Origin of the sequence: Phyllobacterium sp. CCNWLW183, assembly GCF_037203775.1 — a bacterium.
In the GTDB taxonomy this organism is placed as follows: domain Bacteria; phylum Pseudomonadota; class Alphaproteobacteria; order Rhizobiales; family Rhizobiaceae; genus Phyllobacterium; species Phyllobacterium ifriqiyense.
The window spans coordinates 1-56621 of the sequence record NZ_JBBCBN010000004.1 but is presented as its reverse complement, the minus strand read 5'-3'; the positions used below and the strand labels follow the sequence as shown (position 1 = coordinate 56621).

The following is a 56621-nucleotide window of genomic DNA, read 5'->3' as shown; positions in this document are numbered from 1 at the left end:
CAAATCAACCCACGGTGCCTGGTCTATTCTTTGCGATACGCCGGCAGGCGCAAAATCAGAACAATGCGCGCTCATCCAGAACGTTGTCGCTGCAGATCGTCCCGAAATGGGTCTTTCCGTGGTGGTGCTGAAAACCGCCGACAACAAAGCAAAGATATTGCGCGTCCTTGCTCCGCTGGGCGTTCTCCTTCCGAATGGTCTTGGTCTTAATGTTGACGGCAAGGATATTGGCCGCGCTTATTTCGTGCGCTGCTTTGAAGATGGCTGTTACGCGGAAGTCATTTTGGAAGAACAGCTGGTTCAGACCCTCAAAACCGGCAAGGCTGCAACCTTCATCGTGTTCCAGACGCCTGAAGAGGGTATCGGCATTCCGGTGGAGCTCAACGGTTTCGGCGAAGGCTTCGACGCCCTCCCCTGATCTTTCCTTAAGATAGCGGTTGTCGCGCGCAGCCCGAAGGCTTACATCCGGTACACCCAAATGAAACCGGACCGGATATAATGAAAAGCCTGATCGATAGTTTCGATGCACCTCGCGAAAAAATTCTGGATACTGTCAAGCAGTCGCTGAACGGCGCTGATGATGGCGAATTGTTCATCGAGTATCGCGAATCGGAAGGTCTCGTCTTTGACAATGGCCGGTTGAAGAACGGCTCGTTTAATCAAGATCAAGGTTTTGGGCTTCGCGCTGTGGCAGGTGATGCCGTGGGCTATGCTCATGCCGGTGAACTATCGCTGGGCGCGTTAAAACGCGCTGCCGATGCTGCCTCTGCGGTCACGACCGGCTATGCCGGCGCATATACGGCGGCGCCCCCCGGAACCAATAGCAGCCTGTACAGCGACGAAAACCCGCTTGGGTCACCCGGCTTTGAAGCCAAGGTGAAATTGCTGCAGGAAATCGACGCCTATCTGCGTGCCAAAGACCCCAAAGTTCGACAAGTCTCCGTGTCGCTGGCCGGATCATGGCAGCAAGTCGAGATTTTGCGGGCCGATGGCCATTTCGTTCGCGATGTTCGCCCGATGGTGCGCCTGAATGTTTCGGTTGTCGTGGGAAGTGGTGACCGGCAGGAAAGCGGCACTTATGGCGCTGGCGGACGCAAGGGGTTTGGCGAATTCATTGCCACCGATAAATGGCAATATGCTGCAGATGAAGCACTGCGTCAGGCGCTGGTCAACCTTGAAGCCATTCCAGCTCCAGCCGGTACGTTCGATATCGTTCTTTCAAGCGGATGGCCCGGTGTCATGCTGCACGAGGCCGTGGGTCACGGCCTCGAAGGTGATTTCAACCGGAAAAAGACATCGGCGTTTGCCGGTCTGCTTGGCCAGCAAGTGGCTTCCAAAGGCGTAACAGTGGTCGATGACGGTACGATTTCGGAACGCCGCGGCTCGCTTACCGTTGACGATGAAGGAATGCCGACAAACAAGACCGTGCTGATCGATGACGGTATTCTTGTCGGCTATATGCAGGATCGCCAGAATGCGCGGCTGATGGGCATGCAACCCACCGGCAATGGACGGCGCGAATCATATGCCCATGCGCCAATGCCCCGCATGACCAATACTTATATGCTTGGCGGGGATAAGACCCCGGACGAAATTATCGCATCCGTGAAAAAGGGCATCTACGCCGTGTCATTTGGCGGTGGCCAGGTGGATATTACCTCAGGCAAGTTCGTTTTCGGCTGTACCGAAGCCTATATGATCGAAAACGGAAAAATCGGCGCGCCTGTCAAAGGTGCAATGCTTATCGGTAATGGCCCTGACGCGATGCAGAGAATATCGATGGTCGGCAATGATTTGCAACTCGATACCGGTATCGGCAATTGTGGCAAAGGCGGTCAATGGGTGCCTGTTGGCGTAGGCCAGCCCCATTTGCGCATGGACCAGATGACCGTAGGCGGAACCACGGTTTAATCTTCCCAATCGATTTTCAAAGAACGCGGGTGTGGCGATCCCTTGCCACGCCCGCTTTTGCGTCTGGCTATTGAGATGGTGGGAAAGACGGGCGGTCATCGAAGCGCGTCTTTGTAGTAGGTTAAGCGATCCGAAGACCGCCCGTCCGGCGATTTTGCTTTCTGCCCGTTCCGCTTGGGAGGCCTCGGCTACCCAAGGCATGCCATTTGCGGCGCGCCATGCGTTAGCCTTGTGCCCCTTAAAGTGCTCGTCCAGCACACGCCGTTCCTAGTAACGGCAGGGGAACCCTTGGACAGAACTTCCCCGGATAGCGGGTCCGTAACCCGCCATCGGAGGCGCCCATCCTTCCCCAAACTTCGAACGGCTCCGGAAGCTGTTCCCCGCAGGAAGGACAGGAACAGAATAGTTCAGTGCCAGAGCTGTTGGATAAGTTTGTCGAGATTATTTTTGGAAAGTCTGATTTGCACAAGCTAAGTGCGTCCTTCGACAAGCTCAAGATGAGGGAGGTCGATTGATTGCAGGGCGCCAACTCTTGCAACGCTAGCAAGTTGTCTCTGCAACCCACAAAACTTCCCTCATGGTGAGCTTGTCGAACCACGCATTACATCAATGCCCCCCTTGCGCGCTCTTGAGCTTGCCTGAGGGGCGAACCACAATCAACTCAAGTGCAGTCAACAAACACTCTTATGGTCGGGCCGCAATCGAGGTTAGAGCGAGTAACTCGCAACCTATTTCTTGCTAAGCAAAGCCACGGCTTCCACATGTGACGACCAGAGGAATTGATCAACCGGCACAACGCGATCAATCTTATATCCCCCCTTGACGAGAATGCTCAGATCCCGTGCCAAAGTAACCGGGTTACAGGAAACCGCAGCCACCTTTGAAACCGATGATTTGGCGATTTCGATTGCCTGTGCTTCGGCACCGGCGCGGGGCGGATCAAAAACGAGACCATTAAATGGTGCAAGTTCTCGCGCCAGAAACGGGCGACGGAACAAATCACGTCGCTCGACACTAACCGGCTTCAATCCCTGTACGAAACGGACACTGCGATCAATTGCTGCAACAGCGCCCTGATCGCTCTCTACCGCATGGACGGAAGATTTTTCCGCCATTCTAAAAGCGAAAGTGCCGGAACCACAAAACAGATCCAACGTCTTTTTCGACTTGGCAAGATGCCCGGCTACCAGATTGCACATGGCTTCTTCTGCCTCAGCGGTAGCTTGCAAAAACCCGCCCGGCGGCAAAAACACTGGCACTTTACCAAAATGGACAAGCGGCTTTCGCGGCTCGACAATGATCTCACCTTCAAAAGAGAGGCGCGCAAAATCCTTTTTGATGACCAGTGCCGTTAGTGCCTGCCGCTTTGCAGCATCGGGCGCGCCGCATCCGGAAGCGGTGATATCAAGGCCGGATGCTGTTGACGTCACAGTGAGCTTGAACGGCTTCATGCCCCCGCCCAAAACCGCAACGAGATCGCGCAGATCATCAAGGCGGGATACAATCTCTGGCACCGTGATCGGGCATTCAGCAATGTCGATCAATTCGTGGCTTTGATGTTTATTGAAGCCCAGCACGGCTCCCCGCTCACTGGTACGCACGGCAAATACCGTTCTGCGGCGCGTCTGTGGTGCGCAAGTGACAAGCGGTTCAAGTTTGAACAGCAGTCCCCTGCCGCCAAGTGCATCTTGGACCAGCGATCTTTTCCATTCCTGGTAAGCGCTATCCTGCCAGTGCTGCAATGTGCAGCCACCGCACTCTTCAAAATGCCGACATGCGGGCGCAACCCGCTCCGGTGATGGTTCGATCAAGGCCATCATCGTGGCGCGACCGTTTTCCAAGGCTACGTTGGCAACCTCTCCCGGCAGGGAAAATGGCACATAGGCGCTGCCAGCGGCCGTGGCAGCAATGCCGTCGCCCCCGGCGCCCATCCGTTCGATTGTTACGCGCGTGCTCATTGATCTTGTCTTTTCAGTTTTTGCTTTTAATACCGGCCAGAAGAAATTCACGGTTGCCATCGCCACCCTCTATGGGTGAAGGGCAAAGCCCCAATGCTTTCCAGCCCGGCAATTGATCCAACCAGTCTCTTAGATCATTTGCGACGCGAATCCCATCCTCTGGATTGCGCAAAATGCCGCCCTTGCCAATTGCATCGCGGCCAGCCTCAAATTGCGGCTTCACCAGCAGCACACAATGAGCGCCATTTTCGGCCAGATCGAGCGCAGGGGGCAAAGCCAGCTTTAGGGAAATAAAGCTTACATCCGAGACAACCAGATCAATATTCCGGCCCTCAAGATGGTCACGCGCAAGAGCACGCGCATTGAGATTTTCAAGGTTAGTAACACGCGGATCAGAGGCGATGCGAGAATGAAGCTGGGCTGTTCCAACATCAACCGCAATCACATGCTGCGCGCCGCGCTCCAACAGGACCTGTGTGAAACCACCGGTTGAGGCACCTATGTCCAGAGCAATTCCTGTTACAGCAATGGCGAAATGATCCAGTGCTGCAATAAGTTTCAATGCTGCACGGGAAACATAAGCACTTGCGGGATCATCGACTGCAATCACTGCGGTTTCAGCCACCGCAGTGCCCGGTTTGGAAACGACAGAGCCATCAATCGTGACAGTACCGCGCATAATAGCGTCTCGTGCCCGCGACCGCGTGGTAAAGAGCCCGCGCTCCACCAGAAGTTGATCGAGGCGCATCAATTGAATTCAGGGACGGGCAGGCGCAACCATATGGTTACGTCCAAGTGCACCAAACACCGCTTCCACAATTCCAGCACTATCAAGACCGGCACGGGCATAAAGCACTTCGGGCTTGGCATGATCGAGGTAAATATCCGGAAGCGTCAATGTGCGAACGCGCAATCCCTGATCGAGAAGACCATCACGACTGAGGAAGTGGAGGACATGGGAGGCAAAACCGCCAATGGCACCCTCTTCAACTGTCACGAGCACTTCGTGTTCTCTGGCCAGACGACGGATCAGATCCTCATCCAGCGGTTTGGCAAACCGTGCATCGGCGACAGTCGTTGAAAGTCCCGCCGCATTGAGTTCATCGGCAGCCATCAAGCACTCGGCCAACCGCGTACCAAAGGATAGAAGCGCAATTTTGCTTCCTTCACGGACAATGCGTCCCTTGCCGATCTCGAGAATGCTCCCTCGCTCTGGCAGGTCGATACCGATACCATCGCCGCGTGGATAGCGGAACGAAATCGGGCCTTCATTATACTCAGCAGCGGTACGCACCATATGACGCAGTTCCGCCTCATCCGAGGCGGCCATAACGACAAAGCCGGGAAGCGCAGCGAGAAAGCCAGTATCGAAAGAACCGGCATGAGTGGCTCCGTCGGCTCCTACAAGACCGGCGCGATCAATGGGAAAGCGTACCGGCAGATTTTGCAATGACACATCATGCACAACCTGATCATAGCCGCGCTGCAGGAAGGTTGAGTAAATCGCCGCGAAAGGCTTCAAACCCTCACTCGCCAAACCTGCCGCAAAAGTAACCGCATGCTGTTCAGCAATGCCCACATCAAATGTACGGTCGGGAAACACTTCGCCAAACAGATCAAGACCTGTCCCACCGGGCATGGCTGCCGTGACAGCGACGATCCTGTCATCGTGGCGGGCTTCCTCAATCAGGCTGGTGGCAAAAATCTTGGTGTAGCTTGGCGCATTTGCCGGGGGCTTTGCCTGTGCGCCAGTAATAACGTCGAACTTGTTCACGCCGTGATATTTGTCAGCAGAAGCTTCCGCCGGGGCATAGCCCTTACCCTTCTGTGTCACCACGTGAATAAGAACAGGTCCGTCCATCGTGTCGCGCACATTTTTTAGTACCGGCAGCAGATGATCCAGATTGTGACCATCAATGGGGCCGACATAATAAAAGCCCAGCTCTTCAAACATTGTTCCGCCCGTCCAGAAGGCACGGGCATATTCTTCCGAGCGCCGGGCTTTCTCCTGCAAGAATTTTGGCAGTTTCTTTGCAAGCTGCTTGGCCGTTTCGCGGAAAGAACGATAGGCGCGGCCCGAAACAAGACGGGCAAGATAGGCACTCATCGCACCGGTTGGCGGAGCAATCGACATATCATTATCATTAAGGATAACGATAAGCCGTGCATCCAGCGCACCGGCATTGTTCATCGCTTCATAAGCCATACCGGCGGACATGGCGCCATCACCAATGACAGAAATAACATTGCGCTTTATGCCCGCAAGGTCACTGGCCACAGCCATGCCAAGGCCGGCCGAAATCGACGTGGAGGAATGCGCCGCGCCAAACGGGTCGTATTCGCTTTCGCTGCGCTTGGTGAAGCCGGAAAGCCCGCCCTCCTGCCGCAGCGTGCGGATGCGATCGCGCCGCCCGGTCAAAATCTTGTGCGGATAGGCCTGATGACCGACATCCCAGATGATGCGGTCATGCGGGGTATCGAAAACATGATGCAAGGCGACAGTCAGTTCAACAACGCCAAGACCTGCACCAAGATGCCCGCCTGTCGTCGACACAGCGTCGATCAGTTCTGTGCGAAGCTCCTGTGCCAATTGCGGAAGGTCGGATTCCGGCAAAGCACGCAGCTGTGAAGGAATGGTCACGCGATCCAATAATGGCGTTTCAGGCTTGTTGTTCACTCTATAAATTCCAGTTTTAGCGTCAGAAATCGACCGGATGCGAGCTGTTGTCCTAGAGCAAATCCCCAGAACCGGCAAGCAGCCGGATTTAACGAAGGCTCACGTCAATTTTCAGGCAAAGGAATGAACTCTTCTTCGTCGCCCGGCACGATATCGAAGCGGCCAGTTCGCCATTCTTCTTTCGCCTGCTCAATACGCTCCTTCGACGAAGAGACAAAATTCCACCAGATATAGCGCTTGGACGATAGGGTAGCGCCGCCAAACAGCATGAAATGTGCGCCTTGCGGAGCAGAAATGATAATCTCGTCACCCGGACGGAAAGCCAAAAGCCGGTCTGCCGGAAAGATTTGCCCCGCAATTTCGACGGGTCCATCCAACGTGTATATGGCACGCTCCTCGGCCGCATTGGCGGGAATCTGGATATGCGCGCCCGGCTCTAGGCGAATATCGACATAAAGCGTTTCGGCATGCTGCTTAACGCCGGAACTTGCGCCATGAAACTGGCCCATGACGACGCGTGCGTCGAGCCCCGATTCTTGAAGCACGGGTAGTCGGCTCGCCTCGGTATTGGCAAAGGTGGGGTCAATTTCTTCCAGATGATCCGGGAGGGCGAGCCATGTCTGCAAACCCGATATGGGCAGCGGCTGCGTACGCAACTCTTCAGGGGACCGCTCGGAGTGGACAATGCCCCGGCCCGCGGTCATCAAATTGACGTCGCCGGGCTTGATGACCATTTCCGTGCCAAGACTATCGCGATGGCGGATATTTCCATCAAACAGATAGGTAACTGTCGACAGGCCGATATGGGGGTGTGGGCGTACATCCAGCGGATCCGTCGGACGAAGGATTGCCGGGCCCATGCGATCAAAGAAGATGAATGGGCCAACCAGCCGTCGCTTGGCGGTCGGCAATGCACGCCGAACTTCCAGGCCGCCAATGTCGCTCGTTCGGGGTATGATCAAGGTTTCGATTGAATCCACGGCGATGGCATCACCAGGTTCAGGATCGTTACCGGGGAAAAAGCTCATGGGAGGCAGCTCCAGACTGTTACAGTCCTAATCATAGCTGCTCATTTACAAGGTGAACAGCCTGCGCTGGTGTCACTCCGGATCGAGCGGCTCTGTACCCACCGGCTGACCGTCACGGCCAAGCTTGATCTTTTCCACCTTGTCTTCGGCGGATTTCAACAGGGCGTCGCAATGCTTCTTGAGCGCTTCACCGCGTTCGTAGATTCGAATTGACTGTTCCAACGGCACATCGCCGCGTTCCAGATCATCAACAATCTTTTCCAGCTGATCGAGCGCCTGCTCGAAACTCATGGCAGCGATATCGGAGTTGTTCGGTGTATCGGCCATTTATCATCCTTCCATCAAGCGTTTGATATGTGCGCCTGCGGAGAGCGACATACCCTTGAGGTCGTACCCGCCTTCCAGAAGACTGACAAGACGGTTTGATGCGTAGCTCCCAGCTCTTTCCATAAGCTTGCCGGTTGCCCAGTCAAAATCATCCTCATTCAGGTTTATTTCCGCAAGAGGATCGCGATGATGCGCATCAAACCCGGCGGAGACAATAATCAGCTCCGGCTGGAATGCGTCGAGCGACGGCAAAATACGTGTGTTGAACGCCTCGCGGAAATGTTCGCTGCCAGTGTCCGGATCAAGCGGCGCATTGACAATATTGCCGACGCCTGTTTCGCTTTTGGCTCCGGAGCCCGGATAAAGCGGCATCTGATGCGTTGAGCAATAAAGCACCGATGGGTCTTCCCAGAATATATCCTGTGTACCATTGCCATGATGCACGTCCCAATCAACGATCGCCACGCGCGCAATACCATGGGCCTTTTGCGCATGCCGGGCAGCGATAGCGGCATTGTTGAAGAGGCAGAACCCCATCGCCCTGTCACGTTCGGCATGATGGCCCGGGGGCCGTGACGCCACGAATACATTATCCGCCCTGCCGGAAAACACATCATCAACCGCAGCATTGGCCGCACCAATCGCTGAAAGCGCTGCTTCCCAGCTCTTTGGACTAACAGTCGTATCAGAATCGACACGAGTGAGCCCCTCTTGCGGTATCGTCATGCGAACGCGTTCCAGATAAGTTTCTGGATGGGCATAAAGAATGGTCGCTTCGTCGCCCATGGGCGCCTGAACGCGGTCCAACCCATCAAATGCGTGATCGTCCAATACTTTGCCAAGCGCGCGCAAACGATCCGGCCGTTCTGGGTGGCCTGCAGGCGTCAAGTGCTCAAGATAAATCGGATGAGTGTAAAGACGTGTGACCATAGGGCTTCCGGGTAAAGAAAAGGGGGCCATGCAAATCTGCACAGCCCCTTGCAGTTACACAAGCCCTACCTGGGATTTTATGTTTTATGCCTCACTCAAGGCATGAGCCAGATCGGCAATCAGATCATCCGGATGCTCAATGCCGATGGACAATCGGATCGTCGAATCCAGAACGCCGATGCGCTGGCGCACATCAATTGGCACGCCGGAATGGGTCATCGTCGCAGGGTGACTGGCGAGCGATTCCGTACCGCCAAGGCTGACGGCAAGCTTCAGTATCTGCAATGCATTGAGGAATTTGAAGGCTGCAGGTTGCCCGCCAAGAATATCAAACGAGAAAGTCGAGCCTGCACCTGTACATTGCGCGGCGAATGTTTTGCCCAGCGGCGATGACGGAGCATGATAAGGCAAATAGTGGATCTTCTCGACCTTTGGGTGGTCGCGCAAAAAGTCAGCTATCGCCAACGCGTTGGTATTCGCTTTTTCCATGCGGATGCTGAGAGTTTCCAGCGAACGACCCAGCATCCAGCAGGAATGGGGATCAAGTTGCGTTCCAATAGCGCCACGCAGCGCCTTTACCTGCTTCATCACCGCTTTGGAGCCAAGGGCAGCGCCCGCAATGAGATCGGAGTGACCGCCGACATATTTGGTCAAAGAGTAGAGCGAGATGTCTGCTCCGTGTTCGATTGGCCGTTGAAATACGGGACCAAGCAAAGTGTTGTCACAGGCGATGACAGGACGGTGGCCCTGCTTTTCGCCGATCGCTTCCGCAATACGGCGGATCATCGCGACATCAACCAGGCTGTTGGTTGGATTTGCAGGCGTCTCAATAAGAATGACCGAAACGCGGCCCTTTTTCATAGCCTCATCGGCGGCACTTTGAACAGATGCCTCATTAACACCATCGGCGAACCCTATGGCAGCGACGCCCATATTGAGAAATGTCTTTGCCAGCAGCGTTTCGGTACCGCCATAGAGTGGCTGCGAATGCAAGATTGCATCGCCCGGTCGAACGAAAGCAAGCAATGTCGTGGCAATTGCTGACATGCCCGACGAAAACAAGGCGCAGCTTTCGGTCCGCTCATAGACGGCAAGCCGATCCTCGACGATTTCGCTGTTTGGGTGATTGAAGCGGGAATAGACCAAACCAGCGCCGGTGCCCGCTGGCGGCTCGCGGCGACCGGAGACGAAATCGAAAAAATCGCGCCCCTCTTCTGCCGATTTAAAGACAAATGTGGAGGTGAGAAATACGGGCGGCTTAACCGCCCCTTCCGACAGTTCGGGATCGTAACCGTAATTCAGCATCAAGGTTTCCGGATGCAGTTCGTGGTTACCAATATGCGTCTTTGAAGGATGGGGTGCAGTCATAATGCTTTCCTCGCTAAGCGTGGCGTTTCGCAGCGAGGTTACAGCAAAGCCGGCGACTATTCCTTGCAAATATGCCGCCGGCTTCGCAATTGTAGAAAAGCAATCAAATAATATCGGTTTTGGTAATCTGAATGCCAAAACCCTCAAGACCCACGTAATGACGCTCACGTGACGCCAAAAGCCGGATCGATGTAATGCCCAGATCTTTCAATATCTGCGCACCAAGTCCGATTTGCCGCCACTCTTCGTCGCGCACACGGGCTTCGGCATGCGCTTCACGTTCTTGTAGCAAAGCACGGTTGCGGTCATCGTCTCGGCCGACACCCACAGAGCCCTCGCGCAGATAAACGATGACGCCACGCTTTTCTTCGGCGATACGATTCATAATGCTATCAAGTGTGTTGCGGGCGCCGAAAACGTCACTCAGCACATCTTCACGCTGCAGGCGCACTGGAACATCTTCGCCGTCACGAATGTCGCCATAAACAATAGCAGCGTGGTGCATCGGCTCCCACGGCAGCGCATAAGTAATAGCTTTTGCGGTTCCCGCGCAGGTATCGATCTCATATTCGCCGATACGCTCGATCAGCGTTTCCTTGCGCTGGCGGTATGCGATGAGATCCGCCACGGTTACCTGCTGCAGATTATGCGCTTCGGCAAAACCTGAAACCTGCGGGCCGCGCATGACCGTTCCATCATCATTCACCAGTTCGCAAATGACTCCAACAGGCGGCAAGCCCGCCAGCTTACACAAATCCACTGCTGCTTCCGTATGACCGGACCGCATAAGAACACCACCTTCACGCGCAACCAGGGGGAAGATATGTCCGGGGCGCACAAAATCCACTGCTCCGGCATTGGGGTTTGCCAGGTTGCGCGCTGTAAGGGTGCGGTCTTCAGCGGAAATGCCGGTGGTCGTACCGTGCTTATAGTCAACCGTAACTGTAAACGCAGTTGAATGGGGTGCATCGTTGTCTGCAACCATCGGCGCGAGGTTAAGCCGTTTTGCATGTTCACGCGTCATCGGCGTGCATACAATGCCTGATGTGTGGCGCACGATGAATGCCATTTTCTCTGGCGTGCAGTGTACCGCCGCTACGATCAGATCGCCTTCGTTTTCACGCCCATCATCATCCATGACGACAACGATTTCGCCACGTTCGAAGGCACGAAGTGCATCGACGACCCGTTTCTGATTATAGGCCATGGAGTAGTCCTTTGATTAGATGCGTCCGGTCTGGCCGCGATGTCTGAGATAGTGATCAGCGATAGCACAGGCAACCATTGCCTCGCCAATGGGAACTGCCCGGATGCCAACACAAGGATCATGCCTGCCCTTGGTCATGATATCCACCTGTTTTCCATCAGCATCAATGCTTTGACGAGGTGTCAGAATCGATGAAGTGGGTTTGACCGCAAAACGCGCCACAATGGGCGCACCACTGGAAATTCCGCCTAGAATGCCGCCCGCATGATTTGACAGAAAAATCGGGTTCCCATCATTGCCCATGCGCATTTCATCGGCATTTTCTTCGCCGGTCAGTGTCGCCGCGTGAAAGCCGTCGCCAATTTCAACGCCCTTAACCGCATTGATGGACATGAGATAGCTGGCAATGTCCTGATCCAGCTTGGCATAGATCGGAGCGCCAAGCCCTGCCGGTACATTCTCGGCAATCACTTCGATAACAGCCCCGATCGATGATCCGGCTTTGCGAATGCCGTCGAGATAATTGGCGAATGTATCCACAGATCCCGCATCGGGTGTGAAAAACGGATTGTTGTCGATTTCCGCCCAATCCCAGCGGCTGTGGTCTATCGAATGCACGCCCATTTTGACCAGGGCACCGCGAACGACAAGTCCGGGCACAACCTTGCGGGCAATTGCGCCGGCAGCAACGCGAGCAGCCGTTTCGCGGGCAGATGAGCGCCCGCCACCGCGATAATCGCGGATGCCATATTTCACGTCATATGTATAATCGGCATGGCCGGGGCGGTATTGGCGGGCGATATCGCCATAATCCTTCGAACGCTGATCGGTATTTTCGATCATCATCGAGATCGGGGTTCCGGTCGAAACCAGAGTCACGCCGTCCTCTTGCAGCATAACACCGGAAAGCACGCGCACTTGATCGGGCTCTCGGCGCTGCGTAGTGTATTTTGATTGCCCAGGCTTGCGTTTATCCAGATAGGACTGGATCTCGGCCTCGGTAAAAGAGATGCCGGGAGGGCATCCATCCACAACGCAACCAAGCGCAATGCCATGGCTTTCGCCCCAGGTGGTAACACGGAAAAGATGACCAAACGTATTATGTGACATGAGCCTACCCGTCATTTTATCAGGGGGTTTTATGGACGTTTACACCTGTGGTCAAACCCGTCCCTCAAATTCCTTCATTCATCACGAAAAAAGCAATTGTTTTGCCACAAATGGACGTTCTAACTTGACTGATTACTCGGTCGATATTGTTTATAAAGGAAATCTCAGATGCGGTTCTTCGTTGCAGCATTTATGTTTGTCGCGTCCCTCTTTCCCGTTGGTGCATTGGCTGATGATGCGCAAGGCACAATAACAAAAATCGACGAGGACAATTCCACGATAACGCTTGATGATGGCAAGGTTTACAAACTGCCTGGTGAATTCGATCTGAGCGTCATTGAACAAGGCATGAAGGTGACTGTGATGTTCGACGTTGTTAACAAGGAACGTTTCATCACCGATATCGAAGAAACCACCGAATAAGGACGACAGTTCTACATCCAGGTAAGCTTGCCGTTTTCGAGCCGGAGAATGTGATCTTGTGTGATGGCAAGATTTGCAGCGTCATGGCCGTCAAGCCCTTCGATCATCTGAAATATCGTGCGCAGGCAGCCGCCATGGGTGACGCATACCGTCGGTCCCTTTACTTCAGATAGCCAGCTGGCAACACGCTTGCCAAGAATCGCATAACTTTCCGCGGTTTTTCCAGGTGGAACGAAGTTCCATTTGTCGCGGGCCCTTGCCGTTACGAGTTCCGGCGTCTTGGCAGCAATGTCTTCGATCATAAAGCCTTGCCAATCGCCGAAACTCACTTCCATAAGCCGTGGATCAGTGCGGTAATCGTGCGGATCAATGCCCATCCGCGTTCGTATCCGCTCCATCGTCTCGCGCGTGCGCCGCAATGGGCTGGCAACAAAATCAAATCCCTCACCATCGCCGATGAGGGACTTCATCAAATCACCATTGCGGTCTGCCTGAGCCCGGCCGCGCGCATTGATATCGATGTTTTCCTGTCCCTGAATGCGTTCAGACACATTCCAGTCCGTCTCGCCGTGACGCGAGAAATAGATAATCGTGTCAGGCAAGTTCACTTTGAGATTAATCCTTGACGACTGATATGTCCGGGGCATCGACGGCCTTCATGCCTACGACATGATATCCGCTATCAGCATGATGTATCTCGCCTGTGACAGAGCGTGACAAATCCGAAAGGAAGTAAAGTCCAGCGTCACCGACTTCCTCAATCGTAACGGTACGGCGCAATGGCGCATTATACTCGTTCCATTTGAGAATGTAGCGGAAGTCGCCGATACCGGAAGCGGCAAGCGTCTTGATCGGGCCTGCAGAAATCGCATTAACGCGAATATTATCCGGGCCAAGATCAACAGCCAGATATTTTACGCTTGCCTCAAGAGCAGCTTTCGCAACGCCCATGACGTTGTAATTCGGCATAACTTTTTCAGCGCCGTAATAGGTCAGCGTGAGAATGGAACCGCCATCCGTCATCAACTTTTCTGCCCGCTTGGCGACTGCTGTCAGCGAATAGACAGAGATCAGCATGGTCTTGGTGAAGTTTGCTTCAGACGTGTCAACGTAACGGCCGGTCAACTCGTCCTTGTCAGAAAAACCAATTGCGTGAACAAGAAAATCTATCTTGCCCCAGTGCTTTTCGAGAGCTTCGAAACATGCATCAATTGTTGAAGCATCCGAGACATCGCAGTGGCCGCACAAAAACGCATCCAGCTCCTGCGCGAGCGGCTCAACACGCTTTTTCAGCGCATCGCCCTGATAGGTGAACGCAAGTTCGGCGCCGGCATCATGCGCTGCCTTGGCGATGCCCCAGGCGATCGACCGATTATTGGCGACACCCATTATCAGGCCGCGTTTACCCTGCATCAAACCAGTTTTGGCGGTCATATACCAACCCTTCATGAGACTTATGATTGTGTGCGGTATCGCACAGCCCGCGCCGGGCTTCAAGCACACTGTCACCGTGGATTTGGTTTTTCAAACCTCCGATTGACGTAAAAATGCCTCTAACGCCGGATCTCCACCCTCGGGGAGCATGATCCGAACATGCGCGAAAAGATCGCCATGACCGTCAGGTTTTTTTGGCAACCCCTTGCCTTTCAGCCTTAAAACACGGTCAGAACTGGTCCAGGGAGCGATTTTCATTGCTACACGGCCACTTAAAGTCTCAACTTCCTGACGCGACCCAAGGGCAGCATCGCGCAAGCTTACAGGTAATTCCACATGCAAGTCGCGACCCTCAACTCGAAATTTTGCGTGCGGTTTAAAGCGGACTGTGACCAAAGCGTCACCAGATGTACCACCCGGAACGGCTTCGCCCTGCCCTTTGAGGCGAATCGTTTGTCCGTTTTCCACCTGTGCAGGCAGTTTGATCGCCAGTCGCTTACCATTCGGAAACACAGCCTCGACTTTCTCAGCACCGGCAGCCTGCTCCAAAGTAATGTCGATTGTCGCCTGCAAATCAGCCCCTTTACGGGGACCGGCACGGCGTGGGCCGCCCATGCCAGCTGTCTCGCCGAACAGGCTGCTTAAAATATCCTCGGCTCCGAAGCCGGATGTTCCACTGCGAAACTCGAAATTGCCGGGGCGTTGCCTGCCACCAAAGCCTGCAAACGGATCTCCGCCACCGCTTGAAAAGCCCTCGAAGCCTTGCGGAGCACGTTGTTTGCCTTCGCTATCAATTTCACCCCGATCAAACTGGCCGCGGCGCTCCTTGTCGCCGACAATTTCATAGGCCTGATTGATCTCCGAAAATTTTGCTTGCGCTTTGGGATCATCCTGATTTTGGTCAGGATGGTATTTCTTGGCGAGCTTGCGGAACGCCGATTTTATTTCGTCTGGTTTTGCCGTTTTGGCGACGCCCAGCACGGTATATGGATCGCGCATGTGAGTGCCCTTCCTCGCGACATGCGAACAGGTTGTCAGATTGCTTTTTGCCTATATGGGCTTAAATAGGAAGAAATTCCAGATTTTTAAACTCAAAAAAGAACATCAAAGTTCAAATTGCCCGCATTACATAGGGGCAAAGGACTTCAACGCCCACTGGCCGCCATTTTGCATGCAGGTCTCACCCTTGTAGAGCATTACACCATCAAATGATTCGCGCGATGTCTGGAATTCACGGCAAAGGCCGGTATCATCCTTTTTCTCGGCAATTGCCGTAATGGTGCCTTGGCTACCCGTTTCCGGGTTAGACCATGGCAACGGTTTGCTGCCCCATTGGGTAAAATTGAGCGCCGAAACAATATTGCGTATCGTCGTCTGATCGGAAGAGCTCTTCGGGTCCACCTGCTGTGCAGAGGCGACAGAACCGGTTATGGTCGCCTTGTCGGGAACAGCTTTCTCGATACTGAAATCCTTCATGGCGCAACCGGAGAGCATGCAAACAAAAACACCGGCAGCGAACCCACTCAGGGCACCGAAACCTTGCTGTTTTTTTGCAACCAACTTCTTGCTATCAGATGATAGAAACGCCAAACACATACCTCTCTTTAACAAGGTCAATCCGAAATGACTATGGGACTATGGATTAAATGAAGTTAACAACCGATGACTTCACCGAAAAATCCGAACCATTCGCACTCTTTAATGAATGGCTTGGCGATGCGGTAAAAACCGAGCCAAACGATCCCAATGCCGTGGCGCTTGCAACAGTCGATAAGGATGGGTTGCCTAATGTCCGCATGGTTCTTCTCAAGGGCTTCGACACCCAAGGCTTTGTTTTTTATACCAATTTCGAAAGCCAGAAGGGCGTTGAAATCCTTGGCTCCATGAAGGCAGCCATGTGTTTTCATTGGAAAACCTTGCGGCGGCAGGTTCGCATTCGGGGACCGGTTGAGATCGTGAACGACGAAGAAGCCGACGCATATTATGCAACACGCCCACGCGGCAGCCGCATCGGTGCATGGGCTTCAAAACAGTCCCGCCCGCTTGAAAGCCGGTTTGCTTTGGAAAAAGCTGTCGCCGAATATACGGCGCGCCATGCGATTGGCGAAATTCCCCGTCCAAAATACTGGTCAGGCTTTCGTATTCGTCCAACTTCAATTGAGTTCTGGCACGACAGGCCCTTCCGGTTGCACGACCGCGTGGTGTTCAGCCGTGAAACACCGGAAGATGATTGGGGTAAAGAGAGGCTTTATCCCTAAGTTTCTCAAGGCTTCTTGCGCGAGAAGAAATTGACCATCGCATTGCGGGCCTCGTCGGCCTGCAATCGCTCGCTGAAGTGCTTTGCTTCAAGCTGCATGCGTTCCACTACCGATTCCCTTGGCATGCGCAGAAGATCGCGGGTTATTCGCATTGCTTCCGGTGGCTTGGCAGCGATATCGGTTGCGGCTTTCAAAACAGTCGCTTCCAGATCGGCAGCCTCAACGACCTTGTAGATCAGTCCCGCATCCTTTGCTTCAGCCGCACTCCATCCATCACCATTGGCAAGAAAAGCAAATGCCCGCTGAGACCCCATTAGTGCCGGACCAAGAAGGCTTGATGCTGCCTCGGGAACAAGACCCAGATCAACGAATGGCGTCTTGAACAAAGATTGCGGCGTCGCAAACGTCAAATCGCAATGGAAATGGATCGTTGATCCTATGCCTATCGCCAGTCCATCGACACCCGCCAATAGCGGCTTTGTTGCATTGGCCAAGGCAATGAGAAAATCAAACACCTCAGTGCCCATCTGCCCCGACATGGCAAAAGCCATAAAATCCTGCAAGTCATTACCCGCAGAAAATGCACCAGGAGTACCAAGAAACACATTTGCCCGAATATCTGCATCGCCATCACCTTCTACCAAGGCTGTTGTCATGGCAGCGTACATGGCGCGGGTGAGCGCGTTTTTCTTTTCCGGCCGGTTGAACCGGATGATCTGGACAGCACCTTGCCGTTCGACCTGAATATGTTCTGACATGAGGCTTTCCTTAAAGGCTGAGAGCGGAGCGCGCGCCGAGCATACTGGCTGCGCCATTGAGGACACGGTCTTTCAAAGCGGCGGTTTCATTGAGAAGGTTTTCCGCAAAAAATCGCGCCAGTACCTTGTGACGATCATCGCCACCTGCCAGCGCACCTTTCGCCAGATAGGTCGCTCCTGCGGCCAAACCGAACAGGCGCAAATAGGGCGTTGCACCGGCAAGTGCCTCGCTGATCTGCTTATTTGCCAATGCCTCCTGCAACCATATGCTTGTAGCTTCCAAATCGTTCAATGCGGCCCGCAGCCGGTCTGCCGTTTCTCCCAAAATGGAATTGTTTGAAGCCACAACTGCATCGGCAATCGTGCGAAGCTCGTCTATATAGCCCTTGATATGTTGGCCACCGCCAAGTGCAAGCTTTCGCTGCACAAGATCAATGGCTTGAATTCCATTTGTGCCTTCATAGATCGGCGCAATCCGCGCATCACGCAAAAACTGGGCCGCGCCAGTTTCTTCAATAAAGCCCATGCCGCCATGAATCTGAATGCCGATCGATGCGACATCGACTCCGATATCAGTTGAGAAGGCCTTGGCTACTGGCGTGAGCAAATTTGCTCGGTCAGACCAATAGCGGGCTTCCTCAATGGTGCCCGTTTTTGCCATGTCCAAGGCAAAAGCGCAGGCGTAGGAGATAGAGCGGGCGGCGCCTGTGAGAGCCTTCATTGTCAGCAGATTGCGCTGCACGTCCGGATGCTCGATAATCGGACTCATGCCTTCACCGCTCCAGTCGGGCGCGCGCATCTGGCGGCGATCCTCAGCATAGGTCAGCGCTTTCTGATAGGCAGCTTCGGCAACGGCAACGCCCTGAATTCCCACCGCAAGGCGGGCATTGTTCATCATCGTGAACATACAGGCAAGGCCACGATTTTCCTCGCCGATGAGCCAGCCAATGGCGCCGGGCTCCCTGCCCTTTGCAAAGCCATCGCCATAAATCATCGTGCATGTAGGCGAGCCATGGATACCCATCTTGTGCTCAATGCTGCTGCAAAACACATCATTGCGCGCTCCAAGCGAGCCATCCTCGTTGACAAGATATTTGGGCACCAGAAACAGCGAAATGCCTTTGGTTCCGGCGGGAGCGTCGGGCAAGCGCGCCAAGACCAGATGGATAATATTGTCGGTAAGATCATGCTCGCCATAGGTGATGAAAATCTTGCTTCCAAAGATCCTATAGGTGCCGTCATCGGCGCGTTCAGCACGCGTGCGCAATGCACCCACATCGGAGCCCGCCTGTGGCTCGGTCAAATTCATCGTGCCCATCCATTCGCCAGAAACAAGCTTGGGAAGATAGGTCTGCTGCAATTCTTCGGTGGCGTGCGCTTCCAGCGCCTCGATCGCCCCCAGGGTCAGCGTCGGCCCGATGCCAAACGCCATCGACCCCGAATTCCACATTTCAAATGTCGCAATAGCCAGCATCATCGGCAAGGCTTGGCCGCCGAACTCTTCCTTGCCGGTCAGGGCGTTCCACCCGCCGGAAACCCATTCCTGATAAACGTCCTTCCAACCGGGTGGCATGCTGATTTCAGCATCTTTGAGCGGAGTACCGTGCTTGTCGCCGACCTGAAGCAAAGGAGCAACGCGTGTGCTTGCAAATTTTCCTGCTTCTTCAAGAATTGCATCCACCAGATCACCGGAGAGATCGCCGAAACGGCCCTGCTCCATTGCCGCGGCCAAGCCAGCGATGTCTTTTAAAGTGTGAGCGATATCCTCGACAGGCGCGCGGTACATATCACAGTCTCCTCATCGTGATGCGGGATGACATTGCAACTCCCAGGCACCGAAAGGCAAGAGGATTTTTACGTAAACGTAAGTATTTATCTCTGATGGGCCGCTCTCCTATGGTTAACACCATGTTAACCCATTACAGCCACCATCTGACTGGTATCTTGGAAACTCCGTTACGAGGCAATATATTGGCGACCCGGCGATCCATATTTGCTCTTGCGGCTGCCCTTCTGGGAATGTGCTTCAACGGCAGTGCGAGCGCCACTTCCGAGTTCACGACACCTTGGTCAAATAAAGCGCGTGCAATCGTACTTGATGGCTACGAGCAAAATTCATTTAATCTTGCAGAAATCGTCAAAGACCCACGTATAGCAGCCTTCATCCATAAAGGTTCCGATGGCCTGCCTGCAAACTACCATTGCAAACGAATCGACGATGAGATGCAACAGGAGCTATGCAGGCGCATATGGCGCAACTATGCGGTTTCGCGCGAACTTTATCAGACACGTCGCATGCTCGCCAAAACTCTTGGGCTGAAATGGGGAGCATATCACCTTGGCCGCCCGGGCAATCCGATCGAACAAGCCAATCATTTTATTGATTATGCCGAACCAAGCGATGACGAGTTGATCGCAATTGACATTGAGGACAATGATCCCGAACGCTTCATGTCCTTGCGAGACGCGCAGATTTTCGCCGAGCAGATCAAGCTGCGGACTGGTCGTTATCCAGTCCTCTATACCAATGGTACAACGGCAAAATATATTGCAGACCGGCGACTGGAATTTCCCATCTTGTCGCGCCTGCAGCTATGGTATGCGCGCTATGAATCTGACATCGCTCCGCATTTTCCGAAAGGAAACTGGCAAGATTACGCTCTTTGGCAATTTACCTCCCAGAGTAATTGCACCGAGCAGCGTTGCCCCTATAGGCCAGCCGGAACCCATCGCGACATTGATGTAAACGTAGCTGACATGACTGTTGCCCAGCTAAAAAACGCCTGGCCTTTGGGCGAGTTGGTTCGTGCTCTTCCGCCGGACAATCTGCCGACACCGGGGAATCGCCCCTACCCTGAGGACGACATTCTTATGGCAGCGGCAGAAGTCCCGCTGATTGACTACCGGGCTTTATGGGAATTGGCGCAATCCGCTATTACGACAGAAGGACTCATTGCCGGTGTTCATCAATTGCTCGCCCCTGCTCCGGATACGGGAATTGATGAAACCTTGACTGCTTCTGTTACCAAGCCGCAGAAAAGCATGAATATCAATGAGGCGATAAACCTTGCAGCTATCGCTCGTGGATTGAAACAGCCAACCCACAGCGCGAACTGGACGCCTCTGACAGCACCCGGCAGACATTGTATCGCTGCACGATAGGAAGACTAGCTACGTTCCCGTTCAATTGCCCGCCATCCAATATCGCGACGATAAAAACCTTCAGGCCAATCGATCTTTGAAATGGCTTTGTAAGCTGCTTCTTGGGCGAGTTGCACAGTTTTACCGCTTGCCGTCACATTCAAGACGCGCCCGCCATTAGCTACCAGATCACCATCTTTCAAAGTGGTGCCTGCGTGGAAAACCTCAACCGCATCAGCCTCAGCCGCTGCCTCCACACCTTTGATGATGCTGCCCTTCTCCGGGGAGGTCGGGTAGCCCTTTGCTGCCATAACGACCGTCAACGCAGAGTCATCGCTCCAGCGTACGGACATCTGGTCCAGAGCACCATCGGCCGCCGCTTTAAGCAGCAACAGAAGATCATCTTTCAAGCGCAGCATCAGAACCTGCGTTTCCGGATCGCCGAAACGCGTATTATATTCAATCAGCTTCGGACCATCCTTGGTGATCATAAGCCCGGCAAAGAGAACGCCGCTGAACGGCGCGCCAATTTCAGCCATGCCGCGCATGGTCGGCTCGATTAGTTCGCGCATGGTGCGGTCAATGATTTCCTGGCTCATAACAGGTGCAGGCGAATAGGCTCCCATGCCACCCGTATTGACCCCCGTATCACCATCACCAACACGTTTGTGATCCTGTGCTGTCCCAAATGGCAGCGCGACTTTTCCGTCGCATAGGCAAAAGAAGCTGGCTTCTTCTCCATCGAGATATTCTTCGACGACGACCTCCGCACCGGCACCACCAAAGGCTCCCTCAAAACACGCGTCCACTGCATCCAACGCCTCCTGAATCTCGAAGGCTACGACGACGCCCTTGCCCGCTGCGAGCCCATCCGCCTTGACGACGATGGGAGCGCCCTGCTGTCTGACATATGCTTTTGCGGCATCTGCCTGGGTAAACCGTTGATAGGCGCCGGTTGGAATATTGAAACGCGCACAGAGATCCTTGGTAAATCCCTTCGATCCCTCAAGCCGTGCCGCAGCTTTCGACGGTCCGAACACGGAAAATCCTTCAGCGCGCAAATCGTCTGCAATACCCGCTACCAAAGGTGCTTCCGGGCCGACAACCACGAAATCGATTGATTTGTCTTTGCAAAAGGCAATGATCTGCGCGTGATCCGAGGGATCAAGCTCCACACATGTTGCAACATTCGCAATGCCGGGATTACCGGGTGCACAATAAAGCTTTGTAAGGGCGGGCGATGCAGCCATTTTCCATGCCAGCGCATGCTCGCGACCGCCGGAACCTATCAGCAAGACGTTCATCGAATTCCGCTCCTATAAAGAATTATTGCGGTGTCGGTATGGCTTTGAGGCGCATGGGTCAAGCACGCAATAAGAATTTGCCCTGAAAATGCACATAGGGTGCTTGACTGTGCGGTTAACCGCTGCAAGGTCAAATCATGATTACAGAAAAAGATAATATTCAATCCCGGCACAGCCGTGGTCGCGTGTTCGATGCGCCATCGGGTCATTGGGTCTATCGCATTTTACCAAACTGGCTTTGGCCTTATGCACAACTTGCGCGCTGGGACCGACCAATCGGATGGTGGCTTCTCCTGTGGCCGTGCTGGTGGGCGACGGCACTTGCAGCAACAGCTGGCGCCAAGGTCGGCGAGCCATTATGGTCCGTTCTCCCCTCGCCCTACCACCTTATACTTTTTCTCATCGGGGCAATTGCCATGCGCGGGGCTGGCTGCACCTATAATGATCTTGCCGATGAGGATATCGACAACAAGGTGGCGCGGACACGTTCGCGTCCGCTGCCTTCCGGTCAGGTAACCAGAAAACAAGCCAAAATATTTCTGGTGCTACAGGCACTGGTTGGTTTTGCGGTGGTGGTTCAGCTAAACTTTTTTACCATCATTCTTGCAATCGGATCATTGGCGATTGTCGCCATCTATCCATTTATGAAACGCATAACCAACTGGCCGCAATTTGTGCTTGGATTGGCGTTTTCATGGGGCGCGCTGGTTGGTTGGTCAGCACATTTCGGCTCATTGGATTGGCCGGCAATCCTGCTTTATGCCGGATCGATCCTCTGGGTCATCGGCTATGATACGATCTACGCCCACCAGGACAAGGAAGATGATGCTCTGGTTGGCGTGCGCTCTACTGCGCGGCTGTTTGGCAGCCGCACGCGGGAAGCCCTCATGGTTCTTTATGGCGGGGCGCTAGCGCTTTTTCTCGGCGCTTTTGCAGTGGCTGAAGTTCCTATGCCCGCCGTCGCCGGTCTCCTGGCGGCAGGCGCGCATATGTACCGCCAGATCATGACACTCGACATTGACAATCCAGATGAATGCCTGCGGCTGTTCAAATCCAACACTATTGTCGGCTGGGTGATTTTTCTTGGTTTGGTCGCCGGTGGGCTGTGGACCGTGGTCAAACCCATGTTTTAAGAGCTGCAGGGTTATTTTGAACCCTGCGCAATAATCTCTTCGCCGCTTATAACCAGACGCAGGCCAAGATCGCCCATTTTGCGGCGGGCAAGAAAGCGCGGACGGCGGCGGCGCGGCTCACGGCCCTGCCGACGGGGTGTCGGAGCAGAAACAGCGACGGGGCCAATATTGTGGTCGAGCTGGCGAGCAACTCCATCTTCTTCCACCATCATCATCGGCAGCTTGAACATTGACGACCATGCGCGCCAATCGGCAGCAACATCGTTGAGGTCATGGGCGACAAGCAATGGAACTGAAAGATGCGGGTCCGTATGCATGAGTTCAAGCGTGACAGTGATATCGCCAAGCTCATCTTCCGTTGCGCGGGCCGTAACGCCGCGGAAGGCACATGGTGGAAGAGCAAGCGAAACGGGTAGATTGCTGGCTGGAAGAATCCGTTTCACCACAGCGCCTCGTTCATGCAGTGTGAAGGTGATGTCGCCGCGATCATCGCGTGTCGCATAAGTTACTGTCTGTGGCAGGTGGAATGGGTCAAGCCGGAATTCCCGACCTGCCCAAACCGGCTTTGCTCCGGCTTTGTTCATTTGACGCCTTCTGTCGATCCTGAGAGCCGGTTTTCCGGTCTTCTCTGATGTTTATTTCCCTGTAAGGACGGACCATTTTCTGGTCTCGTTAGGGACACAGTAGCGTCAACTTTCCCAATACCGCTTAACGAACTGGGTTAACTCTTTCTGATTAGATGGAATGGTTATCGAAACCCGACCTGCCCCAAGACTTTGGTAAGGAGCGTGAATAAAGGGTTGCGATTTCAGATGACCTTGCCGGGATTCATAACGCCTGCAGGGTCAAACGATTTCTTGATGCGGCGCATGAGATCGAGCGCAATGGGTGACTTGGTTTCAGACAATTCCTGTCGCTTTAACTGGCCGATGCCATGTTCCGCCGAGATCGACCCGTTATAGGCGCGGACGATATCGTGAACGCGCTTCGTTACCTCAGCCCAGCGATCAAGAAAGGCTTGTTTATCGGCGCCGACAGGCTGCGAAATATTATAGTGCAGATTGCCATCGCCCATATGGCCGAATGAAACAATACGGGCGCCAGGAATGAGGTCGAGAACCGCCTGATCAGCTTCTTTGATGAAGTCCGGAATTCTGGCGACGGGTACGGAAATATCATGTTTGATCGAACCGCCTTCGGGTTTCTGCGCATGAGACATGGCCTCGCGCATATGCCAGAACGATTTTTCCTGCGCAGTACTCTCGGCGATGGTTGCATCATCCACCAGACCGGCCTCGAATGCTTCGGTCAGGATTGCTTCAATGGTTTCCCGCGCGTCTTCGGCGGAACGCGATGAAGAAATATCAAGCAGAACGTACCAGTTATGCGGCTCCTGCAGCGGATCACGTACACCTTCCGTGTGGGCAACCGAGAACTCCACACCTATCCGCGGCATCAACTCAAAGCCCGTCAAGGATGCGCCTGCGTGGCTCTGGGCCATGTTCAACAATTGCAAGGCATTATCGGGACTGGATAGCCCAACATAGGCAACGCCTTTGCCTTTCGGCAACGGAAACAGTTTCATGACCGCAGCAGTGATAACGCCAAGCGTTCCTTCAGCCCCTATGAAGAGGTCCTTCAGATCGTAACCGGTATTGTCCTTCTTGACGGTACGCAAATCATTCAGAATTTCGCCGGTAGGCAAAACAACTTCAACACCGAGGCAGAGTTCCCGCGTATTGCCATAGGCCAGAACTGCCGTACCACCAGCATTGGAAGAAAGATTTCCTCCAACCTGACAAGAGCCTTCAGACCCGAGGGATAGCGGAAACAGCTTGCCCGCCTGGGCAGCGGCCTCCTGAAGTTTCTGCAATACAACCCCGGCTTCCACAATGGCCAGATTTCCAGCAGGATCAATGCTGCGGATTTTGTTCAACCGCGAAAGCGACAGGACAATTTGAGTTCCACTACCATCTGGTATTTGCCCCCCCACAAGGCCAGTATTCCCGCCTTGTGGGACGATGGCGGTTTCCGTTTCGGTCGCCAATTTGAGAATGGCCGAAACTTCATCGACATTTGAGGGGCGTAATACCAGCGAGGTCTTGCCGCCAAATTTATCGCGCGGCTCAATAAGGTACGGCTCAATGTCATTGGCACTGCGTAAAGCATAAGCTTCACCTACTATTGCTACAAAACGTTCAATCAAATTCTGCGTCAGCGTCATTTTATCTGTTCCATTTCGGCTACCGACAACGAGCGGGGCGCTGCGGCGCGAACAAGGCGGTCATTAATAGCCTCACCGAGGCCGTTGAAAGGTATGGGTTCGACGGCAATCATTGTGCAATCAACCGCGTCGAGGCGCTTCATGAAGTCGAAGAGGTTGGTTGCAGCCTCGTGCAGGCTGCCCGTTTCGCTGAGATTGAGAATGGCAGCGGCTTTTGAGTATCCATTTGCACGGTGCGGTCCAAAAGCAAGCAAAGCCTCGCCTGCCATTACGTCATGGACGTTCAACCTCATTGCGGCAGAGGGAGCATAATGGGAAGCCATCATCCCCGGTGCCTGAATTGCTGCGCGCTGATCTATGCGGCCAAGCTTCCGGCCAATCACAGCCTCAATCTCTTCAGCCGCGAGGCCCCCCGGGCGTAGCATCAGGATTGTATCACCATCAACTTTGACAATCGTCGACTCGAGTCCGACTTCTGACGGGCCTGCATCAAGGATCATCGCAATCTTTGACCCCAAATCGCCTTCTACAGACAAAGCATTGGTGCCGCTTATCTTTCCGGAAGTATTGGCGCTCGGTGCTGCAAGCGGTCGATCCAATGCCGCGATGATTTTTCCTGCCACGCCACGGGGCATACGCAGAGCAATAGTGTCGAGTCCGGCCGCTACCAGGGGATGGATTCCGCAGTCCGGTTTCAATGGAAGGACGAGGGTAAGTGGCCCCGGCCAGAAAGCATTGATCAATTGACGGGAAACCGGATCGATCTCTGCATAACGTTCGGCCATAGCAACATCCGAGACATGGCAGATCAGCGGATTGAAGTGCGGGCGGCCTTTGGCCTCAAAGATACCGGCAACTGCGCTTCCGTTCGTCGCATCGGCTGCAAGGCCGTATACGGTCTCCGTTGGGATAGCCACAAGCTTCCCCTGAGCCAACGTATCGGCTGCAGCGAGGATCGCCTGTTCGTCCATACCCAAGATTGTAGCCAAGATAGCCTCCAGTGGTCGCCCTGCCTACACGAATGAGGTGGCGCGCTGCAAGTATTGGCTGATGAACAGCTCGAATGATGTCATGCCTAAAATTGAATCCATCGTGAGAAAGCTTTGGCAATGAATCCCAAATAGAGAAGGCTGGAGCGTTTGTTTATATAGAGAATCCGGGATTGATCAGCCATGCTTCTACGCCAGTTCATTGCAGCGTCAGCCATCGCCCTGATAAGCGCCTCCGCTTTAGCAGATTCAATCATTGTCAGCGGAGAAACGGCCAAGCCGAATTCGGTATCCTATATTGGTTATGACAGCTTCGATGCCAACGGCAATCCAGTCTGCACATCATGCCTTAAACAGACTGCGGAGGAAGCAGCACGCTTGAAAGCTTATGCGGAAAGACGTGCTCGTTCCCGGGAGTATATGGCGCGCATGCAAGGTAATGCGGCGCCGGCAAATCCCTTGCTTGCCGCGCAGGCATCGGAACCTATAGCCGCTGGCAAATCAATGCCTGCCCCCGACTTAGCAGAAGCACCGATGCGCGCAGGCGTGAATTAGGAAACGCCTAAGACAGTTGAGAACTGCTACCTATCTTCCTGTCATCCAACAATTTTCGAGAAATCAGCAACGGCATCCGTCGCCGCGCGGATTCGCGAAAGCAATGCCAGACGATTTGCGCGAATATCGGCATTGTCGTCATTAACCAGCACTTTTTCAAAGAATGAATCAACTGGTTCACGCAAAGCACTAAGTGCGATCATCGCGCCGGAAAAGTCTTCCTTTTGAATCGCTTGCGCCGCTTGGCTCTCAGCTTGATTCACCGCGACGTATAAGTTCTTTTCCGCATCATCATTGAAAAGATCGGGGTTTACCATGTCTGAAATGGCTGTCCCCTTCTTCTCCTCGGCGCTCAAAATATTGGCGGCACGCTTGGTTCCGGCAACAAGATTTTTACCGTCTTCCGTGTTGAGGAAAACAACAAGCGCCTCGACACGCCGTGCGATCAGCAAGAGATTATCCGCGTCTGGTTTAAGCACAGAATCAATCAGATCATGACGCGCACCGAGGTCGCGCAGATGTACCTTGAGGCGGTCATGAAAGAACGCCAAGAGATCAAGAAGGATGGGTTGTGACCGCTCCGAAAGCTGGCCGCGTATCCGCTTTTCAAAACCAGATATCGCGTTGGTAACATCTTCCTCACCATCCACATCACCCGAATTCTGGGCTGCCTGCGCTTCCTCGAAATGCTCGATCCGCTGCTCGATTTTCTCTTCGCGCAATTGAATGAAGGCGTCTTGGAAAATGGGCAAAAGTTCAATCTTCCAATCGCTTGAAAGCAGAAGCCTGATCACGCCGAGCGCCGCGCGCCGTAATGCGAACGGATCTTTAGAACCGGTTGGCTTTTCATCAATAGCCCAGAAGCCGACCAGCGTATCCAATTTGTCCGCCAGTGCAACAGCAACCGAAACCAGATCGCTTGGTACAAAATCGGATGGTCCTTGCGGTTTGTAATGCTCCTCAATGGCGGCAGCCACTGATGGGTGCTCATTCTGCAGGAGTGCATATTTCCGGCCCATGCCACCTTGCAACTCAGGAAACTCGCCAACGATTTCGGTTGTAAGATCGGCTTTAGCCAAAACCGATGCGCGGCTTGCCAAAACTGGATCGGCGCCTATCCGAATCGCAAGTGCGCGTGCAAGATTTTTAATCCGCGTGACGCGCTCGCCTTGTGTACCAAGCTTTGCGTGGAAAGTAACATTCAGCGCATCCAAACGTGCCATGCGTTGGTCCAATGGCTTGCTCAGATCAAGGTCAAACTTGATGGCAGCTGGCGCCAGCGTGTGCATATCTGGCAAATCATGCTGGTCGGTATTCCAGAAGTATAGCGCATCCGAGAGGCGTGCCCGCACGACCTTGCCATTGCCATGGGCAATCTCGCGACCGCCATCAGTCGCTTCGATATTGGAAACGAGGATGAACTTATTGGAAAGCTTGTCCGCTTCGCCCTGTTTACGTGTAACAAAGCATTTCTGATTGGTCTTGATGGTAAGGCGGATAACCTCAGGCGGAATTGCAAGAAACTCCTCCTCAAATTCGCCCATCAACACCACCGGCCATTCGACGAGGCCAGACACTTCTTCAAGAAGCGCCTCATCTTCAACAAGCTCAAGTCCCGATGCAAAAGCGATGTTCTGGGCGTCGGAAAGGATAATTTCCTTGCGGCGATCCGCATCGAGCACCACCTTCGCCTTTTCAAGCTTGGCAACATAGTCGTCAAAGCGGCGGACGGTGATCGGCTTGCCATCGCTCAGGAAGCGATGACCATAGGTTACATTGCCAGTTTTCAGACCATCGATCTCAAAATCGACGACAACCGGCTCCTCGGTTTCAGGTCCGAACGTGCAAACAATAGACTGTAGCGGACGAACCCAGCGCAAGCTTCCGGATTTGGAAGACGCCGCGCCCCATCGCATGGATTTTGGCCATGGGAATTCGCGGATAATCTTTGGCATCAGCTCCGCAATGATCTCTTCAGCGCCGCGCCCGGGTTTCGTCAGATGGGCGACATAAAAATCACCCTTCTTAGGATCGGTGTGGACATGCGCTTCAGAAATATCATTCAAGCCTGCTGAACGCAGAAAGCCTGCAATAGCCTGCTCAGGCGCATTGACACTTGGGCCTTTGCGGTCTTCGTGCACATCCTTGGAACGTGCTGTAAGGCCACGTATATCGAGCGTAAGACGGCGCGGCGTCCAATAGTCTCCCGCTGCCTCATAGGTCAGCCCGGCTTCGACCAAAGCGTCGGTAACCAGCTTCTTCAAATCGCCAGCAGCCTTGCGCTGCATACGTGCCGGAATTTCTTCCGAGCGGAGTTCGAGCAAAAGATCAGGCATTATACGGACTCACTCTTGAAATTCACGCCACCTGCTTCCGTGAGAAGGAAGGCCTCGCCGCATTGCCGGGCAAGATTGCGTACCCGCAATATATAGCTCTGACGTTCCGTTACCGAAATCACGCCACGCGCATCAAGAAGATTGAATGCGTGGGATGCCTTGATGCACTGATCATAGGCAGGCAGGACCATTTTATGCTGAGGGCTGTTATCGCCGCTCTTTGGAGCGCCAGCGCGCAATAGCGCTTCACATTCCGCTTCCGCATCTTCGAAATGACGGAGCAAGGTGCTTGTATTTGCATGTTCAAAATTATGCCGTGAATATTCCTGTTCGGCCTGTAGGAATACGTCGCCATAGGTGACTTTCTCGTCACCCTCAAGACCATTGAAATTGAGGTCGTAAACATTGTCCACGCCCTGCACATACATGGCAAGACGTTCCAGACCATAGGTCAATTCACCCGACACCGGCGAGCATTCAATGCCGCAAACCTGCTGAAAATAGGTAAACTGCGACACTTCCATGCCATCGCACCAACATTCCCAGCCCAGCCCCCAGGCACCCAATGTCGGACTTTCCCAGTCATCCTCGACGAAACGGATATCGTGCATCAAAGGATCAAGGCCGATAGCCCGCAGCGAGCCGAGATAAAGCTCCTGCAGATTGGGCGGCGATGGCTTCATGATCACCTGATACTGATAATAATGCTGCAACCGGTTTGGATTTTCGCCGTAACGACCATCTTTCGGGCGGCGTGACGGCTGCACATAGGCAGCCTTCCACGGCTTTGGTCCAAGCGAACGCAAAGTCGTTGCGGGGTGGAATGTGCCAGCACCAACTTCCATGTCATAGGGCTGCAGGATTACACAGCCATGCTGCGCCCAATAATTGTGGAGCGTCAGGATAAGCCCCTGAAACGAGCGGGTCGGGTGCATATGATCTGGCAAGGGAGAAGTCACCGTGCGGCCTTTTCATTACTGGAAATAACAGAGAATGCGTGTTTCGTTTGGAGCATGATCTTGTCCGTAAAGTCATGCGACTTTTCGGGATCATGCTCTAAGACGTGCATACAGACCGGTCAAGTGGAACGAAGAAATCAGCCCTTCTTGTCGGGTGCTGGAGCCGGAGCTGGCGGCGTTGGTGGCTCAGGTACCTGAACGCCGTTCTTTGCCACACCGGGATTCTTTTCTTCTGGAAGTCCGTTTTTCAGCTTTTCCTCGATCTTGACCAGATCTTCAGGCTCAGGCTTGGAATCGCGCGCATGCGCCCATTGGAAAGTCGCCTCAAGCTTGCGGCCCGCACGCCAGTAAGCATCACCAAGGTGATCATTGATTGTAGCATCTTCGGCGCGCAGTTTTACTGCCTGCTCAAGCTGAGTGACGGCTTCATCGTAACGGCCCAAACGATAATAGGCCCAGCCCAATGAATCGACGATATAGCCGTCCTGTGGCCTTGCTGCTACGGCTTTCTTGATCAAATCCAGCCCCTGTTCGAGCTTGATATTCATATCAATCCACGAATATCCAAGATAGTTCAGGACCTGTGGCTGATCGGGGTAGAGTTCCAGCGCTTTCAGGAAATTCGGCTCCGCCTTGTCCCATTCCTTCAGGCGCTCATAGGAAATTCCACGCTGATAGAAGATCGTCCAGTCATTTCGGGTAGGCTGCTTTAAAACGGCAACGGCCTTGTCGTAGGTTTCAGCTGCCTGCTTGAAATTTTTATCCTGGGCGTAAATGCTGCCAATAGCCAGATATGTACGCATGTCTTCCGGATTGCTTTCAAGCAAAACACCAAGATGCTTGATAGCTTCGTCATTTCGTTTCAGAACGGCGAGATTAATCGCAAGCTGCATTTCGGCATCGCGCCTATAGGCGGAATCCTTGGCAATTTTGCCAAAATACTCGATTGCTTTCTCCGGCTGTTCAAGCTTCGCACTCAGATCACCCAATTGATAAAGGGTAGCATCATGGTCCGGGCGAAGTGGCAGGGACATTTGCAGATATAATTTCGAGAAGGCTTCCGCCCCACCATTATCAATTGCTGTCGCAACGACATATAATACCTCGGATGCTCCCTGTTGCGGGGTCTCAATCAGAGGTTTGATCGTTTTTGCGCTCGCTATCTGCTTGGCAAATTCGACAAGAACCATGCGTCCCGACAGAACATCAATTGCTTCCTTGACCAGTGCTTCAGCGCCTGCCTTGTCACCATTGCGAATTTTGAACGAAGCATATGCCTCGACCAAGCGTTCATACGTGTCAGGAGCAGCAGCTATATTGGCCTTGTTGTCCAGGGCGCTTTGATAAAACTCTGCCGCCTTTTTCTTCTGACCCGCCATGTCCGCAATCAGCGCCGAACTATAGGCCTTGAAAAGCGTGAATCCTTCCGGCCCCTTCAACTTGTCAATCATTGCCAAGGCCTCGTTGGGCTTGCCGGCACCGGCTTTGGCAAAAGCTGCAATCAGTCCAGTCACCATACGATCCAGATCAGACTGGAGCGACAGCATCATCAATGTTTCGACCTGGCGGTATTGTTTCTTGTTGAGAGCATCAATTCCAAGCGCCAAACGCGAGAAACGCTCTATTTCAGGCACAGCCTTCAACTCGGCAGCCAGCGGCAATGCTTCCTTGAACTGGCCGTTCGTCAAAAGAACAAGCAGGAGGCTTTGACGCAGCTCCGTATTTTTGGGATCATAGGTCAGTGCCTGCCGATAAAACGCTATGGCGCTATCAAAATCATTGTCGCGCTCTGCAGTCCGAGCTGAAAGAAAAGCGCCCGACAGGTTTCCGGTATTTATGACTGGCGTCTGTGTCGTGGTCGCTGCTGCCGGGATCGCACCGCCTATCATGGCAGCCAGTGTAGCTCCTACAATCGAGCCGAGCATTTTACTGCGCTGCATGACAAATCCCTCTTTACTGCCTAATTTGAAACGATACTGCGAATCCTCAAGGGAACCATGGCCTTTTTACGGTTTTCGCTCAAGTTTTCCTAAAGACTAGCACGGGGTTAGCTTGCACCCCTCATCTGACGGGCTTCAATTTACCCGGCTGATGCAGAAATCGATTACCTCCAGCAAGGCATCCTTCTGCGGCGAGTGGTCCAGCGGAGCCAACGCGTCACGTGCTATTCCGCCAAAGTGCCTTGCTCGCTGGATCGTGTCGCTCAATGCACCATAGCGGGTCATCAAGCCTTTGGCTTTTTCCAAGCCCTTGTCGTCATTAACGCCGTTTTCAAGCGCTTCCTTCCAGAATTGCCGCTCTTCCGAGCTGCCCCGACGATAGGTAAGGACGACTGGAAGCGTGATCTTGCCCTCACGGAAATCATCGCCGGTATTCTTGCCTAGATCTTTGGCATTGCCACCATAATCCAACGCGTCGTCGACAAGCTGAAAGGCAAGTCCGAGATTGAGGCCATATGAACGTAGCGCCTGCCGATCGGTCTTCGACGCAGCGGCAATTATCGGCCCCACTTCCGCAGCAGCAGAGAAGAGCGCCGCAGTCTTCGCTTTGATGACGGCAAGATATTCGTCTTCAGTCGTTTCAAGGTTTTTTGCCGCCGAAAGCTGCATCACTTCGCCTTCAGCAATGACCGATGCAGAGGTAGCGAGCACATCCAGTGCTTCCAGCGAACCAACTTCCACCATCATTTTAAAGGCTTGACCAAGCAGGAAGTCGCCAACGAGAACGCTTGCCTGATTGCCCCAGATCATTCGCGCAGTACTTTTTCCACGGCGCAGATCGCTCTCATCCACCACGTCGTCGTGAAGCAGCGTAGCGGTATGCATGAATTCAACGCTGGTCGCTAGCTTCACATGGCCATCGCCCTCATAGCCGAACATACGTGCGGCAGCCAGTGTGATCATTGGGCGCAAACGCTTGCCACCTGAAGAAATCAGGTGATTGGCAACTTCCGGGATCATTTCAACATCAGATCCTGCTTTAGACAAAATCAGTTCATTGACCCGCCCCATATCCGCCTTGGTCAAATCGACCAGGGGCTGAACCGACCCAGAACTGCTTTTCTTCTCTTCAAGACTGACAACAACGCCCAAAATGAAACTCCTACTGTCTTGGCCTTGCGCCTGATTCCGAGGACCAGATTTGATCTTCAGAAAGGATTGCGAGCCAAATCAAAATATCACTACGCCCGATAAAATCTTGCAAGATGCGCGGCGCTGCAATGCGGCGACACCTTATTTTGACTGCCTATAACCCGCAAGCGGCGAATTGGCGCGCAGAATTGGTACAGGCCACAAATTCGTGATAAAGCCAGTGGCCCTTCTCCCCATCCCTTTCGAAACGGTAGTTCAGATGATCGAAATAATGCGCCTCAACGACCCTGTTCTGATTTCATTCGTCGAATCATTATTGAAAGATGCACAGATCAAATATTTTATCGCTGATGCCAATATGAGCGTACTTGAAGGGTCGCTTGGTGTTCTCGCCCGGCGCGTGATGGTCGATTCAGAATTTGAAAAAGAGGCGCGCCAGTTGCTGACAGACGCGGGAATCGAGCAGGAGCTTCGCGGCTAGTTCATGTCTGTTCTGGATATCCCTCATACGATCGACGCTTTCCATCGCGGTCGTTTCCGCCTCATTCAACCCTCTGCCAAAGGTCATCGCTCCGGCGTAGATGCCATGGTGTTGGCGAGCGTAGTGCCCAATGAATTCAGCGGTCGTATCGCAGATCTGGGTGCCGGGGCTGGGGCTGCTGGTCTTGCGGTTCTTTCCCGCTGCGGCAAAGCCAGTGCAACTCTTATCGAGCGATCCGAACTCATGGCGCAGTGCGCCCGCTTGTCTCTGGCTTTACCAGAGAACCACCTGTTCTCAGGCCGGTGCGATATTGTTCAGGCTGATGTAACAGCTATTGGCAAAACGCGCATGGCTGCCGGAATTCACGACAACTTTTTCGATTTTGCCATCATGAATCCGCCTTTCAACGAGGCAAAGGACCGCGCAACGCCGGATGCTTTGAAAGCGGAAGCTCATGTCATGACCGATGGTATGTTGGAAAAATGGATTAAAACCGCCGCTTCCATCGTCAAACCCGGCGGATCAATCGCCATTATCGCGCGGCCAGCGTCCATGCTTGACCTGCTGACAGCTTTGCAAAGGCGCTTTGGCGGGCTCATTATCGTTCCTGTCCAGCCCAGACCTCAAGAGGCGGCGATCAGGATCATCATTAAAGGTGTAAAGGGCAGCCGCGCGGGGCTTACCTTTCATCCTCCCTTGGTGATGCACCATGAAACCGGCAATGACTTCACCGAGCGCGCAATAGCGATCAATAACGGAGTCGCTTCGCTGTTTTAGACTTTGGGACCATTGTGATTTTCTCTGCACCGCTTACATGGTCTTGAGATGAGCACGTAAAGGAGACCCGCTTGGCTCGATTTATCCGGAAGTTATTGCCCCGCCGTTGGCGCCCAGACCATATCGAAATCCCAGTGGTACGCTTGCATGGTGCGATCATGGCGGGAAGCAGCCGCTTTCGTAATGACCTGTCGCTCAGTTCTACAGCCGGCATGCTTGAAGAAGCCTTTAGCGATAAAGATGCTCCAGCCGTTGCGATTTCGATCAATTCTCCCGGCGGCTCGCCTGTTCAGTCGCGACTGATCTATCGGCGTATTCGTGATCTGGCGGCGGAAAAGAACAAGAAGGTTCATGTTTTCGTTGAGGATGTCGCAGCCTCCGGCGGTTACATGATTGCAGTTGCGGGCGACGAGATCATCGCTGACCCCTCATCCATCGTCGGCTCGATCGGCGTTGTTTCGGCAAGTTTTGGCTTTACCGAATTGATCAAGAAAATTGGCGTCGAGCGGCGTGTTCATACCGCCGGTTCGAACAAGTCAACCCTCGACCCGTTCAAGCCGGAAAACAAGCAGGATATTGAGCATCTCAAAGCGCTGCAATTAGAGATTCACGAGACCTTTATCAATCTGGTAAAGGAACGGCGCGGTGAAAAGCTCAGTGACAATCCAGACCTGTTTACAGGGCTGTTCTGGACAGGGATACGCGGATTGGAACTTGGCCTGATTGACGGGTTGGGCGATATGCGATCACATTTGCAATCTCAATATGGCCCTAAGACCAAACTCAAACTTATAGCCCCGCCACGGGGATTGTTTGGTCGCAAACTCCCTTCTGCTGAAATCGGATTTGGTGGAATAGGGGCGGGTTTTGCCGAAGGCATTGTCAATGCTGCAGAAGAACGGGCGCTTTGGTCACGTTTTGGCCTTTAACCTTGTGTGTATTTTGGCAAGAGCGACGCACCGTGTTATGATTACGAAAATATCGGTGCCTGTCATTTTCGGGGTCTAGGACGATGCCACAACTCATCTTTTTTCTGCTTATCGGTATTGCCGCCTATTACGGCTATCGTTCGTTCAAACGCGAAGCCCAGCGTGTATCAAAGCGTGTTCGCGAAGCGGAAAAAGAAGTCCAGAACCGCTCTCAAGGCACTTTGGTTCAGGATCCGGAAACTGGTGAATACCGCTTGCGTAAAGACTGACCGAGATGCTCGACAGTCTTGATCAAGCGATCAGCCTGATTGCGCCTGCCAAGATCAATCTGGCACTGCATATTACCGGCCAACGGGACGATGGATATCATCTCCTGGATACATTGGTGGTTTTTGCAGGTTATGGTGACCGAATAAGCATCGCACGCAGCAGCGCGGATTCATTTCGCATAACAGGACCTTATGGACATTCCTTACCTGCCGACGCTTCCAATCTTGTTTTAAAAGCCCGGGACAGGCTGCGTGCAGAATTTCCGGACCGGGCTTGTCCTGTTTCAATCGAACTGGAAAAACACTTGCCCATCGCCTCTGGTGTTGGCGGTGGCTCAAGCGATGCTGCTTCAACCTTGAAAGCGCTGGTCTCGCTCTGGAACATCAATATTGATCCTGTCGATCTCAATAATATTGGGTTGGCAATGGGCGCAGACCTGCCCATGTGCCTGCATGGAAGGCCCTTGATTGCTCGCGGTATCGGCGAAGAACTGGAGGCGGTCACAGCTATCCCGCGCCTGCCAATGGTTTTGGTCAACAATGGCGCCGCCGTGTCGACGCCACAGGTCTTTGGCGCCTTGAAAAAGCGAAACAATCCGGGATTGCCCAACTTGCCAAGGTTCGGCAGCGTGAACGATGTCTGCGCCTATCTTGAACAGACGGACAATCATTTGTATGCTGCCACGGTCGAACTGCTCCCCATTATTGGCGACACCGTGGACGCGCTATATTCTACATCGCCGCGTCTGGCCCGGATGTCAGGTTCGGGCGCTACCTGCTTTGCGATTTATGACACCGATGAGGCCGCATCTGCTGCCGCATCTCTGATAAGCAATGCCTATCCATTGTGGTTTGTGGTCAAGACAGATAGCGGCGAAGGAGAAAACTGACCTTGGCCGACAATTCATCACGCGCTTTCGTTTCGGTCAAAATCGCTGTCCTTACGGTGTCAGACACACGCTCACTTGATGATGATAAATCGGGCAAAATGCTTGCCGAGCGCATCACAGCGGCAGGCCATATATTGGCGGCCAGAGACATTGTGACAGACGATGTTACAAAAATTCGTGAGCGTGTCATTTCCTGGTCAAAGGATGACGAGATTGACGTCATCATCACCACAGGAGGCACGGGTTTCACTGGCCGCGACGTGACACCGGAAGCACTCGAGCCCATATTCGAAAAGCGGATGGACGGATTTTCTACCATTTTTCACAGGGTTTCCTATGACAAAATCGGCACGTCCACGATTCAGTCACGAGCAACGGGTGGAGTGTTAAACGCCACTTTCGTCTTTGTGCTGCCGGGATCTCCCGGCGCATGCAAGGATGCCTGGGATAATATTCTGCAATACCAGCTCGATTATCGTCACATGCCCTGTAATTTTGTCGAGATCATGCCTCGGCTCGATGAACATTTGAAACGCGGTGGTAAGAGCTAAGCTGCTGGAATGATTTCCGCGCGTAAACGTTTCATCGCCAAACCACGGGCCAGATCAGCCGCCTTCTTTTCCGGCTTCAATAAGGCCATTGCCTGCCGCTTGGAGATCAACAGGCCATCGGCAATGGGGCTGCGTTTTGAAAATAGCCTGTTAAACAGCGGCTTACGGTGAACATGGGAGCATGAGAAGCAGGCCGGGCCTTGTGAGCGCTCGACGTGAACAGCGACCGGCTCAATCCATCCATCGAGCAATCTTGCTCCGGGTTCCACCAGCAAAAACCATTCACTGCGTGCCCGCCGGAACCCATCAATCAATGTCTGGTCCTGCAGAAAGATACAGCCAGCGGCATCAGCCACGCGGTGGGTCTGATCCGACGATCCGTAATCGACAATAATCACGTCGCTGAGAAGCCCTTCGACGGCTCCACCGACCAGCCCGGCAAGGGTTCTGGCTAACAATTCGTCTGAATTATGGGTTTCAATCAGGACGGAAATCATACCTAGCCAATATATCAATGTGACTAGAATTTCCATCCATCCTTTTACCTAAATTGTTCTTGATTTGTTCTCATTATTTGATAGGAATAGATTCACGCTCGAAGGTGCCACCGAATCGGTACCACCCTGGCAGGGAGAACGCAGATGAACATTGTAGTGCAGGCGGATAAGGTTGCTTTCGGAAGCGGCCGAGCACAACATGCCAACGCATTGATTGAAGATGCTGGTTTGCGCATAGACAGCGAACGCAGACGCGGCCGGGGCGCGGGTATGAATCCCACTGGCCGTTTCGAGGCGGAAAGCCGCCATGTCTATGATGATGGTTGGGAAACAATTGAAGATCTACCACCATTCAAGACTGAGGTACAACTCGAAAAGCCCCGGACAATCATCACACGCAATGACTCGCCTGATATAAGTTTCGACAGGTCAATCAACCCTTATCGCGGTTGCGAACATGGTTGCATCTATTGCTTTGCCCGCCCGACACATAGCTATATGGGATTGTCCGCCGGACTTGATTTTGAATCAAAACTCTTTGCCAAGCCTGATGCAGCAAAGATGCTGGACAGGGAATTGTCCAAGCCAGGTTATACTGCAAAGACAATCGCCATCGGCACAAATACCGATCCCTATCAGCCCATCGAGAAGAAATGGCGCATTATGCGCGATATTCTTCAGGTTCTGGAGGCTCATCAACATCCCGTTGGAATCGTTACAAAATCCGCGTTGGTTATGCGGGATCAGGACATTCTGGCGCGCATGGCTGAGAAGGGCCTCGCCAAGGTTTGTCTTTCAGTGACGACCCTTGATGGAAAGCTGGCGCGCACGATGGAGCCCCGGGCTTCAACGCCTACGCGCAGACTGCAAGCCCTGCGCAGTCTTTCCGATGCAGGCGTGCCTGTTGGTGTCATGGTGGCTCCCGTCATTCCCGGGTTGAACGATCATGAGATCGAACGGATTCTCGATAGTGCCCGTGCCATGGGTGCGCTGGAAGCTGGATATGTTCTGCTTCGTTTGCCGCTTGAGGTCAGCCCGCTTTTCAAGGAGTGGCTGCTTCGAAATTATCCCGATCGCTACCGGCACGTGCTTTCGCTTGTTCGTTCCATGCGCGATGGCAAGGATTATGATGCCGAATGGGGCAAGCGCATGCGGGGTGATGGCCCCTATGCCTGGCAGATCGGGCGGCGTTTTGAAATTGCTGCAAAGCGGCTCGGAATCAACATTAACAAGAGACGCCTGCGCACCGACCTGTTCGAGCCAACGCCCGGAAACGAGCAGTTATCCTTGTTTTAGACACGCTCTTCCATCAGGTGCGATCCCCATCCCCGCCTGATGGTTACCCTGGGTAGCTTTGCCCCATCTGCTACCCGGGGACTTGCAGAGAATCAGGACGGATGCGAGAGTCGCCGCAAGATGTCTCGATTACGTTCTGATTCTCTGCTGCTTTCCTTGCCCGCTGACAAGCCCGACTTTGCCAGTGAAAAGAAGCTCATGCGCTCCGGTGTCCAGTTTGTGGCCGGTATTGACGAGGCAGGCAGAGGGCCTCTGGCAGGGCCAGTCGTTGCGGCTGCGGTCATTCTTGATCCAAAGAAAATTCCTGATGGTCTTGATGATTCAAAGCGTCTGACGGCAAAACGCCGTGAAGAACTGTTTGATATCATTACCAAAACCGCCTTAGCCTGCTCTATTTCCAGCATTTCGGCGCCAGCAATTGATGCGACTAATATCCTGAAGGCTTCGCTTGAAGCCATGCGCCGTGCGACACGCGGTCTTGCGATTATTCCTCACCATGCGCTGATTGATGGCCGGGACGTCGCTCCCGGGCTGCCCTGCCCTGCAACGGCGATGATCAAAGGAGATCAACGCTCCGTTTCCATTGCCGCGGCATCCATACTTGCCAAGGTAACGCGAGACAGAATGATGAGCCAGACTGGCAAATATTATCCTCTCTATGGACTGGAATCCCATGCGGGTTACGGAACTGAAATCCATCGCAACGCGATGGAGGCACACGGTCCTGTCGTCGGCTTGCACCGCTTCAGTTTCTCGCCTTTGAAAGAACGGCAAGCCTAGAGCAAGCTCTGTTTCCCTGCCGGAGGGATTCGCGGACAAGGTCGAGGGGTTCAGCAAGGCCGATGTTTATCCATAGGACGAGGGTGAAGCCCGATGGATAAAGCACGTTTCGCTCACACCAGAGCCGCAGAAATGCTCTAACTCCATCCCCTCACAATTCCCGATATAGATCGGGTTTTTACATGCCGGGGATCGCTTAGTTCAACCGCATGCAACTAAACTGCAATTTGTACTTGCAATTTTTCGGCAAAAATCCGTGTTTTTTGGGAATTATTCTGATTTTTTCTCGATATTTCGCTCATCGTAACGAAATTTGGTTTGCATATCGAGCATTATGCTTCGCACAAAAAAAGCCGCTCAAAGGCGGCTTTACTAAAATTCGTTTGTATAATCTGCTTTTTAGTTCAACCGGGATTTGACTTCCGAAAGCGATGTTTTGAAGAGATCGGCAGATGTTTTGGCATCCACCTTTTCCGACAAAATCTTGCTGGCAGCAGCAATTGCGATATCTACAGCCGAAGCGCGAACCTCGTTGACAGCCTCAACCTCTGCCTGAGCGATTTTCTGCTCGGCAAGCTTGTTGCGACGGGCAACATAATCCTCAGTTTTCTTCTTGGCTTCCTCAAGGAGACCATGTGCTTCACGCTGCGCTATGGCAACGATCTCACCAGCTTCCTTTTCGGCTTCCTTACGCTTGCGCTGATACTCAGCCAGCAGAGATTGCGCTTCTTCGCGCAGGCGGCGGGCTTCTTCAAGCTCGTCGCGAATCTTGTCTGCACGGGCGTCAAGGGATTTACCAACGACACCTGGAACCTTCAAGTAGACGATAAGCGCCAGGAAGATGATAAGGCCAACGAGGGCATAAAAGGTTGCATCCAATTCCATGACGTTTCTCCTTAGCCTCGCACTGCTTTGACAGCAGCGGAGATTGCGGGCTTGTCGACGGCACCGCCAAACAGCTTCTTGACGATTTCAGCGGCTGTATCTTCAGCGATGGAGCCGACTTCCTGCATAGCCTTGTTCTTGATCGTGGCAATGCTGGCTTCAGCGTCACTCAGCTTCTTTTCGAGAGCTGCGGAAATTTCGGCCTGTTCGGCGTCGGCTTTCACCTTTGCCTGATCACGGGCTTCCTGCGCAATTGCGCCGGCTTTGTTCTTTGCGTCGGCGAGTTCCTGGGTATAGGCAGCCAGAGCCTCATCAGACTCCTGTTTCATCCGTGCCGCCTGATCTAGATCAGTAGCGATACGGTCACGCCTCGTTTCGATGATACCACCGATACGCGGGAGAACCACGCGGGACAGGAAAACATAGAAAACTGCAAATGTGATTGCCAACCAAAGAAGCTGTGAAGCGAAATGGTTGGAATCAAAGGGAGGGAACACGGCTTTGGCATGACCGGTTTCCGAATGCGTTCCCGCTGTCGGATCTGCCGGAGCATGTGCATCAGGCGTTGTTCCGGGCGCAACCGTTTCGGTATGGGCCGGTGCTTCGCTCTGAGCGACTATTGTATCTGTTGTGGATGCGGCATTAGCCGAAGACACGAACATGCGTTGTCCCCTTGATTGAACTTCAAATCATACTGGCTGCGTTGGTCCGAATAACGACCGGACGCAGCCAATATCGTAAGCCGTTATTATACAGCGAAGAGAAGCAGAAGAGCGATGAGCAACGAGAAGATGCCCAGAGCTTCAGTAACGGCGAAGCCGAATACCAGACGGCCGAACTGGCCATCAGCTGCTGATGGGTTGCGCAATGCACCGGAAAGATAGCTGCCGAAAATGTTGCCAAGGCCAAGAGCCGTACCGGCCATACCAAAACAAGCCAGACCTGCACCGATGTACTTTGCTGCTACGGGATCCATATTAAACTCCTTGAGGGTAGATCGTTAGAATAGATTTGCGTTAGGCGGACATCCGCCGGTGAACTTTTTAGTGACCGCCGGGATGAACTGCGTCGTTCAAATACATGCAGGTAAGCACGGTGAAGACGTAGGCCTGAAGGAAAGCCACCAGGAATTCCAGACCCGTCAATGCCACAGTCATGGCCAGCGGCAGAATTGCGCCGCCAATTCCCACTGCGCCGAATGCGCTGAGCGAAGCCACGAAGCCGGCAAACACCTTCAGCGTGATGTGGCCAGCAAGCATGTTGGCGAACAAACGAACCGAAAGGCTGATCGGACGGGAAAGGAAAGAGATAATTTCGATTGGAACAACGAGCAGCAAGAGCGGCCCGGGCACACCCGAGGGCACAAAGACCCCGAGGAACTTGAAACCGTGTTTGGCAAAGCCATAAACAAGGACTGTTCCGATGACCAGAACCGCAAGCGCAAAGGTCACGATGATCTGGCTGGTGATGGTGAAGAAGTATGGGAACATGCCAAGCATATTGGCAACGAGCACGAACATGAAGAGCGAGAACACGAAGGGAAAGAACTTCATTCCCGCGCTGCCTGCCGATTCTCGCAATGTTGATGCGACGAATTCATAGGCCATCTCTGAAACCGACTGAAGACGGGTCGGGATAAGGCCACGGTTTGACGATGTAAGGTAAAGAAATGCCGAGGCAACGCCAACTGTGGCAACCATAAAGGCAGAGGAATTGGTGAAGGACAGATCAACGCCGCCCACATGCAAGGGAACCCATTGCGAAATGTGGAATTGATGAATCGGATCGTTGGACACTATTACCTCGTCTCTAATTCTGTTCTCACGAACGGTGCTCGATGAGCCCTATTCCGGTTTTTCATGGTCGGATTTCTTGGTGAAATCCAGCCCACTGTTTTCCGCCACACGTCCTGCAGAGCGCAGGATATTCAGCGTTCCAGCACAAAAGCCCAGCAGGAGCAGTATGATGAGCCCCCATGGCGATGTACCCAAAAATCGGTCAGCTAACCAGCCCAACCCCGCACCAACCAGAACGCCGGCGATAAATTCGCTCGACAATTTCATGGCCTGCGCGACACCGGAGGCGGTTTCCGTCCCCTTGTCTTGCGAACCGGCTTTACGGGCTGCACCCTTGGAAACAAGTTTTGCTTCCAGATTGCGGCGCCGAAGCTCCAGCTCTTCCGAAGTTAGTCCCCCGCCAGCACCCGGCGTGTCACCGACAGAACCTGACTTATCGGGATCGTTACCCGTTGCCAATGGCATGTCCTTTACACACTGAATGCGAGGCTTCATCCCCGCTTCGAAGTCGCGCGCAACATATTGTCCTGATCCTCGCTAGTCAAGGCGAAGAGTCACGACTCTCCAAGGTAATTTTTTTACTAGAATTCAATGCCTTAGGTAAATATGACTTTCCTGCTCATCACTGAGTGACAATTTTGCATGCGAATCTGGCGTTTGGCTGTGGATACAGATTGCGCAATTCAGCTAGTTAGGAGGTTCCATGGTTATAGTTTTTGAAGGGCTTCGAAGGCAATAACAGGGGGAACTCCCCATTAACCGGAACCAGAAGCGTCGTATCAAATACCTGACCAGTTTTGCGCGTCGCCTTCGGGCCCATCGGTGCAAACTATCGCTGCTCCAATGGTTCGGGGCCGCCAATTGCCTACGCCCCTACGATTTTGCGTACAAACCGCTGCTCGAGCACTTCTTTACCCCACTGCCCGCCGGGCTCCTCTTCTACAAGAACAAAACCGTGCGCCTCGTATAGGCGCCGTGCGGCATCCAATCCCTTGAACGTCCAAAGCTGTATTTCGGAAAACCGTTGCTCGATGCAAAACGAGATCGCTTTATTCAGCAATTGCCTGCCAATGCCGGCGCCGCGATAACCATCCTCCATAATGAACCAGCGCAGATGAGCCACATTATTTCCGAGATCTTCGCCGTCAATCGCCACCGTACCGACGATTTTTTCCACATCTACCGCCGCCCAAATCTGATTGACAGGCCGCTCCAATCGCCCGGAAAATTCTGCGATGCCAGTGGCAACCTTGCCTTCGAAAAAATGACCGAAACTATTTGTTCGAGCATAGTAGCAGCCATGCATCTCGGCACACCGTCCAATAATACCCGGCTGATATCCACTTTGGATGGAGATTGCCGGCGACGATTGCGGCACCTTGCCTGCGCGCCGCTGTTCCAGCGCATCAGCATAGGCTGCAAGTCCATCCCGCACCTTTTCCTGCACAGCAGCGGAGTGACTACCCAGCGCAGAGGACACCACATCATCGGCAAAGGCATTGATCGCGGCGAGCGTATTATGCCCCTTGCTGGTCAAGGAAAGCACCTTGGACCTGGCGTCCTGCCCATTAGGCTGTTCAATCAGTTCGCCCGACAAAACAAGCTTGCGCACCATTCGGCTAACACTGGATTTTTCAAGGTCGAGTACAGCGCATAATTCGGCAGCGGTCAGCTTATCATTTCTGCCAATCTCGATGAGTGCATGAACGGAGGATGGAGCGAGATTCGTTCCTGCAAGGGTCGGGCGCATAAAACCTAACTCTCGAACAATGCGCCTTGAAGAATTACGTATTTGAGCAGTGTCCAGAAGGATACTCATTGTGTGGCTCGTAAATATAGTTGCATCATACAACTATATGCCTAACCTGCGAGTTTGTAAATGATATTGAAAGTGCAAAATGCGGCACGGGGATATTGATCCACGCAGTTTCAACCCTGCATTTCTTGCGGGTTGCACGATTTCAAAGAATAGATCGAGACGGGTCAAACACAGGAATTTGGGAGCAAAAGCGGAAGCACCGAACCAGCCAGTGCATCGGAGAAGATTGGCCTCTCCGACTTTGGCAAGGGCCTTGCTCTCAAAACTGGAGGTGAATCTATGTGGTACAAGCCATTTAGCTTCACGCTCATCATGAAAAGAACCCGGACAGGCTGGACGCTAACGTTCCGGGTTCATTTTCATAAATGAGAAACGGAGGATGAGCGAAAGCTCATTCTCCACTCCAGAAACATTTATATCATTGTTTTGGCGATTTCCAAGCGGACTAAATCCAGCCGCCGCCATAAGTGCGGTAGAAAATATGCTGCCCGATTTTATCGATGCGCTTCATTGTATGGGCCCAATTTGCCCGCACGTAGGTCGCATGATAATGCGTGGCCGAACCAATTTCGGGTAGGAATATACGGCCCGAAGTAACAGCCATGGCGATTTCCTGCGCGACTTTCCACTGCTTGGGTTCGGTTACATGCAGCTTGCGGCCTTCACAGGCAAACGAGAACTGGCAGCGATTGATCCAGTCATCATTCTGATAAACGACGTTACAGATTGTTTTCGGATAGGCAGGATTTCGCACGCGGTTGAGAATAACCTGCGCCACCGCAGCCTGGCCTTTTACACTCTCGCTTCTTGCCTCAAAATAAATGCCCGTTGCCAGGCATTTTTGCTCCGCAGCAGTGAAGACAATCGGAGGCAAAGGAGTAGCCAGCCAATTATGATCGCCTTTTCCAAGTTGCGGAATGAAGCGGCCTGCCTGCTTTGGTTCGGCAAGAATGGAATCAAACGGTGATGTTTTCGAATAATCGGGAGCAGCCGGAGCATAACCAAGGGCCAGCACATCGGGCTTGTCATTATTGATCAGGCTTGCCAGCATCGAAGCGTCCGGCTCGATTTTCTCAGGCGAGCGATTGTGAAACGCAAGAGCGATCTCGATTTCCTTGCCCGCGATTTTTGGCTTGGCAAAAGCCATATCGACTTCAATGCCGTGCGTTGGCCGGATTATCATGCTTTGACGTTGCAATATCGATCCGGCGCTGAAAGCTTTTGGTGGCGCTTTCTTGCTGATCGAAACAATACGCCCCTGCTTTTCCGCCCGGTTGATCCGTGCCTCGTCAGGAGTGGCGCCCAATGCCTTGCTCGAGCCATTGATGGCCACTGAGCCTATTCCCGGTGCATTGGCGCCGCTGGCGGGAATTGATCCGGTGGCTATCCTGTCCACAAAGGACATATTTGCCTTTTGTACGGAGCCTGCCGGAGATTTTTCCAAGTAAGACGACCAGCGCCCCTGCCCTGATTCGGACCCGGAAAGCAGGCTTGCCATATCCTGATAGGCAACCACTGTCGGAGACAACAAATATATCGCTGCACCAATAAGGACTGGACCTAGATATTTGCGATTTGCCTGTTTTGAAAATGGCTGGCCTTTGCGGCGGGCACTGGAATCCCGCAAAACCTTATAGAAACGCACGCCGATACCCCACACTCACGACCGAACACTATGGTCATAAAAATGAAGCATTAACCTTGATGGAGAGTTAACGAAGGCCGCTGAAACGATGTGTTGTTAAAGTTTCCGTGGCTTGAGCAACTCCTCGTGCCACGGAAAACTACCAGCCTTAGCGCTTTTTCTTCGCCCGGCCCGCAAAGGGATTGTCCGATGTGCGCAATACAAGCCGGATAGGCACGCCGTGAATATCGAAAGTTTCACGGATACCATTGGCCAGATAGCGGACATAGGAGGTGGGGAACGCGTCGGGACGCGAGCATGAAATGACAAAACCCGGCGGCCGTGTCTTGACCTGCGTTATATATTTGATCTTCAGGCGGCGACCCGCCACGGCGGGAGGCGGATGATGGGCAAGTACCCCTTCCAGCCAGCGATTGAGGCGACCGGTGGAAATACGGCGATTCCAGATTTCGTCAGTCGAGGCTACAGCGGCCATGAGCTTGTCGATACCCTGATTGCGCTCACCCGAGATCGGCACGGCGCGAATACCGCGAACCTGCGGCAAAAGTCGTTCGGTCTTCTCACGCAGATCGGCCAGAACCATCTGGCGATTTTCGACGAGATCCCACTTGTTGAAAGCGATGATCGGCGCGCGGCCCTCACGAATGATCAGATCGACAATCTGCAAATCCTGCTTTTCAAAAGGAATTGTCGCGTCGAGGACGATAATGACGACCTCGGCGAAGCGAATGGCGCGCAGCGCATCGCCCACGGAAAGCTTTTCCAGCTTGCCCTGAACGCGCGACTTGCGGCGCAGACCTGCCGTGTCAAAAAGCTTGATCTTGCGGCCATTCCACTCCCAATCGACCGAGATGGAATCGCGCGTAATGCCAGCTTCCGGACCTGTCAGCAGACGGTCCTCGCCAAGCATCGTATTGACCAGCGTCGACTTGCCGGCATTTGGACGCCCGACAATGGCGATGCGCAGCGGCTTTGACGAATCATAGCTCGGAATGTCTTCGGCGTCCGGATCGTCAATATCATCGCCGATCAGATCATCCATACCGCGCGGCGTAGCCGGGATGGTTACAGCGACGGAATCATCTGCATTGGCATCGACAGGCAGATACTCGTCCGGGAAGACCCGCTCCTCACCCATGGTCTCGACAATGGCGTCGCGCAGATCCGGAAAGCCCTGACCATGCTCGGCAGAAATCGGGCATGGTTCGCCAAGTCCGAGCTGATAACTGTCATACATGCCGGATTCGGCACCACGTGCTTCCGCCTTATTGGCAACGAGAATAACCGGCTTGCCTGATCGGCGGACAAGATCGGCAAAGGTAACGTCTGTTGGTGTCACACCCGCTTTGGCATCGACAAGGAAAAGAATGAGATCGGCTTCACCAATGGCAAGCTCCGTCTGGGCGCGCATGCGGCCTTCGAGCGAATCGGATGCGACCTCTTCAAGACCCGCCGTATCGATGACATCGAATCTCAAATCGTAGAGCTTGGCCGCATTGACGCGGCGATCGCGGGTAACACCGGGGAGATCGTCGACGAGCGCGATTTTCCTACCGACCAGACGGTTGAACAGAGTGGACTTTCCGACATTCGGACGGCCGATAATTGCAAGGGTAAAGCTCATCGGCTTAATATTCCTAATTCTTAATTAGCCAGCGGCCGCAGCGGGCGTGGCGCCAGTGCTTTTAAGCATGTCCAGCATTGTATCAGCAAACTGACGTATATTGGCGGGAGCCGCCTGATCATCGGAAATCTGCTTGAAGAGTTTGGTTGCATCAGCACCGCGACCGGCTTTCCAGGCAGCAAGACCAAGAGCCTCACGCGCGGAGTGGCGCATCGGGTTGCTATCCGACGACAGCGCTTCAACACGACCCGCCACGTCATCATAAGAACCCGTATCCACCAGAATGAGGGCGGCACGCAGCTTTGCCAGATCACGAATGGCCTGCGGCACGGATGTGTCAGCAGAAACCTTGTCGAAGGCAGCAACTGCACCGGCAAGATCACCCTTTTGCGCAATCACACCGGCGGCGCGCATGCGAGCCAACACCGGATAAGCGCCATAACCATCTTTTTCAAGCTGATCGAGCGTCTTCAGGGCTTCGTCATTCTTGCCATCACGGACAAGGTTAAGCGCTGCCAGGAATTGATCGCCGGACTTTGAAGCTTCTCTTTCAGTCCAGTATTCGTAAAAGGCAAAACCAGCGGTACCGATGACGATCGCGACAACGCCGCCTATTAGCAAAGTGCTATAGCGCGCCCAGAACGCCCGCATCTTATCGGAGCGCAGTTCCTCATTTACTTCACGGAAAAAGCCGTCGTCAGTCATGGTGCCTCATGAATAGTTATCGCGCGACGGCCATGGGCAGTCACGCAAGGAGTTCAGGGGGCTTTTAGTCGGAAACTGCGCGCGATGTAAGGGGCTTGCTTAAATTAGCCGTCACATTGGTGAAACACCGATCAAAAGAACGTGCAATTTCCAGATAAACAGGACGTAAAGCACAAGGCCAATGACAATGGCGATGACATCATTGGTCACGGGTCCGGGCGTAATGACTGCAGGGGCAAGCCCAGCGCGCGCCTGACGCTTGAGCGCGATACGATCAAACACCGCCCAGGCAAGAAAGGACAAAAACAGGATAAGCGAAGCAAGATCGCCATTGGCCAGAAGATGCGCGAGCGCCCAGGTCTTGATGGATATCAACATGGGGTGCTTCAGCGCGGGCTTGATACGGCCGGGCTTTGCAATGAAAACGCCAAGAAAGACGAAGGCAAACAGCATCAGCAGCAAGGTGATGTGTTTCATCCAGACCGGAGGTTCGTAGAGTATCGGTGCCTCCAGCCGGGCCATGCCAAAGCCCCAAACCAACAGGGCAAGGCCGACGACAGACACCAGAGAATAAAGGCCTTTCCATTTGCCTTCTCCCCACTGCTCCATCTTGGCAAGCCGCCAGCGCGGCGCGACAATGCGCACTGAATGTATTCCCAGAAAAATGATGATTCCGATAATCATGACCAGCATGGCTTGTCCCCTTTTGTAACGGCACTCTACAGGGTGATTAGAATGGTTCCAACGTAAAGCATTGCGGTGGATCGCCGCGTCCGATCATCGCCACAATTGACCTGTAGCGACAGTGCTCCCTGTGGAGCTGACCTGACATCATGCAAATTTTTACCCGGATCGTTGCCGCATCGGCAGCTTTTGCAATGGCTTCGCCTGCCTATGCTGATGGTGCGACCGGACTGCGCGGCTCTATTGGTGTAAAACCACAATATGTGCTGATCTCATTTGACAATGCCGGTAGCAATGCACTTTGGGACCGTGCATTTAATCTTGCGCAGCGTTCCAACGCCAAATTTACCTATTTTCTCTCCTGCGTCTTTCTGATCGATCATTCCGACCGCAAGAGCTATCAGGCACCGGGCAAAGCTTCTGGCCGTTCCAATATTGGCTTTGCCTCTTCAAAAGAAGATATTGCAAAGCGTCTCGATAATATCTGGCGGGCGCGCAATGAAGGCCATGAGATTGGCAGCCATGCCTGCGGCCATTTCGATGGCAAGAACTGGACCAAGGCCGAATGGGAAAGTGAGCTTGTCACCTATCGACAAGTGTTGAGCGATGCCTGGACAAAATATGGCACCGGCCCGGAACCGGAAGGATGGAAGAATTTCGTTGCAAAGGAGATTCGCGGCTTTCGCGCTCCCTATCTTTCAGAAAGCCCGGCCCTGATTGCCGCTTTGAAAGATCAGGGCTTCACCTTTGATGGCAGCGGCGTTTCCAAAGGCCCCGCTTTGCCGTTGCATGCGGGTGGACTTTACCAGTTTGGCCTACCGACAATCGCCGAAGGACCGCAGAACCGGCCCGTGATCGCCATGGATTATAATATGTTTGTGCGTCATTCCGGCGGCTTCGAGCGTACAGACCACATGGGCGAGTTTGAGAATCGGGCCTATGAGGCATTCAAGGGCGCATTTGAGCGGCAATATCAGGGCAAACGCATTCCTTTCCAGATCGGACTACATTTCACACTGATGAATGGCGATGCCTATTGGCGCGCGCTGGAGCGCTTTACTGCCGAGGTGTGTACGAAAGCCGACGTACGCTGCACGACCTATAGCGATTATCTGAAAGAAACCGGCGGCGTGGAAGCTGCCTCCACGCCCGATCTGACACAGCCGCAAACCGGCGGCGGAATTTAACCGCCGGCCGTTTTGGATAATCCTGTCAAACCTCGCTGGTTTCCCGTTCCAAATAGCGTTGGTCGATTTCGGGGAGTGGCTTCCCCTCAAGTGTCGCCTCAAACGCTCTGAGGCGCTTATGGATCGACTGGAGTTCCACGATTGTCGACCAAGAGTTGACAAGGTATTGAAATGACTCGGTCACCTGCGAAAAACCTACGCGAATTTGTTGATAGATGCCGAAAGTTATTGTTCCTGCAGCAATGGTCGGTACTAGCACCAGCAGGCCAAAAACCACGTCTGCTTGAAGGTAGACGTATCGAGCCACGTTGAAATAAACATAGTGAAAATAGAGCCGAAAGTAATTGCGACGGACATTCGCGAATAACTCCTGAACTGTCGGCGGCTGTGCCCGTTCCGGCTCATCTTCACCTAAAACAAGCTCCTTCCGGTAGGCAGCCTCAACCCGCTGATTACGGAAGTGTAGACCCGGCAGTTTGATGCCGACTATAGCCAGCATTCCTGTGCCTAGAATGGACCAAGCTAAAGCAGCAAAAACCAGCGGATACGGTATAACACCAACTATAGGGAGCGCTGTAATATGCTGGGAAAGGCCTGCCAAAAGTGGCAGGAAGGCAATTAACGTCATTACCGACTGAACAAGTGAAACACCAAGATCTTCGAGAATAGAAGAAAACCGCATCGTGTCTTCCTGAACACGCTGCGAAGCGCCTTCAATATGTCGCAAGCGATCCCAATGAGCAATGTAGTAGTTATTCATTGCCGTGCGCCATCGGAACACGTAATGGCTGGTGAAAAACAGTGTTAAAACTGCTACAGCGATGGCGATACATGCGATAACTACGAAGGTTACTACACCGGCATATAGTTGAATTGGTTGGACAGAACCTTTCGTTGTCAAAGCGCTCTGGATAAGGTCGTAATACTCCCCACGCCAACTATTAAGCACGACGGAAACCTGCACTGAAAAATAAGTTGAGAATAGGATCAGCGCCGAACCCAGAATGGACCAGTTCTGCCAAGGATGAGGGGCATACCAACTCCAAAACGCGTAGAACCCTGCAACGAATGCAGCAAAATAAATATATAGCCAAAGATAAGGTTTGGTCACAAAAGCCGAGATGCCAATCACCGGTGGTGCATCGGGTGCAGCTGGCGGCAGACCAAAATAAGCACCAAGCTGCTCGCCTGCAAAAATCCAGAACAAAACCGCAAACAACGCCCACAGGACAGCTGATGTGAAAAACAGCTTGGGCTTGGGAAAAAATGAAACGAACACCGTCGTGACCCTCGTAAAAATTATGCAAATCGCAGTGCTACGAGTTGCACAAGTTTTCCAGCACGAATAGGGCAAACCGTGAGTTGGCGTAATTAAATTACCGTAATGATGGGTGTTCTTGACAGCTATTGCATGTTTGAAGAATGCACTTCGAATTCCGAAAGCTGTCCAGCGGCATTCGCGTTATGCGTGGTTCGACAAGCTCACCATGAGGAAAGTGGGTGGGTTGCAAGCTTATCATCAATGTTTCAGCTACATCGCAAATGCGACCTCCCTGCAATCACCTGCCCTCCTCATGGTGAGCTTGTCGAACCACGCAATATAGAAATGCAGTTTGGATCAGCCCGCCACTTTCCGACCCGCAGAAAATGCAAAGAATGAGCCAATCACCAACCCCGCTGCTGCAAGCAGCGTGGATGAGGTGAAATTACCGCTGATATCGGCAAGATAACCGGCAATCAAAGGTCCAACGATCTGTCCGATACCAAAGGCCGCCGTTGTGATCGCCATCATCCGGCGTGGGGATTGCGGTACGAGCTGACGCCCTGCCTGAAACACGAAGGCGGTAATGACCATGATCGTGAGGCCTAACAGCAAGCCCCCGATAAGTGGGCCAATGGGAGATGGCAGGATGACGCTGCCTGCAACACCACCGGCCAGTGCAAGCAGGCTGAAAGCAAGGGATGTAAAGGGACCGGCGCGGCGCAGCACGGGGTTCCAGATCCAGACTGAGAATATGCCCGCAAAGCCGGTGCAAAGCCACACGAAAGCTTCTGTCGAGGCGCTGCCCTCATTGGCCCGGACAATGGCCATGATGAAGGTTGCGGTGATGACATAGCCAATGCCGAACAGCGCATAGGCTATATTGAGCTTGATGAATTCTGCCGTCCAGGCGATGGCCGGTTCCTTGATGTCCGCGCCGGTGCGCAGCGGTCCTTCGCGGATTAACAAGGCAACTGCGATCAAGCCAAGCGTGGAAAGGACTGCCGCGCCTACCCAATCGGCACGCCAGCCATAGCCGGTGAATGCGACCAGCGCCACCAGCATAGCTGACAAGGCGATACCGGTACCGACACCGCCAAAATGCAGAGCTTGCAGATCCAACCTGCCTGCAGCGCCGAGGTGACTGAATACAATCGTCGCGGCGAAAACCAGCATGAAAGCGCTGGCCATGCCTGCAAGAAAGCGGATGACAGAAAACAGCAGCACATTTTCCGTAAGGCTCATTGCCAGGCACAAGGCGGCGCTTGCGGCAAGCGAGCCAAGCATGACTTTGCGCTCAATGCCTGCCGCCCACGCGTAACCGGCAACAATCGCACCAACGAGATAGCCAAGGAAATTCGCCGAGGCGATGATGCCTGCATCACCGGCGGAAAGACCAAGATCGCTCATCATGCCGGGTAGAATAGGCGTATAGACAAAACGACCGATACCCATGCCAATAGCCATAGCAACCAGCCCGCCGAGGGCGAAGCGAAGTGGAGATGCGGTGCCTGAATTCATGCGCGGACATTATCCCTGCTTGCCGCAGAGACAAGACAATTAATTTGATAGCTGCATCGACCCCGATTGATGGTTGCTGATAGCAACGAGTTGCCAGCGCCAGCACTTCGATATTTTTCGCTTGCAATACTTAGGATTTTACCTAAGTATTTCTCAATCGACATGTGAGGACTCGCAGATCCATGCCCACCGCTACCGCACTGGCTGCTTCGCCACGACCCATCGATGCCGTTTTCCGGGCATTGGCCGACCCGACACGGCGACGTGTGCTTGAACGGCTCGTCAGCAGCCCTGCCTCGGTCAGCGAACTGGCGGAGCCATTCAATATGGCGCTGCCTTCCTTCGTTGAACATTTGCGGGTTCTTGAAAGCAGCGGGCTGGTCAATTCGCAGAAGAAAGGGCGGATCCGAACCTACCATATCGAAGCGGAACCAATGAGGCTTGCCGAAAACTGGCTTTCCCAACAACGGACCCTGTGGGAACGCCGTCTCGATCAACTTGACGATTACATGCTTACACTCAAGGAGGAAAACACGTGACTTATGATTTGAAAGTTGATCCAAAGCTCGATCTCGTTCTGGAGCGGACTATCGATGTGCCGCGCGCGCTCGTATGGAAGTGCTGGACGATGCCGGAACATGTCAGCAAGTGGTTTACGCCGAAACCCTGGACCATTTCCGATTGTGAGATTGATCTGCGTCCGGGCGGGATTTTCCGCACGGTAATGAATGGTCCCGATGGAGAACAGTCGATCAATTATGGTTGCTATCTGGATATAGTGCCAAATGAACGTTTGATCTGGACCGACGCCCTGTTGCCTGGATACCGCCCTGCCGAAAATCCATTCCTGACCGCCGTTCTTCTGCTCAAGGACGAAGGAAGCGGCACGCGCTATACTGCCGTGGCGATTCACCGCGATCAAACCACGCGCGACCGGCACGAGGAAATGGGCTTTTATGACGGCTGGGGCACGGTGCTGGACCAGATGATCGAATATTCGAAGACCCTCTGATTTAGAAATGCCAAGGGGTGATTCAACGGATCGTCGCCTTTAGCGTCAGTCTTGTCGCTGGACGGATTGACCTTCGCCACGGCGTGCCTATATTCAACCTGCACGTTCTCAGGGCGGGGTGTAATTCCCCACCGGCGGTAGCAGGTAGAAATGCCTGAAGCCCGCGAGCGCTTCCAGCACCCGCTGGAAGGTCAGCAGATCCGGTCCAATTCCGGAGCCGACGGTATAGTCCGGATGAAAGAGAGCAAGCATTGGCAAGATCCCGCCACAGGTGGGGTCTGATCTGTGCGTGTTCGCCCAAAGGGATCATTGAAAAATGGCAAAACCCTGAAAGGCCTGATAAATGACTATTGTTTCCCATCCTTCTACTAAAATCGCCATCATCCGCGCACGCTGGCATGCGGATATTGTCGACCAGTGCGTCAACTCATTCGTTGAGCAATGGGCGGCACTTGGCGGTGATCGCTCCGATGTCGAAATCTTCGACGTTCCGGGCGCGCTCGAAATACCGCTCCATGCACAGACATTGATCTCAACCGGCAAATTCTCGGCCGTTCTCGGCACGGCTTTCGTGGTTGATGGCGGTATTTATCGCCATGATTTCGTTGCCGGAACCGTGCTGGATGCAATGATGCGCGTTCAACTCGACAGCGGCATTCCCGTACTATCCGCAGTTCTCACTCCCCATAATTTCCAGGAGTCGGCAGCCCATATCGCCTTCTTCAAGGATCATTTTGTCATCAAGGGTGTGGAAGCTGCCAATGCATGCTCGCAGATATTGCAGGCCCGCGCTAAGCTTGCGATGATTGACGCCTGACAAGGCAGAATATGCATCTGGGAGGATCGACGTGAAGACCAAGAAGATTATCAATGACGGCGCCAATGCTGTCGACGAAATGCTGGAAGGGGTGCTTGCCGCCCACTCCGCAAAGGTCTTTGCGCTCGATCATTCTCCCCGCTCAATTATTGCCCGGGACGGCCCCCGCCCCGGCAAGGTCGGCATGGTGATCGGCGGCGGCTCGGGACACGAGCCATCATTTCTCGGATTTGTCGGCAAGGGTCTTGCTGATGCCGCCGCTATCGGCAATGTCTTTGCCTCGCCGCCGCCTGACCCGATTATTGAATGCACCAAGGCAGTCAATAATGGCGCCGGGGTGCTTTACATGTATGGCAATTATGCTGGCGACGTGATGAATTTCGACATGGCGGCGGAAATGGTCGCCATGGAGGATATTGAAGTTCGTACCGTGCTGACGACCGATGATGTCGCCTCCGCTCCTGCCGATCAACGTGACAAACGACGCGGCGTTGCCGGCAACGTCTTCGTGTTCAAGGCTGCCGGAGCCGCTTGCGACAAGATGCTGCCGATTGATGAATGCGAGCGGATTGCCCGCAAGGCCAATGACCGCACTTTCACCTTTGGCGTGGCGCTTTCGCCCTGTTCACTCCCCCAGACACTCAAACCGAATTTCACGCTTGGTGAAGATGAAATGGAAGTCGGCATGGGAATCCATGGCGAGCCTGGTATCTCCAAAGAAAAGCTGAAACCGGCTGATGCCATCACCGATGAATTGATGGACAAGATATTGGATGAAATGGCCGCACCGAAAGGGGACCGCGTGGCTGTGATTGTCAATTCGCTCGGCTCAACGCCTCTCATGGAATTATATATCATGATGCGGCAGGTGAAAAAACGGCTGGATCAGGCCGGGCTTGCGCTGCACTTGAGCCTTGTCGGCAATTATTGCACCTCGTTGGAGATGGCCGGCGCTTCGATTACCGTCATGCATCTGGACGCGGAATTGCAGGAGATGATCGATCATCCGTGCGATTGCGCCATGTTTCGGGCGGGCTGATCAATGAGCGAAATTACCGCTGCAAATCTGATTTCCATGTTTGCGGAAATCGCCAAGGCCATGGCTGAATCCAAGGCACATTTGTGCGAGCTTGATGGCGTTATTGGCGATGCCGATCACGGCATAGCCATGGATCTGGGCTTTTTAACCGTTGCAACCAATCTCGCCGCGCTGGATATTACCGCAGCCGATCCCACAACCGTATTCAACACAGCGGCCAAGTCGTTTCTCAACGCTGTCGGCGCTTCCTCCGGCCCGCTTTATGCGACCGCATTCATGCGCGCTGGAGCAAGTGTTAAGGGCAAAACCGTACTAACTGCATCGGACTTTGCCGATGCCTTCATCGCCATGGCGAAGGGCATTCAGGATCGCGGCAAGGCGGAAATTGGCGACAAGACGATGATCGACGCATGGGTGCCCGCTGCCGAGGCATTGGAGAGCGCAAAGACACAAGGGGCTTCATTGGCGGAAATATTGGACAAAGCGGGTAAAGCCGCCGAGGCCGGAGCAGAAGCAACCAAGGCGATGATCGCTTCAAAGGGGCGCTCCGCCCGTCTTGGCGAGCGCGCCATTGGCCATATTGATCCGGGCGCCGCTTCAGCAGCCATACTCATCAGAGCCATGGGCAAGGGATTGGGTTAGCAAATTGCATTAGTAGAGTGCGTGGTTCGCCCTTCGACAAGCTCAGGATGGCTCACCATGAGGGAGGTGGTTGATTGCAGGGAGCAAGTTTTGCGAGGTTATTGCAACCAATAACTTCCCTCATGGTGAGCCATCCTGAGCTTGTCGAAGGGCGAACCACGCACAAAGCTAAAGCTAAGGCTGCTCGCTATTTACTTCCCCGCATCCAACCTGTCGATTGCCTCGACATTACCTGCTGATGCGCCTTGTGGATCGAATTCGGATTCCAGCCATTTATCCACGATAGCCTTGGCAAGTTCCGGGCCGATAACCCTCGCGCCCATGGTGATGATCTGCGCATTGTTGGATTTGGCAGCGCGCTCGGCGGAATAGGTATCATGGGTCAGCGCGGC

Annotated in this window: 58 protein-coding genes and 1 riboswitch (1 of these 59 running past the window's edge); of the genes, 21 read left to right on the top strand and 37 right to left on the bottom strand. The window is 53.5% G+C overall.

The window, feature by feature from the left end:
• A protein-coding gene (locus V9K95_RS10630) for an invasion associated locus B family protein (protein ID WP_115052212.1) crosses the window boundary here: on the top strand, positions 1-418 show its 3' portion. The gene continues 101 nt to the left of window position 1, outside the view; the window shows 418 of its 519 coding nt (coding positions 102-519); its start codon lies off the left edge, out of view; its stop codon occupies positions 416-418.
• Positions 419-498: 80 nt separating this feature from the next.
• Complete coding sequence (gene tldD, locus V9K95_RS10625) at positions 499-1911, top strand: metalloprotease TldD (RefSeq protein ID WP_336440767.1); 1413 nt, start codon at positions 499-501, stop codon at positions 1909-1911.
• Between the two features lie 728 nt (positions 1912-2639).
• Here the strand turns inward: tldD and V9K95_RS10620 are convergent.
• From V9K95_RS10620 to aroC, 9 genes are all read right to left on the bottom strand, one after another.
• Positions 2640-3869, bottom strand: coding sequence for a class I SAM-dependent RNA methyltransferase (locus tag V9K95_RS10620; RefSeq protein ID WP_336440766.1), 1230 nt, complete (start codon positions 3867-3869; stop codon positions 2640-2642).
• A gap of 13 nt (positions 3870-3882) precedes the next feature.
• The gene (locus V9K95_RS10615) at positions 3883-4617 is read right to left on the bottom strand and encodes a TlyA family RNA methyltransferase (protein ID WP_336440765.1); all 735 of its coding nucleotides are present in this window, start codon (positions 4615-4617) and stop codon (positions 3883-3885) included.
• A 9-nt stretch (positions 4618-4626) separates the two neighbouring features.
• Positions 4627-6546 (bottom strand): 1-deoxy-D-xylulose-5-phosphate synthase, encoded by a 1920-nt coding sequence (gene dxs / locus V9K95_RS10610; protein ID WP_336440764.1) that lies wholly within the window; start codon positions 6544-6546, stop codon positions 4627-4629.
• A 104-nt stretch (positions 6547-6650) separates the two neighbouring features.
• Positions 6651-7574, bottom strand: coding sequence for a pirin family protein (locus V9K95_RS10605; protein WP_115052123.1), 924 nt, complete (start codon positions 7572-7574; stop codon positions 6651-6653).
• 72 nt (positions 7575-7646) lie between these two features.
• Entirely contained in the window at positions 7647-7901 is a 255-nt protein-coding gene (locus V9K95_RS10600; RefSeq protein WP_008125256.1) for an exodeoxyribonuclease VII small subunit, read from the bottom strand.
• 3 nt (positions 7902-7904) lie between these two features.
• The gene (locus tag V9K95_RS10595; RefSeq protein ID WP_336440763.1) at positions 7905-8831 is read right to left on the bottom strand and encodes a histone deacetylase family protein; all 927 of its coding nucleotides are present in this window, start codon (positions 8829-8831) and stop codon (positions 7905-7907) included.
• 84 nt (positions 8832-8915) lie between these two features.
• Complete coding sequence (locus V9K95_RS10590) at positions 8916-10199, bottom strand: cystathionine gamma-synthase family protein (RefSeq protein WP_115052126.1); 1284 nt, start codon at positions 10197-10199, stop codon at positions 8916-8918.
• A 103-nt stretch (positions 10200-10302) separates the two neighbouring features.
• Positions 10303-11406: a 3,4-dihydroxy-2-butanone-4-phosphate synthase gene (gene ribB / locus V9K95_RS10585; protein WP_115052128.1), complete on the bottom strand. Its 1104-nt coding sequence runs from the start codon at positions 11404-11406 to the stop codon at positions 10303-10305.
• Between the two features lie 15 nt (positions 11407-11421).
• Positions 11422-12516 (bottom strand): chorismate synthase, encoded by a 1095-nt coding sequence (gene aroC, locus V9K95_RS10580; RefSeq protein WP_115052130.1) that lies wholly within the window; start codon positions 12514-12516, stop codon positions 11422-11424.
• 168 nt (positions 12517-12684) lie between these two features.
• Between aroC and V9K95_RS10575 the strand changes: the two genes are divergently transcribed.
• A complete protein-coding gene (locus V9K95_RS10575) occupies positions 12685-12939 on the top strand; it encodes a DUF1344 domain-containing protein (protein WP_115052131.1) in 255 nt (84 codons plus the stop codon).
• A gap of 11 nt (positions 12940-12950) precedes the next feature.
• Here V9K95_RS10575 and V9K95_RS10570 read toward each other — a convergent pair whose 3' ends face one another.
• From V9K95_RS10570 to V9K95_RS10555, 4 genes are all read right to left on the bottom strand, one after another.
• On the bottom strand, positions 12951-13541 hold the full coding sequence (locus V9K95_RS10570; RefSeq protein ID WP_307286424.1) for a histidine phosphatase family protein: 591 nt from the start codon (positions 13539-13541) through the stop codon (positions 12951-12953).
• Between the two features lie 13 nt (positions 13542-13554).
• Positions 13555-14373, bottom strand: a complete 819-nt coding sequence (fabI, locus tag V9K95_RS10565; RefSeq protein ID WP_008125268.1) for an enoyl-ACP reductase FabI — start codon at positions 14371-14373, stop codon at positions 13555-13557.
• Between the two features lie 90 nt (positions 14374-14463).
• Positions 14464-15372: a J domain-containing protein gene (locus V9K95_RS10560; protein WP_307283291.1), complete on the bottom strand. Its 909-nt coding sequence runs from the start codon at positions 15370-15372 to the stop codon at positions 14464-14466.
• Between the two features lie 126 nt (positions 15373-15498).
• Positions 15499-15969, bottom strand: coding sequence for an RT0821/Lpp0805 family surface protein (locus V9K95_RS10555; protein WP_307283289.1), 471 nt, complete (start codon positions 15967-15969; stop codon positions 15499-15501).
• Positions 15970-16019: 50 nt separating this feature from the next.
• Here V9K95_RS10555 and pdxH point away from each other — a divergent pair, with 50 nt between their 5' ends.
• Positions 16020-16631 carry a pyridoxamine 5'-phosphate oxidase gene (pdxH, locus tag V9K95_RS10550; RefSeq protein WP_336440762.1) on the top strand — a complete coding sequence of 204 codons (612 nt, stop codon included), beginning with the start codon at positions 16020-16022 and terminating at the stop codon, positions 16629-16631.
• A 5-nt stretch (positions 16632-16636) separates the two neighbouring features.
• Here the strand turns inward: pdxH and V9K95_RS10545 are convergent, their stop codons facing one another.
• Together V9K95_RS10545 and V9K95_RS10540 are read right to left on the bottom strand one after the other, a co-directional pair.
• Entirely contained in the window at positions 16637-17389 is a 753-nt protein-coding gene (locus V9K95_RS10545) for a crotonase/enoyl-CoA hydratase family protein (RefSeq protein WP_307283287.1), read from the bottom strand.
• Positions 17390-17399: 10 nt separating this feature from the next.
• On the bottom strand, positions 17400-19175 hold the full coding sequence (locus tag V9K95_RS10540; RefSeq protein WP_336440761.1) for an acyl-CoA dehydrogenase family protein: 1776 nt from the start codon (positions 19173-19175) through the stop codon (positions 17400-17402).
• A gap of 122 nt (positions 19176-19297) precedes the next feature.
• On the opposite strand from V9K95_RS10540, the gene V9K95_RS10535 reads away from it, so the two are divergent.
• Positions 19298-20551, top strand: a complete 1254-nt coding sequence (locus V9K95_RS10535) for a glycoside hydrolase family 25 protein (protein WP_336440760.1) — start codon at positions 19298-19300, stop codon at positions 20549-20551.
• A gap of 5 nt (positions 20552-20556) precedes the next feature.
• On the opposite strand, the gene purD is transcribed toward V9K95_RS10535, so the two are convergent.
• Positions 20557-21834 (bottom strand): phosphoribosylamine--glycine ligase, encoded by a 1278-nt coding sequence (gene purD / locus V9K95_RS10530; protein WP_336440759.1) that lies wholly within the window; start codon positions 21832-21834, stop codon positions 20557-20559.
• A 137-nt stretch (positions 21835-21971) separates the two neighbouring features.
• Here purD and ubiA point away from each other — a divergent pair, with 137 nt between their 5' ends.
• Positions 21972-22967 carry a 4-hydroxybenzoate octaprenyltransferase gene (gene ubiA, locus V9K95_RS10525; protein ID WP_307283274.1) on the top strand — a complete coding sequence of 332 codons (996 nt, stop codon included), beginning with the start codon at positions 21972-21974 and terminating at the stop codon, positions 22965-22967.
• 11 nt (positions 22968-22978) lie between these two features.
• Here the strand turns inward: ubiA and V9K95_RS10520 are convergent, their stop codons facing one another.
• From V9K95_RS10520 to V9K95_RS10510, 3 genes are all read right to left on the bottom strand, one after another.
• Positions 22979-23551, bottom strand: coding sequence for a DUF6101 family protein (locus V9K95_RS10520; protein ID WP_115052139.1), 573 nt, complete (start codon positions 23549-23551; stop codon positions 22979-22981).
• A gap of 224 nt (positions 23552-23775) precedes the next feature.
• Positions 23776-25191: an FAD-binding oxidoreductase gene (locus V9K95_RS10515; RefSeq protein ID WP_307283268.1), complete on the bottom strand. Its 1416-nt coding sequence runs from the start codon at positions 25189-25191 to the stop codon at positions 23776-23778.
• A complete protein-coding gene (locus tag V9K95_RS10510; RefSeq protein ID WP_442958556.1) occupies positions 25188-26180 on the bottom strand; it encodes an L-threonylcarbamoyladenylate synthase in 993 nt (330 codons plus the stop codon). The genes V9K95_RS10515 and V9K95_RS10510 overlap by 4 nt, the downstream gene beginning before the upstream one ends.
• A gap of 183 nt (positions 26181-26363) precedes the next feature.
• Between V9K95_RS10510 and V9K95_RS10505 the strand changes: the two genes are divergently transcribed.
• Entirely contained in the window at positions 26364-26735 is a 372-nt protein-coding gene (locus V9K95_RS10505) for a hypothetical protein (RefSeq protein WP_336440758.1), read from the top strand.
• Positions 26736-26776: 41 nt separating this feature from the next.
• Here the strand turns inward: V9K95_RS10505 and glyS are convergent, their stop codons facing one another.
• From glyS to V9K95_RS10485, 4 genes are all read right to left on the bottom strand, one after another.
• The gene (glyS, locus tag V9K95_RS10500; protein ID WP_336440757.1) at positions 26777-29071 is read right to left on the bottom strand and encodes a glycine--tRNA ligase subunit beta; all 2295 of its coding nucleotides are present in this window, start codon (positions 29069-29071) and stop codon (positions 26777-26779) included.
• Positions 29071-30006: a glycine--tRNA ligase subunit alpha gene (locus V9K95_RS10495; protein WP_442958559.1), complete on the bottom strand. Its 936-nt coding sequence runs from the start codon at positions 30004-30006 to the stop codon at positions 29071-29073. The genes glyS and V9K95_RS10495 overlap by 1 nt, the downstream gene beginning before the upstream one ends.
• A gap of 161 nt (positions 30007-30167) precedes the next feature.
• The gene (locus V9K95_RS10490; RefSeq protein WP_115052145.1) at positions 30168-31970 is read right to left on the bottom strand and encodes a tetratricopeptide repeat protein; all 1803 of its coding nucleotides are present in this window, start codon (positions 31968-31970) and stop codon (positions 30168-30170) included.
• Between the two features lie 135 nt (positions 31971-32105).
• On the bottom strand, positions 32106-33122 hold the full coding sequence (locus V9K95_RS10485; protein ID WP_307283260.1) for a polyprenyl synthetase family protein: 1017 nt from the start codon (positions 33120-33122) through the stop codon (positions 32106-32108).
• 259 nt (positions 33123-33381) lie between these two features.
• Between V9K95_RS10485 and V9K95_RS10480 the strand changes: the two genes are divergently transcribed.
• From V9K95_RS10480 to moaB, 6 genes are all read left to right on the top strand, one after another.
• Positions 33382-33603: a putative signal transducing protein gene (locus V9K95_RS10480; RefSeq protein WP_115052215.1), complete on the top strand. Its 222-nt coding sequence runs from the start codon at positions 33382-33384 to the stop codon at positions 33601-33603.
• Between the two features lie 3 nt (positions 33604-33606).
• Positions 33607-34380 (top strand): tRNA1(Val) (adenine(37)-N6)-methyltransferase, encoded by a 774-nt coding sequence (locus V9K95_RS10475; protein WP_336440755.1) that lies wholly within the window; start codon positions 33607-33609, stop codon positions 34378-34380.
• 71 nt (positions 34381-34451) lie between these two features.
• Positions 34452-35309, top strand: coding sequence for a S49 family peptidase (locus V9K95_RS10470; protein ID WP_307283252.1), 858 nt, complete (start codon positions 34452-34454; stop codon positions 35307-35309).
• Positions 35310-35392: 83 nt separating this feature from the next.
• Positions 35393-35578, top strand: coding sequence for a hypothetical protein (locus tag V9K95_RS10465; RefSeq protein ID WP_115052149.1), 186 nt, complete (start codon positions 35393-35395; stop codon positions 35576-35578).
• Positions 35579-35583: 5 nt separating this feature from the next.
• Positions 35584-36468, top strand: coding sequence for a 4-(cytidine 5'-diphospho)-2-C-methyl-D-erythritol kinase (locus tag V9K95_RS10460; RefSeq protein WP_336440754.1), 885 nt, complete (start codon positions 35584-35586; stop codon positions 36466-36468).
• A 2-nt stretch (positions 36469-36470) separates the two neighbouring features.
• The gene (gene moaB, locus V9K95_RS10455; protein WP_336440753.1) at positions 36471-37019 is read left to right on the top strand and encodes a molybdenum cofactor biosynthesis protein B; all 549 of its coding nucleotides are present in this window, start codon (positions 36471-36473) and stop codon (positions 37017-37019) included.
• Here the strand turns inward: moaB and V9K95_RS10450 are convergent.
• On the bottom strand, positions 37016-37552 hold the full coding sequence (locus V9K95_RS10450) for a glycosyltransferase family 2 protein (protein WP_115052152.1): 537 nt from the start codon (positions 37550-37552) through the stop codon (positions 37016-37018). The two genes, moaB and V9K95_RS10450, sit on opposite strands and share 4 nt — an antisense overlap.
• Before the next feature lie 108 nt (positions 37553-37660).
• Here V9K95_RS10450 and V9K95_RS10445 point away from each other — a divergent pair, with 108 nt between their 5' ends.
• Together V9K95_RS10445 and V9K95_RS10440 are read left to right on the top strand one after the other, a co-directional pair.
• The gene (locus V9K95_RS10445) at positions 37661-38812 is read left to right on the top strand and encodes a PA0069 family radical SAM protein (protein WP_336440752.1); all 1152 of its coding nucleotides are present in this window, start codon (positions 37661-37663) and stop codon (positions 38810-38812) included.
• Positions 38813-38932: 120 nt separating this feature from the next.
• On the top strand, positions 38933-39592 hold the full coding sequence (locus tag V9K95_RS10440) for a ribonuclease HII (protein ID WP_115052154.1): 660 nt from the start codon (positions 38933-38935) through the stop codon (positions 39590-39592).
• A gap of 399 nt (positions 39593-39991) precedes the next feature.
• Here the strand turns inward: V9K95_RS10440 and V9K95_RS10435 are convergent, their stop codons facing one another.
• The 10 genes from V9K95_RS10435 to V9K95_RS10390 all read right to left on the bottom strand — a co-directional run bounded on the left by V9K95_RS10435 (position 39992) and on the right by V9K95_RS10390 (position 48759).
• On the bottom strand, positions 39992-40477 hold the full coding sequence (locus V9K95_RS10435) for a F0F1 ATP synthase subunit B (protein ID WP_115052155.1): 486 nt from the start codon (positions 40475-40477) through the stop codon (positions 39992-39994).
• Positions 40478-40488: 11 nt separating this feature from the next.
• Entirely contained in the window at positions 40489-41139 is a 651-nt protein-coding gene (locus V9K95_RS10430; RefSeq protein WP_336440751.1) for a F0F1 ATP synthase subunit B, read from the bottom strand.
• An 86-nt stretch (positions 41140-41225) separates the two neighbouring features.
• The gene (locus V9K95_RS10425; protein WP_008125314.1) at positions 41226-41453 is read right to left on the bottom strand and encodes a F0F1 ATP synthase subunit C; all 228 of its coding nucleotides are present in this window, start codon (positions 41451-41453) and stop codon (positions 41226-41228) included.
• A gap of 67 nt (positions 41454-41520) precedes the next feature.
• Positions 41521-42273 carry a F0F1 ATP synthase subunit A gene (locus V9K95_RS10420; RefSeq protein WP_115052157.1) on the bottom strand — a complete coding sequence of 251 codons (753 nt, stop codon included), beginning with the start codon at positions 42271-42273 and terminating at the stop codon, positions 41521-41523.
• Between the two features lie 48 nt (positions 42274-42321).
• Positions 42322-42732, bottom strand: coding sequence for an AtpZ/AtpI family protein (locus tag V9K95_RS10415; protein ID WP_307283218.1), 411 nt, complete (start codon positions 42730-42732; stop codon positions 42322-42324).
• Positions 42733-43138: 406 nt separating this feature from the next.
• Complete coding sequence (locus V9K95_RS10410) at positions 43139-44092, bottom strand: bifunctional helix-turn-helix transcriptional regulator/GNAT family N-acetyltransferase (RefSeq protein WP_336440750.1); 954 nt, start codon at positions 44090-44092, stop codon at positions 43139-43141.
• 445 nt (positions 44093-44537) lie between these two features.
• Complete coding sequence (locus V9K95_RS10405; protein WP_442958555.1) at positions 44538-45737, bottom strand: cell wall hydrolase; 1200 nt, start codon at positions 45735-45737, stop codon at positions 44538-44540.
• A gap of 148 nt (positions 45738-45885) precedes the next feature.
• Positions 45886-47361: a ribosome biogenesis GTPase Der gene (gene der, locus V9K95_RS10400; RefSeq protein WP_336440749.1), complete on the bottom strand. Its 1476-nt coding sequence runs from the start codon at positions 47359-47361 to the stop codon at positions 45886-45888.
• 24 nt (positions 47362-47385) lie between these two features.
• Complete coding sequence (locus V9K95_RS10395) at positions 47386-48066, bottom strand: tetratricopeptide repeat protein (RefSeq protein ID WP_115052161.1); 681 nt, start codon at positions 48064-48066, stop codon at positions 47386-47388.
• Between the two features lie 111 nt (positions 48067-48177).
• Complete coding sequence (locus V9K95_RS10390; RefSeq protein ID WP_115052162.1) at positions 48178-48759, bottom strand: NnrU family protein; 582 nt, start codon at positions 48757-48759, stop codon at positions 48178-48180.
• 140 nt (positions 48760-48899) lie between these two features.
• Here V9K95_RS10390 and V9K95_RS10385 point away from each other — a divergent pair, with 140 nt between their 5' ends.
• Positions 48900-49937, top strand: a complete 1038-nt coding sequence (locus V9K95_RS10385; protein ID WP_336440748.1) for a polysaccharide deacetylase family protein — start codon at positions 48900-48902, stop codon at positions 49935-49937.
• A gap of 25 nt (positions 49938-49962) precedes the next feature.
• On the opposite strand, the gene sbmA is transcribed toward V9K95_RS10385, so the two are convergent.
• Entirely contained in the window at positions 49963-51216 is a 1254-nt protein-coding gene (gene sbmA / locus V9K95_RS10380) for a peptide antibiotic transporter SbmA (protein ID WP_336440747.1), read from the bottom strand.
• Positions 51217-51555: 339 nt separating this feature from the next.
• Positions 51556-52719, bottom strand: a complete 1164-nt coding sequence (locus tag V9K95_RS10375) for a YbfB/YjiJ family MFS transporter (protein WP_115052165.1) — start codon at positions 52717-52719, stop codon at positions 51556-51558.
• A 182-nt stretch (positions 52720-52901) separates the two neighbouring features.
• On the opposite strand from V9K95_RS10375, the gene V9K95_RS10370 reads away from it, so the two are divergent.
• The 5 genes from V9K95_RS10370 to dhaL all read left to right on the top strand — a co-directional run bounded on the left by V9K95_RS10370 (position 52902) and on the right by dhaL (position 56229).
• Complete coding sequence (locus V9K95_RS10370; RefSeq protein ID WP_336440746.1) at positions 52902-53258, top strand: ArsR/SmtB family transcription factor; 357 nt, start codon at positions 52902-52904, stop codon at positions 53256-53258.
• A complete protein-coding gene (locus tag V9K95_RS10365; protein WP_307283190.1) occupies positions 53255-53731 on the top strand; it encodes an SRPBCC family protein in 477 nt (158 codons plus the stop codon). Before V9K95_RS10370 ends, V9K95_RS10365 begins: the two co-directional genes overlap by 4 nt.
• A 100-nt stretch (positions 53732-53831) precedes the next feature.
• A riboswitch (FMN riboswitch) is annotated at positions 53832-53981 on the top strand.
• A gap of 93 nt (positions 53982-54074) precedes the next feature.
• Entirely contained in the window at positions 54075-54548 is a 474-nt protein-coding gene (locus V9K95_RS10360; protein ID WP_115052168.1) for a 6,7-dimethyl-8-ribityllumazine synthase, read from the top strand.
• A gap of 31 nt (positions 54549-54579) precedes the next feature.
• Complete coding sequence (locus V9K95_RS10355; protein ID WP_307283185.1) at positions 54580-55587, top strand: dihydroxyacetone kinase subunit DhaK; 1008 nt, start codon at positions 54580-54582, stop codon at positions 55585-55587.
• 3 nt (positions 55588-55590) lie between these two features.
• Complete coding sequence (gene dhaL / locus V9K95_RS10350; RefSeq protein ID WP_336440745.1) at positions 55591-56229, top strand: dihydroxyacetone kinase subunit DhaL; 639 nt, start codon at positions 55591-55593, stop codon at positions 56227-56229.
• A 191-nt stretch (positions 56230-56420) separates the two neighbouring features.
• Here the strand turns inward: dhaL and V9K95_RS10345 are convergent.
• Positions 56421-56621: RpiB/LacA/LacB family sugar-phosphate isomerase (locus V9K95_RS10345; RefSeq protein ID WP_336440744.1), on the bottom strand; the 201-nt coding region annotated here is incomplete at its 5' end.

What these genes read in the sequence shown, in the direction of transcription:
- tldD (WP_336440767.1), top strand. Translation starts at nt 499, where the DNA reads ATGAAAAGCCTGATCGATAGTTTCGATGCACCTCGCGAAAAAATTCTG.
- V9K95_RS10620 (WP_336440766.1), bottom strand. Translation starts at nt 3,869, where the DNA reads ATGAGCACGCGCGTAACAATCGAACGGATGGGCGCCGGGGGCGACGGC.
- V9K95_RS10615 (WP_336440765.1), bottom strand. Translation starts at nt 4,617, where the DNA reads ATGCGCCTCGATCAACTTCTGGTGGAGCGCGGGCTCTTTACCACGCGG.
- V9K95_RS10605 (WP_115052123.1), bottom strand. Translation starts at nt 7,574, where the DNA reads ATGAGCTTTTTCCCCGGTAACGATCCTGAACCTGGTGATGCCATCGCC.
- V9K95_RS10600 (WP_008125256.1), bottom strand. Translation starts at nt 7,901, where the DNA reads ATGGCCGATACACCGAACAACTCCGATATCGCTGCCATGAGTTTCGAG.
- V9K95_RS10595 (WP_336440763.1), bottom strand. Translation starts at nt 8,831, where the DNA reads ATGGTCACACGTCTTTACACTCATCCGATTTATCTTGAGCACTTGACG.
- V9K95_RS10590 (WP_115052126.1), bottom strand. Translation starts at nt 10,199, where the DNA reads ATGACTGCACCCCATCCTTCAAAGACGCATATTGGTAACCACGAACTG.
- ribB (WP_115052128.1), bottom strand. Translation starts at nt 11,406, where the DNA reads ATGGCCTATAATCAGAAACGGGTCGTCGATGCACTTCGTGCCTTCGAA.
- aroC (WP_115052130.1), bottom strand. Translation starts at nt 12,516, where the DNA reads ATGTCACATAATACGTTTGGTCATCTTTTCCGTGTTACCACCTGGGGC.
- V9K95_RS10575 (WP_115052131.1), top strand. Translation starts at nt 12,685, where the DNA reads ATGCGGTTCTTCGTTGCAGCATTTATGTTTGTCGCGTCCCTCTTTCCC.
- fabI (WP_008125268.1), bottom strand. Translation starts at nt 14,373, where the DNA reads ATGACCGCCAAAACTGGTTTGATGCAGGGTAAACGCGGCCTGATAATG.
- V9K95_RS10560 (WP_307283291.1), bottom strand. Translation starts at nt 15,372, where the DNA reads ATGCGCGATCCATATACCGTGCTGGGCGTCGCCAAAACGGCAAAACCA.
- V9K95_RS10555 (WP_307283289.1), bottom strand. Translation starts at nt 15,969, where the DNA reads ATGTGTTTGGCGTTTCTATCATCTGATAGCAAGAAGTTGGTTGCAAAA.
- pdxH (WP_336440762.1), top strand. Translation starts at nt 16,020, where the DNA reads ATGAAGTTAACAACCGATGACTTCACCGAAAAATCCGAACCATTCGCA.
- V9K95_RS10545 (WP_307283287.1), bottom strand. Translation starts at nt 17,389, where the DNA reads ATGTCAGAACATATTCAGGTCGAACGGCAAGGTGCTGTCCAGATCATC.
- V9K95_RS10540 (WP_336440761.1), bottom strand. Translation starts at nt 19,175, where the DNA reads ATGTACCGCGCGCCTGTCGAGGATATCGCTCACACTTTAAAAGACATC.
- V9K95_RS10535 (WP_336440760.1), top strand. Translation starts at nt 19,298, where the DNA reads ATGTTAACCCATTACAGCCACCATCTGACTGGTATCTTGGAAACTCCG.
- purD (WP_336440759.1), bottom strand. Translation starts at nt 21,834, where the DNA reads ATGAACGTCTTGCTGATAGGTTCCGGCGGTCGCGAGCATGCGCTGGCA.
- ubiA (WP_307283274.1), top strand. Translation starts at nt 21,972, where the DNA reads ATGATTACAGAAAAAGATAATATTCAATCCCGGCACAGCCGTGGTCGC.
- V9K95_RS10520 (WP_115052139.1), bottom strand. Translation starts at nt 23,551, where the DNA reads ATGAACAAAGCCGGAGCAAAGCCGGTTTGGGCAGGTCGGGAATTCCGG.
- V9K95_RS10515 (WP_307283268.1), bottom strand. Translation starts at nt 25,191, where the DNA reads ATGACGCTGACGCAGAATTTGATTGAACGTTTTGTAGCAATAGTAGGT.
- V9K95_RS10505 (WP_336440758.1), top strand. Translation starts at nt 26,364, where the DNA reads ATGCTTCTACGCCAGTTCATTGCAGCGTCAGCCATCGCCCTGATAAGC.
- glyS (WP_336440757.1), bottom strand. Translation starts at nt 29,071, where the DNA reads ATGCCTGATCTTTTGCTCGAACTCCGCTCGGAAGAAATTCCGGCACGT.
- V9K95_RS10495 (WP_442958559.1), bottom strand. Translation starts at nt 30,006, where the DNA reads ATGCACCCGACCCGCTCGTTTCAGGGGCTTATCCTGACGCTCCACAAT.
- V9K95_RS10490 (WP_115052145.1), bottom strand. Translation starts at nt 31,970, where the DNA reads ATGCAGCGCAGTAAAATGCTCGGCTCGATTGTAGGAGCTACACTGGCT.
- V9K95_RS10480 (WP_115052215.1), top strand. Translation starts at nt 33,382, where the DNA reads ATGATCGAAATAATGCGCCTCAACGACCCTGTTCTGATTTCATTCGTC.
- V9K95_RS10475 (WP_336440755.1), top strand. Translation starts at nt 33,607, where the DNA reads ATGTCTGTTCTGGATATCCCTCATACGATCGACGCTTTCCATCGCGGT.
- V9K95_RS10465 (WP_115052149.1), top strand. Translation starts at nt 35,393, where the DNA reads ATGCCACAACTCATCTTTTTTCTGCTTATCGGTATTGCCGCCTATTAC.
- V9K95_RS10460 (WP_336440754.1), top strand. Translation starts at nt 35,584, where the DNA reads ATGCTCGACAGTCTTGATCAAGCGATCAGCCTGATTGCGCCTGCCAAG.
- V9K95_RS10450 (WP_115052152.1), bottom strand. Translation starts at nt 37,552, where the DNA reads ATGGAAATTCTAGTCACATTGATATATTGGCTAGGTATGATTTCCGTC.
- V9K95_RS10445 (WP_336440752.1), top strand. Translation starts at nt 37,661, where the DNA reads ATGAACATTGTAGTGCAGGCGGATAAGGTTGCTTTCGGAAGCGGCCGA.
- V9K95_RS10440 (WP_115052154.1), top strand. Translation starts at nt 38,933, where the DNA reads ATGTCTCGATTACGTTCTGATTCTCTGCTGCTTTCCTTGCCCGCTGAC.
- V9K95_RS10435 (WP_115052155.1), bottom strand. Translation starts at nt 40,477, where the DNA reads ATGGAATTGGATGCAACCTTTTATGCCCTCGTTGGCCTTATCATCTTC.
- V9K95_RS10430 (WP_336440751.1), bottom strand. Translation starts at nt 41,139, where the DNA reads ATGTTCGTGTCTTCGGCTAATGCCGCATCCACAACAGATACAATAGTC.
- V9K95_RS10425 (WP_008125314.1), bottom strand. Translation starts at nt 41,453, where the DNA reads ATGGATCCCGTAGCAGCAAAGTACATCGGTGCAGGTCTGGCTTGTTTT.
- V9K95_RS10410 (WP_336440750.1), bottom strand. Translation starts at nt 44,092, where the DNA reads ATGAGTATCCTTCTGGACACTGCTCAAATACGTAATTCTTCAAGGCGC.
- der (WP_336440749.1), bottom strand. Translation starts at nt 47,361, where the DNA reads ATGAGCTTTACCCTTGCAATTATCGGCCGTCCGAATGTCGGAAAGTCC.
- V9K95_RS10395 (WP_115052161.1), bottom strand. Translation starts at nt 48,066, where the DNA reads ATGACTGACGACGGCTTTTTCCGTGAAGTAAATGAGGAACTGCGCTCC.
- V9K95_RS10390 (WP_115052162.1), bottom strand. Translation starts at nt 48,759, where the DNA reads ATGCTGGTCATGATTATCGGAATCATCATTTTTCTGGGAATACATTCA.
- V9K95_RS10385 (WP_336440748.1), top strand. Translation starts at nt 48,900, where the DNA reads ATGCAAATTTTTACCCGGATCGTTGCCGCATCGGCAGCTTTTGCAATG.
- V9K95_RS10375 (WP_115052165.1), bottom strand. Translation starts at nt 52,719, where the DNA reads ATGAATTCAGGCACCGCATCTCCACTTCGCTTCGCCCTCGGCGGGCTG.
- V9K95_RS10370 (WP_336440746.1), top strand. Translation starts at nt 52,902, where the DNA reads ATGCCCACCGCTACCGCACTGGCTGCTTCGCCACGACCCATCGATGCC.
- V9K95_RS10360 (WP_115052168.1), top strand. Translation starts at nt 54,075, where the DNA reads ATGACTATTGTTTCCCATCCTTCTACTAAAATCGCCATCATCCGCGCA.
- dhaL (WP_336440745.1), top strand. Translation starts at nt 55,591, where the DNA reads ATGAGCGAAATTACCGCTGCAAATCTGATTTCCATGTTTGCGGAAATC.